Here is a 55022-nt window from a genome sequence, read left to right on the forward strand (position 1 = left end):
GGTCCGGCGCTGGGTCGTCTTGCTCGTCGGTCGTCTCCTCGGCGAACGGGTCCTCTCCGGGGCCTTCTTTCATGCCCGCCATTTACGCCACCTCCTCGATAGCGCCGGGTTCCGGTGGGTTCGGGGCTTCGATCTCGGCTTGCGCTTCGAGGTAGCGAGCCAATCGGTCGTACTGTGCTAGCGTTTCGACCTCGTAGTCACGTCGACGGTCGCGATGGTCTCGGACATACGTGAACGCCGAGCACTGCTGTGCCCACGACCCTTCCATTAGCGAGGTACGGTCGCCGAAGATTTCTGGTGTCGAGTACGGGATCTCGCTAAGGACGCGCTTCTGGTCGTTCGTCCCTTTCACGCCGACCGGGACGGCCACAAGGACGCCTACATCGATTTCAAGCGTGTCTTCAAGCCCGGAAACGAGCTGTTCCAACCCCTCAACAGCGGCTTGACCCTTCGCGCTCGGTTCGACTGGGATAACCAACGACCGTGTGGCGTTGATAGCGTTGTGTAGGTGTGGGCCTTCCGTTGCCGGCGGGTCACAAATCAGCACATCGTACTCGTCACGAACGCCAGCATCGGCGAGCGTGCTGAGTAACGCGGCGTGAATATTGAACGCATCCCCGACAGCGGCGGCCTGGTCCTGTTCGCGGCGGAGCCAGTCCCCGAGATCGGCGAGTTGGTTGTGTTCAGGGATGACATCGACGCCGTGTTCAGCGGTGACGATGAGATCCTCAAAGTCACCTTTGGGCCGGTTGATCATATGCCGGGCGAGATGATCGATGTTCTTCGAGCGGTCCTTGTCGACGCCAAATAGCCGCGAGAGATTGCCTTCTTGCGGATCTAGTGGGACGACCAGTGGTTTGAGACCGGCGCGGGCGTGTGCGACGGCGAGGTTCGCGGCGGTCGTCGTCTTGCCGACGCCGCCGGCCTCGCTGTAAGTGCTGTATGAGAGCATAGCTGGTTGTTATAGCCTTCAGTTGAAATAACCTATTGATTGATTTTCCTGATTCAAGCAACTTGTTCAACTAACCGATTCAATCAACTGGTTCAATCAATTGGTTCAATCATCTAGTTCAAGAGGCAACACAAATCGACAAAATGCGGTCAGGGCACACCGCTGGCTGGCCGCGTCTGGTCGTCCGGATCGCTGTCACAAGATAGTACCATGGCTTAAGTACACAACCGCACTACAGAGGAGTCGAATGGGTTCGGAGCCGGAGCCGACGCACACGTCGCTGGAGACACTGCAGGAAGCACTCCAAACGGAGCGAATCACCTACGTCGATACGCTGAACGAGGATATCGGCACAGTCGTCGAGAGCGCAGACCAGCTCGCCTTCGATTACGTCGTCGGTGATGTCTCCGACTATGGTGTGTCCTCAAGCGACCACGTCCACCTCGATCTGGTCCACGAGGGTTCGACGATCCACTGCGTGCTCTTTGGGTACAAACGATCGACAATCGACACCACAATCGAGGATGGGATGCAGGTAGCTGTCAAAGGCTCGCTGTCGTACTACGAAGACGGGGGCAACGTCTCCGTCATCGTCGAAGACATCGTGGCGGTCGGTGAGGGCACGTACCAGCAGATCTACGAGCAAAACAGGGAACTGCTGGACTCGGATGGATTGCTCGATCCGGAGCACAAGCAAGCCCTGCCGGACTTTCCAGAACGGATCGGGATCGCCACCAGTGCGACAAGCGATGCCCGGATGGATGCGATCACCAGCGTCCACGAGCGGTATCCCGACGTGGATATCGTCATCCAGAACACGAGCGTTCAGGGCGACGATGCGATGATGTCGATCATGGGTGCGATCAGTGAACTCGATGACGACCCGCTGATCGACGTTATCGTGCTTACTCGCGGTGGTGGGTCCGACAAGCACCTCCGGGTGTTCAACGAAACGCCGCTCTGCCGTGTTATCCACAAAACCGAGACGCCAATCGTAGTTGGGGTCGGCCACGAGAACGACCGAACACTGGCCGACGAAGTGGCCGACAGACGGGTGATGACGCCGACCGAGGTAGGCAACATCGTTCCGGAGCGGACAACCCTTGACGCGGAGCTGGACACACTCGAAGAGCGTCTCAACACGGCCTACACAGCGACCGTCGAGACGACGCTGGAGACGATGGATGACCGACTCACCCACGCCTACAGACGGACCGCCGAATCGGACCTGTCCTCGTTCGAAGGCGAACTCGACCGCGCATACGACACGCACGTTCGCGATGCACTGACCGATCTTGAGAACCGGCTAGAGCAAGCACGCACCCAGTACGATCAGGAGCGGAAACGGAAACAGGAGGCCACAGCCTATCGCCGCCAGCGTCGACGGCTGCTGCTCGTCCTGCTCGCTCTGGGCCTGCTTGTTGTGGCTCTGCTCCTGTACATCCTGCTTCCACTATGAAAGACGAGACAATCGCCGACAAGACCGACCGGCTCGAACAGATTATCGACCAGCTCGAAAACGGAGACGTCTCGCTGGAACGGGCGAACGAACTCCATGCCGAGGGAACGAAACTGATCGCCGAACTCGAATCCGAACTAGCTGTTGGGGACGGCGAGGTTATCGACCGCTGAAGCCCGGTTGAATCCGTTTTGTGCTGTGGTATCCTCCCCCGCGAAAGCGTTCGAGAAGTACACGTCAGGCACAGTCTTCGCTCCGATTAATTCGTCACCCAATCGAGAGAGTCATTGTGCTGCCGGAGATACGTTGGTGCGACGTTGCCGTCCAGCTGGGGGACTGACTCACCAGCTCGGTCGACGATTGTCTGTTTCAGCAGGTCGCTGTCGGTCTCGAAGTCGGGATTGACGTGCAGCCGATAGTTGCGGTCGATAGTGAATAGTTCGCGGTCGAAAGCTGCGTGGTGAATCTTGCTGAGTGGGAGGACATTGGTGGGATCCGCCCGGTGCTGTGGGTAGTCGCTCCAGGGCAGGACATGAGCGACATCCAACAGCCCGCGGTGGTCAACGCCGGATATCGGGCAGGTCTTATCATACTGGACGAGGACTGTCTCCCGGAACTCCGGATCAACTGCACGGGCCTGAACCGTCGTTTCGTAGGTCGTTACCGTCGGAGTATCTGTGGTAGGTGCATCGGCCTGTGGGGTAGACCCAGCCCACTGCTCGACGGCGGTCTCAACGAACTGGCGGCCCTCATCTGTGAGGGCATACTGCTGGCCGTCCTTGTGGACGAGTCCGAGGCTTCGGAGCCAGTTTGCCCGCTGTTTGGCCATGTCCGTGTTGGCCGGATCCCAGCCCAAGCTTGTATGCGTCTTGAGTTGCTGGTGCCCGATTTCTTCGATTGTCATCGGAGCGGGCACAAGTGAGTACAGCAGGCTCCGGAGGCCGACGTTCCGGCGACACATGATTTCAAGGAGCGTTTCGGTCGTTTGCTCAGCGATGTAGGTGGGACCCTCCGGGCCGAGTCGCCAGTGGTGGCCGTCGCGTTCGATAAAGCCGACATCTTCGAGATAGTCGATCCGGCGCTGTATCGAGTCCCGGCTCGAAACTCGTTCGAAGTGTCCCCGGTGCCAGCCGATGAGTTCATCGGGAGTGGGCTGTTGGTCGTCGACGTACTCGAGGATTGCATTGAGTGTCTTGACGTAGTTCGTTGCGCCGCCGAACATCGGGACGATACTCCGGAGCCGGTCAGGTGGCATCTCTGGCTGGTATTTTGGAGGTCAGTACATGGTCTTTGGGACTACGCGGTCGGGTCACTAGTCAATAGCTGGACCGAAATTGAGTGCATTCCGAGTCTTCAGCGTAGTATTTTTGATAACTGTACTGGAGGGTAGACTCAGCTATAGGCTCGAAAGCGGTTGCAGTACACCCAGACAATCGTGGAACTGCTGTGGGTAAACAGCCCTACACCGGGTTCACATCCAGAACAAAACCCTGTATCCAGAGTACTGTGAAAACTACCTGGGGTGGTCAGTCACCGTTTGGATCGACGCCTGGTATTCGAACAGATTTGGGTTACGAAAAGAGCGCTTCTCATCGAAACTCAGCCGCTTGTGAACCCGGCGAAAAGACCGACAGCGATAATTTTGCTTGTGATAAACCAGCGAGTAGATGCCCTCCTCACGACGTCGATTTCTGGGATTAGCCGCCTTGGGAATTACCGGTTCAGCTGACTTCACGTCTCTCGATACGCAGAAACGTATTGGTAGTCAGTCACCCTCCGACTGGCCGATGGGCCGGTACGATCCTCCCGGAACCGGGCACAATCCCGAAGTATCAGGTCCAAAAGACGATGTAGCGGTTGCGTGGACACACCAGGCCCCGGATTGGTTTCGGGGGAGTACCCAACCGATCCGCCGTGGGAAGACGCTATACGTCGGTGGCAACGGACTGCTTGCGCTCGATACCGAGACTGGGAAGCGGCGGTTCAGCTTCCAGGGGCCGTATCACTCAACTCCAGCGATTGCCCCAGCCTCGATCTATCAGACGAAGACACTCGGTATAACCGGGTCAGATGGGGTTTACGGGCTTAACGCCAATGGCGGACGGGAACTTCCCTTCACAGATATGAGTGTCGGCGGCGAGCGATGGACAGGACCGCAATCGCCGACGCCCGGTTTCTTCGGGCCGGCCGAGTCAACAACGCCGGTCACTGCGAACGGGACGATATACACGGCACTACCTGGGACGAACTCAATCGTAGCACTGAACCCGAACAGTGGGGAGATCCTGTGGCAACAAACCCATCACAAAGACGAGGCGGTCAGTGGGACGTACAACAGACCCGCGGTGGACGACGGCCTCGTGTTCGTCACCGCGTGGCCACAAGAGGCCACTGCGTATCGTGCTGATACTGGTGAGCAACACTGGCACCATGAACTCGAAGAGATGACAATTCTGCCGCCAGTGGCGACAGACGAGGGCGTCGTCATTCAGACGCGTGAGTCAGTTCAGTTGCGAACCAGATCCGACGGCGCACTCCTGTGGGAACGCAACCTCGACGGGAATGTGACCGACAGCACGCCAGCGGTAGCCAACGGGACGATATTCGTTGCCGATGAGCGGGAGGAACTGCATGCGCTTTCGCTGGCAACCGGCGAGACACGGTGGACAGTTCCGTTCGACGGAAAAACGACGCCGGTTGTCGCTGACGGTCGCGTCTACGCTGTGGACTCACTCTGGGCACTGGAGGCGTTCGACGTCGCCACGGGTGAGAAACAGTTCGAGTACCATCCTTCGGAAGTACCCCTCTCGCCACCGATGGTCGGGGATGGTATGCTGTATCTGGCGAATCGTGGCCGAGTTCTCGCACTGGAGGAAGCATAGTGCCCCGAAAAGAGGGGGCTGGAAGCGAGACGGTGTCTTCACCTGGACACCCATCCCCGACGCCTCGACTGTCTACTCTGGGCGTTCTCAAGTCCGCGCTCGGGCGCATTCGTCGCGACCCTGTGCTCGCTGTCCCATTCGCCGTCGTTGGTGTGCTGGTTGCACTCGTCGACTGGCTTCGCCAGCACGATTCAATTCCAATGGCACCAACCGACGCGCTCAGTCAATCGGTCAGTGTCAACTACGCAGTGTTCCCGCAAGGGACTGCACGAACGGCCCGACACGTTGGTGCGTTGGTCGACCTCGAAACACGGTATCTCCTCTGGGCTGTGGGGCTCGAAGCCCTCGTTCCACTCGCAGTCGGGATCGCCGGTTGGGTGACGATTACACGAGTCCTCGATACCCACTCAGGTCCCCGTGCATTGAGCAGGTATCTTATCGCGCTGGCTGCGGTCGTCTCCATCCCGCAGCTGTTGGGCGGTTTCTCGGTGGATATCACTGGTTTCCTGTTCGGACTGCTGCTGTTGGCGGTTGCTCTGTTCGTTCTGACCCGTCTGTTCCTGCTTCCGGCGTTGCTAGTCACCGGACGTGGCTTTGTGACGGCGCTCAGGCAGAGCTATCATCGATCACAAGGTCAGGGCATGACCATCGGCGGCCTCATCATCGTCATTGGTCTCGCCTACTGGGGTCTCGCAACCGTACCGGTCGTCGGCGGCTTTCTGAGTACCGCGGTAGTGGCACCGGTCCACTCCGTGGCGATCGGAACCGTCTTTTCGACCGGCTCTCGTGGGACAGCGGCGATCCCGGCCAACCATGTCGAATCGAGGGATGCACGCTCGGGCGAGAGGCGGTAATACGTTTGTGAGCGGTCTCGCTGTTGTGGATCGTCACTAGCGCCTCACTCAGGCACAGGTTGCGCTACCACTGGTTCCAGCTTCCTCGAAGGTCAAACTGTGTTCCTGACCAGTTCTGGGACACGTCCGTACTCTAGTGTAGACGTGCGTCCCGTTATCGGCGACTTTCTCGCCGAGGTACACTGTCACGTCCCCACGCGTCCACCCATCAATCGTGGTCGTCACCGTCTCGCCGGGAGCGACGGTGATCTGTTGCGTGGGGACCCCATCGTCAGCGAGTGTGACGTTTCGATCCCCATCCGGCCAGATCAACTGCGAGAGCGTCTTGAGCCTGTGTTCGCCATCTCTGGTCGTGACCTCGAAATTCAGGTACATCGCCTGCTCTCTGCTTTCGACAGTGTACGCTGACAGTTGATACGCTGTCGTGTCGTTGTTTTCCACAGTCAGTGTAGGTTTGAAGGGTCCAGAGACGGTATCATACTGGACATAACCAATCACAAGCGCCGATCCGAGGAGGAGCGCGATTGTTCGACGGGAGACCATCCGTAGGATCGTGTTCCAACAGGAAACAGAATATCATTCCGATTGTCTCATCCGAGTGTCACGGCCAGAGTTGATAAATCGAGATCGAATCAGCGATTCGGGTTGCGATTGCTAATGAGGGGCCAGGGGACTCCTGCAGAAAACGGGACGTATTACCGCTGGGGAAGATACGGTCGTCGGACACAGTACTGGTAGTTGATTGTGCTGATGTACTGGCCTGTCTCCGCATTCGATGGGACAGTCGAACGGACAGATAACTTCCTACACCCAGTGCTGAACCAGGAACGCAGCCGATCATATCCGTTCTGCCTGCTCCCGTAATGTCGAAAAACTCACATGGATTTAATACACTTCAGTGACAATTACTCAGTATGGTTGCTCAATCGACACAGCGACAAGACTCGTTTTTTACACTCCCATCGCATCCAGTAGGGTACCTCGCAATCGTAGCTACGCTTACCACTGCTGGCATCCACTTACTGCTCGGTCCACAGGTCATGGGATTCAGTCAGACATTGGGGGCGCTGTTTATTCTGAATGGGCTTGGATTTCTTGGCGGGGTCCTCCTGTACAGTAGCCGGTACTGGCGACCCGAGCTGTACCTTGTCGCTGCGGGATACGCCATTGTCACCATTCTCGCACTGTTTGTGTTCCAGGGGTTCAGCTTTGACGCGTTCTATATGCAGGGGAACCTGAATCCGCTGGCCGTCGCAGCGAAGGTAGCTGAGGCCATCCTCGCCCTCTGTGCCATCTACTTGTACAGAACATCGGCTCCGTGAGAAGGCCATATTGACCGTCCATAGAAGAGGGACGCGTCAACGAGACACTGTTTTTCAAGGCAATCAAAGGATTTGTCAGTTAGTCCTAAATGATGGACCGGTTCAAGTCTGGGGTGACGTTCGTGGTCCTCGACCGAGTCATACTGTTGTCTCACCGATTCGGGGAGAGAGCACGCAGCAAATGAGCAGAACATCCATCAGCAGGTGCAGAGACAGGTGCCCCTTCTATTGGCTCTGGCGTTGGATGCGCTCCGTCAATCAGCTTTCTTGCTCTCAAAGTCATCGTCACCCCGAGAGTAACAACAAATAAGTGGCGCGACTGGTCCGGACAGGTATGGAGATCGTGGAACTCTCAGCAAACGAGCCTGCTGTCCGGCGCTTTATCGAGGAACTCTGGCTACCGTACTACCGCGAACTCGAAGGGACTGTCGATACGTTCTCACTCGCCGACGACGTCGACCTCGTCGCGGAGGAACTCCCGTTCCGCGTCGATCGACTCGATTCGGAGGAGTATCGAACGTGGATCGCCGTCGATGGATTCACCGACGAGACTCCACTCGCCGATGCTGACGGTGAGCTTGCCGGGTATATCGCGGCCGAAGTCGACGAAGCGCCGAGTGTCTTCGACCGCCCCGACCGACTGTTCATCTGTGACATCTACGTTGGCGAACCGTATCGTGGAACCGGACTGGCTGCGGACCTGTTCGACCGTCTCAGAGACTGGGCACGCGAAGCCGGATGTGAGGAGTTCAGTCTCGATCCGCACGTAGACAACGAGCGAGCCATCGCCTTCTACGAAAAGCTCGGATTCGAAAGGACGCAGTCTCACATGGTGGCTAGCGTCGACGACTGTGAGGAGAGATAGGAACTGATATTTGCCCGTTCGTTTGGAGGGAAATGGTGGGCTGCAATGGGCACCTTGCGTAGCGCCCACCACTTTGCTATGTCAGAGGCACGGCTGGGTTCTGGACCCGGGAAACCCAGTCAGATGACCAGCAGTCAGGGGAGCTCGAAGCGGGGACCAGAACCCACTCGGTTGTGACAGACGCCACATAAATAGCCTTTGTGGAACCACGGTAGCAAATACCACGCATCAACCCATTCACAATAGTGGCCAGCTCTACCACCCTACCGATGTTTCCAGTGGCGTACGCACTTGGACGTACACACTACCCCGTGGCTCCGCTGTGTACACCAGCAGCATGGTGGATAGGGGTGGGAGAAGCGGTCTGCAACGCACCATCCGAAGTCGTCTACTTCGACGACGGGCTCTACCCTGAAACAATCGATGGGATGGGTGAGTCCAATGGAATTGGACAGGGCACGGAACCCACTTGCTCCTGATACGAGTGGCCACGAAAACGCTTGTGTCACCCCCACGCTGTCTGTCGATTTTCCGATTACACAACTCACTCAACGATAAACTTCAATGAGACACGCTTGCACGACTCCGACGGTCCAAGCAGCAAAGGCTTGGGGAGATGATGTGCAGCTGGGGGGAGCGGCGTGCTACACACCATTGGAAGCCGTCATCTACGACAACGGGTTCTGGATCCGGGCCGATCGGTGAATCGGATACGATTCAGGGGGGAAGTGGAGTGGGGACCAGAACCCAACTATTCAGTACGTGCTTGGTATCAAAAATACTTGTGATTCAGAGTTACAGTCTATCCATCCGACAACTGCAGAGGCTCCACCGTCCCGCCACCAGAAGGTGGCTCGATGACTACCCCACCGAGCGTTGGCGAGATCGGTACTCGTCGCCTGTACTACCGTTCAAAATGCTCAAATCTGATTTTGATACTACGCTCGACCTAATACCCGACGACAGTAATTCGTGAACACAATGGTGACAGTCTCCGCATTCAAAGACGGATCCGCTGCCCTCCGAGAAAACCCGATCCTGTTCGTTGCCGGGCTCCTCATCGGGGCCGTAAGTCAACTCCAGTACGTGGATCATCTGATCGAATCACCACTACTGTCAGCGGGTGTCTCTCTCGTATGGCTCATTGTGTTCCCGTTCGTTCTCGGTGGCTTCATCGGCACCGCACAGACCGCAATCGAAGGAGTAGACGCGTCGTTCACCCAGTTTTTCATTGAAGGGCGAACACATTATTTCCCACTTCTCCTCGCAACTGTGTTGTTCATACTTATCGTGCTCGGGACCGCTGTCGGACTCGGATTTATCGGGTTCATCCTCGGTATCGGATCGATGGCACTCGCCCCAATTAACGAGATGGCTGCCTTCGTCGCCGGCGTCGGATCTATACTCATCTGGCTGCTGTCCATCCTCGTTGTCATTATGTTCGTGCAGTTCTACGACACTGCGATTGTCATCGAGAACGAGAGTGTTACTGATGCGTTCCGAAAAAGTGTTGCACTCGTCCGCTCAAATCTCAGAAGCGTCGTTGGATTCTCGCTGGCGTGGAGTGTCCTGCTGAACGCCTTCTTCATCCCCGAATATCTCGTCCGGTTGACGCTGACGGACGCTGGACCGGCTGACGTATTACCGATTGAGATAGGGATTCCGATGACCGTCTTGCTCCCTCTCGGGATCGCTCTGTCTTCAGTCGGCTTCGCGTACTTTTATACGGTCTACACGGCCTATTACTTGCGATTGACTGCTGTCCCGGAATCAACATAAACACCGACCAACAATTACAACCGATAGTTTCGAACAGCAACCAGCCGGGTCAGATCCCGTGCTCCAGCCACAGCAGCTACTCACACACATGGCACGACTTCTTCCAACACAAACTGACGCCGCCGTCGAACGAAGTGATAACCCCGCTATCTTGAGTCTCGATGACGACACGACACGGGAGGTAATCGAAGCGTTGTCCTCCGAGACTGCGTACGAGATTTTCCAACTGCTCAACGAAACGCCAGCGACACCGGCACGGATCGCTGAGCAACTCGGCCAGAGCCTGCAGAACGTTCACTATCATTTGGAGAATCTCGAATCGGCCGGCGTAATCGAAGTGACTGACACCTGCTATTCGGAGAAAGGCCGTGAGATGAGTGTATACGTCGTATCAGAGGACCCGACACTCCTCTTTCTCGGCACTGAGGACGACCGCCCGAGTCTCAAACGTGCGTTCAAATCGTTCGCTTCGCTGCTTGGTCCCCCCTCGGTTTTACTCGCTATCGGCGAATCCGTCTCACAGTTCATCACTGCCGAATGAGCGAACACACCGACCCCCCAGTCCGAAGCGCTTCTACCAGTGACGACACAAGCGAGTGTGACGTGGCACCAACGATCAAGTCACGGGAAGATATCGATGGCTGTGGTTGTCTCGAATGCCGAAACATCGAGACGACGACCACCAATCGGACCGTCCTTGATGCATTGGTCTGGTCCGTTCGCCTGTTTCGCTCCTACCCCTCGATCATCGCCTTCGCGGGTGTGACTATCTTGGCCAACCGACTTCTCGAGACGGACATCATCAACGGGCTCCCGATGCCTGTAATCGGCGTATTCGATGCTCTCACGGCGTTTGTGTTCATAATCTTGATTCGAGCTTATGTGGGAACAATTGTCGCCGGAGAACTGACTGATAACTCTGTAACGATACGCGAAGGAGTCCATCGGAGTATCACCCGGACACCGGCGTTGATTGGCGTAACACTGCTTATCGTTTTTTCTGTAATGACGGTTCCGTTCTTTCTGTTTCTGCCACTACTCCTCCTTGCTGGCGCTATTCCGGGAAACCCCGCAGATATAGTTGGCTTTCCCGTCGTTGCGGCGGTGGGTGGGCTCGTTTTTGCCGTGCCGTTTCTCGGCTTGCTGTTCAAGTTCTGGTTCGCACCGGAGGCCTGCGTTATCGGCCAATATGGCCCTCTCAAATCACTTCGGATTAGCTGGCAGATTACGACGAACTACCGTCGGAAGTTCGTGCTCATCGCAGTGATCGCTATCGGGAGTGTAAGCAACCTCTATCTACCCGAGATAGGGACGGGCGTCGCTTCGGTGACGCCTGTTTTGCGTGTGTTCTCTACAAGCGTTGGAGACCTACTTTCAATCGTGTGGGCGAGCGCGTACGCCCACCTCTACATCCAAGAGATTGTATCGTAAACGCAGTCCCCCAGACAGAAACAGGAGGAAGAGTTAAAGAGACCGGACAGCACAGCGACTTCATTTGTTTTAGATAGGTTCCGCTGAATCGACTTCCCAGCGTGTGTTGGCGTGATTACTCGATTTCTAACTGACCACTTCCGCCGCCCTCCTCGCCATCATTTTCGTCCCATTCGAGTTCGAACTCGACACTTAGCTCCGTCATATTGTCTGCCGGCCCTTCACGTTCGGCTTTGACCTCGAAGGTCGGTCGGGCAGGGGGATCCAGCGTTACGGACTCGGAGCCTGCTTTCAGGTTGATAGCGTTTCCGCTGTCGAGATTATCCGCGACTTTCCGGAGGTACGATGCGATCTCTTCTCGGCTCTGATCACTTTCTGACTTGAACAGGACTTCTTCGGGCATACAGGAATCGATACACAGCCTGCACCAATAAAGCCGCCTGCCGTGTGGGTGCGACGTGATTACGTTCCGTCGACTGCCCGATACCGCCGGTACACTGAGTGGGACACGTTTCGAAGAACGTCTCGTCTATTCCCAGCGATGTGCAATCGTCTCAGCGTTGAAGTGTGCTGTTTCCGATCTTCAACTGATGACGGAACTAACGTTCCACGGACTTAATATCGGGCAAGTCGAACCGAACGACGACCTCGTCGACCGGATCGTCGAGACAGCGGCTTCAGAGTATCCCCTGACAGACGGTGACATCGTCGTCGTCACCGCGAAGGTCGTCTCGTTCGCCGAGAACCGACTCGTTGAAGCCGACGAGGTCGAAGTCACTGACCGCGACCACCGGGTGGCAGACATCACCGGCATCGATCCGCGAGAAGTGGCCGTCATCTACGACGAAAGCGAGGTCATCGGTGCGATCCCGATCGCAGAGGTCGGCGAAGACGTGCTGTTGGAACATGCCGTAGACCCCGAAGCGGCACAGGAGGCACTTGCTGAGGTCCCAGCGATGCTCGTGACCGAGCGGAACGGTCGACTCTGTACGAACGCGGGTGTCGATTGGTCAAACAGTCCGGACGGGATGATGACGCTACTACCTGAAGATCCAGACGAGAGTGCCCGTCGCCTCCGCGAGGGAATCGAGGCACAGACTGGCGCAGATGTGGCTGTCGTCTTGGCCGACTCGGAAATTGCCGGCCCGGGTTCGATGGATCTGGCGATCGGGTGCTCAGGGATCGAGGCGATCGATAACAACTTCGGACAGACGGACCTGTATGGAGAGCCGAAGGTCGGCGGTGTCGACCTCGTCGCAGACGAACTCACTGCCGGGTCGGCGTTGCTGTTCGGACAGGCGGACGAACAGATCCCCGTTACGGTCGTCCGGGGACTGGAGTACGAAGACGGAGAGGGCGTGCCGAATTCGGGCGGTGTCGTCCGCCGCGGACTCCGCAAGAGCGTCCAGCTAACGGCTCGCCTGAAGGCCCGCGAGTGGTTCTGATAACGACGTTATAATCTAGAGTCGGGATACTGGAGAGGTCATCGAACTCTCGGTACACATTGACGATGATGTGCCTGTGCTGACAGTCACTCGGCCGCGCGATCCATCGGGTCTTCGAGTTCACCGGTGATTGCCTCGAAGGCGTCTGTCGCGGTGAGGAGACCAACGACATCGTCGTCTGCAACCACGAGGGCGAGTTCCTGACTTTCGTCCTGACACCGGTCGATGAAGTCACTGATAGTCGTCTCAGCAGCGACAGTTAGCGGCGAGGTTGCCAGTTCTTCGAGTGTGGTCGTCCCCGAATCCAGCGCTTCGTAGTTGTGCAGCACCGTCGGCGCGTAGACAACACCCACGAACGAGTCCAGTGAGCCTTCGATCAACGGAAAGCGGACGTATGGCATTCCGTCGATCCGGTCCATGTTCGTCTCGAAGTCGTCAGTCGTCGAGAGCGCGACGATGTCACTGCGGTCAACCATGATCTCACTGACCGTCGTCGCGCCGATGTCGAGAGCGTTGATAACTTCAGTCCGTCGCTCTTCAGGGATATCGAGTCGGCTGAGCGACTCGCCCATTTCGCTACGCAGTTCGGCCCGAGTAGTTGCGAGATCGCTTTCGGCCTCCGATTCGGTCCACGAACGGGAGATCTCAACGCCGAAGAGGCCCAGCAACGTTTTCGCCACCCAGTCCGCCGAGATGATTACCGGATACATGAGCTTTGTCCAGGCGTACAGCGGGCCCGAACCGTACCTGGCGACGAACTTGGCACGCTCGATCCCCAGATACGTCGGTGCCTGCTCGCCGACAATAACGTGCATGAGATTGACAACGACCAACGCGAGGAGGACAGACAGTGTCGTGTGTCCGCCGCCGGTGACGCCAACTGCACCCAGTAGCGGTCCCAGGACTGCTGTGACGGCCGGTTCAGCGACCACTCCCAGGCCGACACTGCAGATGGTGATCCCCACCTGACAGCCTGTGAGAAATATCTCCAACCGCTTGGTCATGTTCCAGGCGCGTTCAAGTCCACGTCCATTACCGAGAAACTCCGCCTCCTCGAACTGCCTGACGCGGGTCATCGCGAACTCGGTCGTGACGAAAAAGCTGTTTCCCAGAAGGAGGGCGACACCACCGAACAGACGGAGCCACGTTACCAGCGAGATAGCCATCAAATCCTGGTTTCTCCGGGCATTATCTAAATCTATTGTTGACACGCCGGAGTCGGACGCTCTATGTAGATTTAGGACCTCACAAAGCCGGTTAGTTGAGACGTCTGCTTGCTGCGAATGTGCCTAGCAAACAGCAGCAAGCAGACAGTGAAATTCACGAGTACCAACTCCTTAACTTCCTCGACAACCGGCTTGACGAGGAAGTTTCTCTCGGTCTTGCGAACGTTTCTATGACACGCTGGTGTCTTAACCAATAGCGACCGCAATACTTCCCGACTGTTGGTTAACGCTACTTTTGTGTCTCCCCGGTCGGGTGAGGGATTTCCTTCATGGACCCGACTGAAACAGTTCCAGACTACGAGCGCTTCGAGCGCGAACAGATCGCACAGGACCGCGACCGGCAGCGTCCCGATACTGTCGAGATCGACGAGCCACGAGGCTGTGAGGTGGTCACCAGTCTACTCAATGAGGGTGTGGTTGAGCCAATTCCTGAACAAAACGTCTTTCAGCACGTTCCATCCGGGCAGTGTTTTGACTCCGACATGGCGCTGGTGTACTTTCATAAGGGCTGGGAGGCTGCCACCGAGGAGTAGCGGATTTGCGTCTGTTAGACTCTTAAGTCAATAGAATGAGCTACCAGACTATCTATTTGCGTTAACTACTCTCGGAAAGAATTAATTGTCACAAATACACATATGGTACACGTAAAGGCACTGTCTAGTTGAGCGAGTTTGAGAAGCGAGGAGGTCTTAGTGAGTTTTGTCCATGAAGCTCGCAGACCTCCTCAGAGAAACGTTAGACGAGGACAGTCAAGACGTTTGGGAGAACGAGCGCACCCCGACACCAGTCCGGCGGTTTGGGGTGCGTCTCCACACGGCGGGGCTGTCGATCAGGGAGACAGTCGCAATTTTAGACTTGCTGGGTGTCGATCGCTCTCACGGAGCGGTCTGGAACTGGGTTCACACGCTATCGGAAGCACAGAGCGACCCGCCGACGGCGGAGCCGTCGCGGGTCGCGGTCGACGAGAAACAAATCGAGGTTGACGGCGAAAAGAAGTGGCTGTACGCCGCCGTCGACGTTGATTCGAAGCTGTTGCTAGAGGTCGACGTGTTCAGCCGCCGCGGGACCGACCCCGCGGCGGCGTTCCTGCACCGACTCACTCAGAAACACGATGTCGCCGATACAGAGTTTCTCGCCGATGCTGGCGGCTATCTGACTGCCCTCTCACGCCACGATTTGAGCGGTCGGCTCAACTACCGAAGCCGGAACCACATCGAAAAGTGGTTCCAGACTGTGACCATGCGAATCGACCGCTTTCATTTCTTCTGGAGGGGCAGTCAATCCAGCGCGAAACAGTGGCTACGACGCTTCAGACACCACTACAACCACGAACGACCCAACCAAGCACTTGACGGACGAACGCCAACTGAGGTCATCCAAAACTAGACAGTGCCTAGAACTTGAGATCCCGAAAACGTGACTTCCCCCTCTCCCCAGTAGTTGAGATTGGCCATCTCAATGCATATGGCTCGTCTCTTGTTAGGCTATGATCTAGAGCTGGTCGATTGGCTTGTTAATAATCTCGAAGACTTCGCTTGCACGGTAGAACCGATTACGCTCTTTTCCAGTGAGTTCTTCGAGTATCCCGTCATCTTCGAGTTGTCCAATCAGTCGGTTGGCTGTGCTGTATTCGACATCCAACCAGTCGGCTGCTGTGTTCACGTCCAAGTACGGATCTTCGAAGAGTCGCATGACCAGTTCGAGGATATTCTCAGACCGCTCGCTCTGGTAGCGCTGTTGATAGTCCTCTCGGAGGTCGACCAGTAGGTTCGCTCGCTGGTGAGCTTCATCTGCCTGTGACTGCACACCACGTAGAAAGAACAGCAACCATTCTTCCCACTCACCCCGCTGACTGACTGCCAGTAGGTGATCGACGTAGTCCGAACGTCGTGCATTGAAATACGAACTCAGGTAGAGATACGGCTCGGGCAAAAGACCGTCACGTTGTAGGAGGAGACTGATCAATAGCCGCCCGAGTCGTCCGTTCCCATCGAGAAACGGATGAATCGTCTCGAATTGGTAGTGAATCAATCCGATTCGGAGGAGTGGATGTAAATTCGTCTCTTGGTTCGCATACTCGAGCAAGTCTTCGAGAAGGTCAGGGATTTCGTTCGGTGGTGGCGGCACGTACCTGGCGTCTTGGATGTATGGCGTACTGCCGATGAAATTCTGGGTTGTACGAAGTTCACCTGGGTCAGCCTCATCCCCACGGACACCCGAAAGCAACCGGTTGTGCATTTCGCACAGCAATTCGACGGTAATTGGATCGCCAGCTGTGATCGCATCCAATCCGTGCGTCAGGGCGTGTAGATAGTTCACGACTTCCTGGGTGCCCTGCTGTCTGTCTTCGTCGATAAGAGCTTCCTGTCCGGCCTCATAGGCGTAGATATCCGAGAGGGTAGCATGTGTTCCTTCGATTTGCGAGGATTCCAGGGCTTCTTTTCGAATGAACGGTTCGATCAGGATCTCTCTTGAGCCAACACGTGGGCCGATACCGTGGAGTCGTCCAAGTGCCTGTGTCGCCTCGGCCAGCGGTGTAATGAGCTGTTCAGTGTCAGTTGAGGGGGGAAGCGGGTCAGGCCGGAACGCCGAATACGTCCCTTTCGGCGTTGTCGTGGGAATGATTTCGCCAGGGGCCGTCTCGTCGAAGTCATCTCGCTCCATCAGTGGTATTTCTACAAATATGCTGGCCACTATTGGTATTTACGGGACCAAATCAAAATAGTATGGCTGTTGATTGCACCGTCACCACTACTCGGGATTTCTGGAGACAGATTTGATATACAGCTTTCGCCCCCTATCTTGCAGGTGAAACAACTGCTCAGTAAGGTGCTTAGTTATCAACAGATGACCCCGGCTCGGAGGTGGTTCTCTCACGTACTGCTTGGGTCTTTCCCCTGTTATAGAGCCAGAATAGGACGAGTAGCGTCAGAGGGAACAATACAATAGCGATGATGGCAAGAGGCGGGAAGAGGAGGAATAGAGCAAATGTTTTCCACGAAACGAGGGTGTCACGGGGCATAACTGAACTTCCGGTCAAGGCAATATCTGTCTTGTGGACTTCAAAAAAGTGAGTCGCTCTTGTGAAGCACGTTGTTGATTTTCAGAGGGCAGCATCAAGAGCATGTTTGAGCGCTTCGTCACCTGGTTTTCTGTAGAGTTCGCAGCGGAGCTGAAAGGCTCTGAGATACGGTGTTAGCTTGTCCTTTGACACTCCTCGATGGGGCGAGAGCCACCGTCGCGTCAGCGACGCGTGGCTCTCGCAACCGTTGACGTGTACTTCGCCATCAGCGTATTCACCGTCGCCGTGGACGACGTATTCGCGGGAGAATGCGTCGTCTTCTTCGAGCAGCTCGTACGCTCGAAATCCGTCCGTATAGACGGTCAGCAACTCCTCATCGTGGTCAGCAAGCAGGAGTCGAATAGTCGATTCACCAGCGGATTTCGCTGGCACGACGTATCGATCGTCCGAGCCACGATCGACCAGCGTGAACACCGGCGGTTTGTCGCCGTCGTACGAGCCTCGTCCACGCGTGGACAGGCCACGCGAGCGCGACTCCTGGTCGCGCTCGCGGCCTTTGAGACCGGCAGAGACGTACACTTCGTCGATTTCGACCGGTCCAGACAGTGTGATCGAAGGCGCGTCGAGCGCGCTGGCGAAGCGCTCGACGCGCCGTCTCACCGTTCTGTACGAAAGATCGAGCTCCGCCTCGATCTGGCGAATACTCGTGTTGAACCGTAAGAACACGTATATCGTGAAGTACCACTCTTTCAGCGAGAGCTTCGAATGAGCGAAGATCGTGCCGGTCTTGTCGTTGAACGTCCGGCCGCAATTCTTACACAGATACCGCTGATACTCCCGATAGCTGCCGTTTCTGACCGCCAGGTCAGAACGGCAGCGGGGCACTCGACGCCATCACGCCAGCGAACCTGCTGCAACAGGTCCGCTGCAGCCGATTCCGACACGAACCGGCTTATTGGGAACATATCGGGCACCGCTGGCGCGGTGCCCTTGCCCTCTTCGACTTTCAGCCGCAGCTCTCGCTATCAACAATCTCCTTCGCAAGAGCGAAGTGAGTTTACGTACCTTCCCTGTACTGAGCAGTAAACGGATTCTTGAGCCTGCCGTGGCCAGCATCTCGTAGTGGTTGCGAGTTGCGACTCTCAACGCAGTGTCTTTCGACGAATCGCACAGCAGTCATACGCTGAGTGGCCAGCATATGATTCGACTTCACTCTACGACCGGAGTTCTCTCGCCGGCCTGAAAGAAGACATCTGGACCGTTGCGTCCACATGGTTCGACCACCAGGCTCACCACTCCGTCGACGAGTTCGTATCTCACTACCCAGTAGCGTACGTCGAGTTTGGGCCACATGTCCGGTATTTTGGAGCTATTCAGTACGAGATGGCTCAACTGTTCCGATTATTTCTACTCAAAGAACTTCACGGCTGGGCCCACGAGACGGCACTCCTCACGTACCTCACTCACCATCCTGAACTCCATGAACAACTAGACATAGAGACGGTCCCAGACCAGTCGACGCTATGGCGAAGCTGGCACGAACGATTCACTACAGAGCTTCGCGAGACAATTGAGGCAGCTGCGCGGACAATTCTAATCAAAGCTCAGAACGCGGGCGTTGCTGTTCCGCGCGAGCCAGAACGTAGCTTTCCATCGCACGATGACGAAGCGAGCAAATCAGACCCAGACGATCAAGCCGTTCTCGACGAAGCGGCATCGATTACGGACCACATCAGCCGTATTGTCTTGCCAGCCTTCTCGTTAGATCGTGGTGATGGTTGTGAAATCCACGAGAACGCATATTGGGACTTACAAACGCATCTCGGACTTCGAGAACGGTTGGCTGCTAACGAGGGGGCTCGCAGTTTCGTTCACGAGTCGAGCCGGGACCGGACGCCGTTGGGACACGCCCATCGGGATCAGATTCGTGACCTCTCGATTGAACAGGTTCGGGAGATGTATGCACGGGCCGTGAATCGGTTACTGGATGAAGTCGAAGAGACAGAGGAGTTCTTCCGAGCGGGGATCGTCGCTATCGATATTACTGAAGCGGACCCGTTCAAAGGCGACAGGACCGGGCACGAAGACGAGATTATTGGGACACAGGAGAAGACCGATGAGTACGCCTATCAGTGGGCGACGGTCCAACTGGTCGGCAACGCCGTTCCAATCGTGCTGGATGCGCGCCCGGTCCGAAAGGGAGAGACACGACTAGAAATCGTCGAAGACTTGCTCAACTCTGCCGAGGACCTCGTTCACGTCGATAACGTGCTGATGGACCGGGAGTTCGATAGCCAGCACATTCTGGAGATGCTCAGCCAGCGTGGACTGTCGTACGTCGTGCCGAAGCGGATGCAAACCAGCGAGAAAGCCCAGGCCAAGCGATTGCTCCAGCGGGGTCAAGACCGATACGAGACCGACCGCAAGCTCCATCTCGGGAAGAACGAGTGGCACGAGACAACGCTGATCTATCGGCGGAAAGAGGACTCAGAGCACGACGACCACCGCCAGTACTCGGTGTTCATGTCCAATCGCGGTAGTGGCTTCCTCACCGAGTATGGCTACCGGTGGGAAATCGAGAGTGGCTACAAATCGATCAAACGTTTCATGGCTGCCACGACATCGAAGAATTTCGGGTTGCGGTTCTTCTACTTCGCATTCGCGTGTCTGCTATACTCGATTTGGCGTGCGGTCGATTTACTCGTGCAGGTCGAATTGACCGGTGAGTACGAACACTCGCCAATTGTGACAGCCGACAACACGCTGACGCTTTTGAAGAAAGAAACCGGAATCGGATAGTGAGGTTCTCCACCCGTAATAGCGCGGTGCCTGAGTGGCAACGCTGTCGGAAGTCTCCGATATTCGCGTATATGATTGGTAGTGCAACAAGATCGGGTGTTTGGAGAGCAGTCTGAGCCAGTTCCCGATCACTGAACCAGCCGAAACCACGCATCATAGCCCCGCTAAACCCCCTGTAGTCTCAACTTCCAGACTGAGGCAAATTGATATAGCTACATATACTTTATCAGGAACAGAATACCCAAATATTCGCGCACAGAGTGCCTGAGACGGCGATATTCTGGTTTGTGAATTAGGTTTGTATTATAGTAATAAGCACCACCAGTTTTACCCGGACCGCCGCTGTACGGGAAGCATGGATCGTCTTCCGCCTGCATACGACGCTACTCCCGGGGGTGACGCCCTCGAAACAGCCATCGAGAAACGACTGGTCGATATCGACTCCGGGCGCTACCGAACGAACGTCGCGAGCGTGTTGCGGAAGTTCGCAGCTTGGTCCCGGGACCAGCACGGTATCTCCAGTCCCGAGGATATCGACGACGACCTTTGTCGGCAGTACGCTCGTGACCTGGCCCGGGCCGACGACAGAGACGATATCTCACCAGAAACAGCCCGACGCTACTTCGCCTACGTCCGCTCGTTTCTGACGTGGGCCGTCTACGAGAGTCTGATTCCGACGAACCCAGCCAAGACTAACCACGCCGAAGGCCCGCTGCCAACCGACGAGACTGAAACAGACCAGCAGTACTGGACCGCCCGGGACCGCGACGCTATCTGCGCTACCGCGACGGCTCGCGTCGACAAGGCCGTCGAAAGCGACGATATCGACCGCACGGCGGCCTACCGCAACCAAGCACTCGTCTTCTTGCTCGCGTACTCAGGAGCCCGCAGCGCGGAACTGGTTGCTGTCTCCGATGATGAAGAACGGAATGGTCTGCGGTGGCGACACGTCAACCTCGAAGCCGGTACAATGCAGGTGTTCGGCAAGAACCGTTCCCGCGAGTCTGCGCCGATCCTCGACGATGCACTTCGCCCGCTTCGGCGCTGGAAGCAGCTTCGAGAGCCCGACGAGAATGAAGCTGTCTTCCCCAGACTCGACAACGCTGCGAAAGCGCTTGATCCCACGCCGTCGATCACCACGCAGTCGGCCCGGAACATCTTGGCAGACTTGTGTGAGTGGTCTGAGTACGAGTTCGAAGACCCGCTGAAGCCACACGGTGCTCGCCGTGGATTGGGACGGGAGATCTATCGCGAGAACCCGCAACTGGCACAGGACGTTCTCCGGCACAAATCCATCGAGACAACCCACGAAGGCTACGCTCAGGAGGCCGCGAAACGGACTCGTGACGAGGCGAACGACATCATCGGCGGTGAGTAGGTTGCCGACAACTCTTCACAAGGAAGCCACAGACGCCATCCAATTGAGCCGGTCAGCGAGGTGAGAACGTGTCGTGTGTCTTGGACTCGCTTCTACAACCGACGATAGATGATGATCCCACCGAGAACAGCGACGATCATGCTCCCGGCAATAAGCAGATTCGTGGGTGAGCCGCCAGACGGCTCGACAGTGTCTGTGGTCCCGGTCTGAGACGGTGTGATTGCTGGCCCACCACTGCTGGTCTGGGTTGAGGTTGATTGCTTGGTGTCTGTCTCGGTCGAGTGTTCAGTTTCCGTGGCCGTTGTTGTTGGGGTGTCACTGGGCGTCGGTTCCGTTACTGTCGGTGTGGCCGTCGCTGTTGCTGTGTCACCAGAGTCACTGCCGCTGGAGTCGCTACCATCATCGTCATCTCCGCCATCATTATCACCGTCATCATTACTACCGCCGGAACTCGACGATTCTTCTTCGGTAGGCGTTTCTGTTGGTGTCTCTGTTGCAGTCGGAGTCGGTGTTGGTGTCTCCGTTGTGTTCCCTCCGGACTCGACTGTCAGTGTTCCATCGCGGACGCTGGTGACATTGTATGCGGTCCCGGATTCGTCACCGACGGCTGCAACAGTCAGGTCCACATCGCTCGTTCCGACAGCCTCGGCGGTGAGCGTGACAGAGACAACAGATGTCGAGCTACTGTCGGCGGTATCCATTCCAGTCGCCGCAATGCGGACGCCGTTCGCCTCCTCGGCAGACTGGACTGTTTCTGGCTTTCCAGCAACAGACGTGTTCGAGACTGTTGCAACCGAATCGTTGGTGCTTGCGATATCGAGATCCAGTGAACCCACCCCGCCTGTGGTCGACGTGACTACGATATCAACAGTGGTTGTGTTTCCAACCGTAACAGTGTCAGTCGAAGGCTGGATCACGACGCTGGTCGTTCCCGCCCCCATCGCGATCCCCGCCCAGAGGGATACTGCTATACAAAGGCCGAATACTGTCGCAAGCTTCCTCATTAAATATACTGTCTCAATAAGTAGGATTAAGTATTCTGGTTACTGATTCAAATTCACAATACTACCTCTGGTGGGGGTTTATATGGCAAGTTCAACGACAAAATTACAAGCGTTATTTGGAGTATTACTATTAGTGACTGTCGGTCCCGTATCGGGAATGATGACCGGTACCGGGGCTGGCCCATTGCAGACGGCCGGCAATGACATCTCTGGTACAAGTGCCGGAAACCAGGCCGTCACCACGGCCGGAAACGAGCCAACACGGACACAACCGACACAAACACCCGCCTCAACGGCTGGGAACCAGGCGACCGGACCACTTTCGACCAGCTGGAATGGCTCAACCGAGCCGAATGCGAGTGCCATCGCGGAGTTAGCGCCCCGGGAAAACGACTCTCACCCGTACCCGCTCGTTGGCGATAACCAGCCTACTGATCCAGATGGCGACGGACTCTACGAAGACGTCAACGGCGATGGCGCTGTCAACATCGTCGACGTTGACGCCCTATCACGTCACTTGGGATCCACAGCAGCCGGTGCCAACTGGAGCGCGTATGATTACACGGGTGACAACCGAACCGATGTCGGGGATATCCAGTGGCTCTTCGTCGCCACGCGCTCGACGCCCTCGAATGACACTGATGGCGATGGACTTCCGGATGCCTACGAGCGAAACGTCACGAAGACCGACCCCAAGGTAGCAGACTCTGACGGGGATGCTGTGATTGACGGCGCAGAAGACTGGGACAATGATACGTTACCGGCATATCGCGAATACCGACTCGGTACTGACCCCCGAAGCAACGATACAGACGGTGACGGACTCACTGATGACGTCGAATCACGGCTCCAAGGCGTTGATCCGACCGACCCTGACACGAATGATGACGGCGTGCAGGACGGCGCTGCCGATCCAGATAACGACTCACTAAGCATCTACAACGAGACCGTCGCAGGAACCCTTACCAACAATCCAGATACGGACGGTGATGGACTGCTGGACGGGACAGAGGTCCACCAGCTTGGAACCGACCCGCTCAAAGCGGATACAGATAATGATGGCCTTCCAGACGGCGAGGAAGTTCGCCTCGGAACAGACCCACTCGTCGCCGATAGCAACGACAACGGTGTCAGTGACGGTGAGGAGAGCTATACCACGACGGCGGCCAACGAGACGCTCGGAGTCACACTGAGCCTGACTGGCAACGGTGACATCGGCAATGGGACGACCATCGCCCCGCAAGATGACCCACGGTTCAACACGTCTCGCGTAGGGAATATGAGTGCCTCGCCAGTTGTTAAACTCAACTCCGAGCAAGAATTCTCCTCGGCTAACGTTACCCTGGCGTACAACGAGACTGGGGTGGAAAATGAGAGTCAGGACCTCGCCGTGTTCACATACGATCCCGAGGCGGGGATTTTCGTGCCGTTGAACTCCACTGTTGACGCCACTAACAACACGGCCACTGCGGAAACGACTCACTTCTCCACGTTTGCGGTCTTTGACATCTCCAACTGGGCGACGACGTACAACGCAACTGAGCCAGTGCGACAGACCGACGACGATGGGCTACGCCCAGTCGACGTGACGCTGGTCATGGACACGTCAGGATCGATGAGCAGCAGCGTTAAGCTTCGGAATACAGCTGGACAGCGGTTCGTTGCGGGACTGCTTGACGTGGATCGTGTGGCAGTGGTCGACTTCGACTCATCCGCATACGTGGCACAGGACCTGACATCGGATTTCGGTGCTGCCAATTCGACATTAGATAATCTCGGCAGCGGCGGTGGGACTGACATTGGTTCGGGACTCAGTACCGCAAACAGCCAGTTCGCATCTAACAGCAACGACTCCCGTGCACAAGTGATGATACTGCTGACTGATGGGCGAGGCAACGGCGGGATTTCGGAGGCCCAGACGGCCGCTAATCAAAACACCACTGTCTACACCGTCGGCTTCGACAACGCGAATCGTGATAAACTCCGGGATATCGCCAACATCACCGGCGGAGAATTCAATTATGTCACGGACCGCTCGGAACTGCCCAACGTGTTCTCACGGATCGCCGAGAACACCACCGAGATCAACGATACGGACGGTGACGGCTTGAGTGACGAGATGGAACGCGAAGGGGTCATACTGGGTGGGCCCAATGGGGACCGCGTCACGACAGATCCGAAGAGCGCTGACACCGACGGCGACGGCCTCTCCGACAGCAGAGAAATCGGTCAGTACACGGAAGTCAGTTATCGTGGCAGGACCGCCTCCTATTACAACCATCTCGCCAATCCAAGGCAGGTTGACACTGACGGCGACAACCTGACCGACGCGGAGGAAGTCGCAGGCTGGGAAGTTCAGCGGACACAGAGTGCAAACGCCTCAAAGGGATATTTGAACGTTTCTCGTCCCGATCCCTCGAAACGATTGCTGAGGTCATATCTCCGTTCGTTGTACCGCGGCGAGACTGAATCGTATCAACCTCAAATTAGTCGTGGTCCAGATAGTAGTTCTTCAAAAGCACTCGCAATAACAATTGCAGAACAAACAGATATCGACGTTTCAACGCTCAATGAAACTGGTCATGGCCCCTCACCGAATGGGTCGTATCTCACGAACATAACGGCTACATCCGACCCGTTACAGCCTGACACCGATCATGATGGACTTGCGGACAACGTTGAGCACCTCCGGGAGACAGACCCCAGTCGTGCTGATACTGATGGCGACGGCATCTCTGACCAGACGGAGTTCACAAGTGGAACGGCTCCAGTCCTGTTCGACCACCGCGCTCCAACGGTAACCATCGAAAGCATTCGAACAAAGCGTATAAAAAATACAACAAAAGTGATTGTGAGGCAACAGGGCACTACAAAAACGGTACGCCCTGAAAACATCAAGACTACTGATTCGACTTCTTCTGGGGCTATTCTGGTTGCAAAATACCGGTATACCGTCCGTTTACGTGCGCATGATCCGAGCGGTGTCTCCAAATTGGTAGTGAAGCCAGATTGTCAGTATCTTGCTCGTCGAGCAGGCTCGAACTTGGGCTCTTTCATGGAGTCAGCGTGTCAGGGTGATGGGGAGACAATCCGATTCGACAACGAGACAACAACATCGTACAGGCGAGTCGAATTCACCGTCCGAACACCTATCGACAAAGCTGGAGTGTTTGCCTTTCAAGAGTTTAGTCAGTTCTTTGAATCCTCTCCAGTAGCTGTTACAGCAGTTGATAGCAACAGGAACAGTCGATCCAGTGACTACACTTCTCCCGGAGCAATTCCCGAGTTAGCCAAGACTGCTGCTGACCATCCGGCTACTGGCGAGCGGACGGAAGACCGCGTGATCGAAGAGATCGCATACCGTAGCGGGGGAGTATGGGGTGTTCGACAATCAGCGCTTGATCTGTCATACTTCCTCTCGCATCCGTGGACGGCTGTCACCTGGCTCGGAAATATCGATCGACTCCCTGATGCGGCTTTGAGAGCGCCCGAAACCCTCCCCTCTGCAGCCAGAAATCTTCAAGACCGGCAGAACCCCTTCGACCGGAGGACTGAGACAGAGAATTACAAGCTCTATGGTCAGAACTGGTTAGTGGGATACGGCAGTGGCGTCGCTGGCTCTGAGCTCAGTATCGGCCTTGCAACCGGTGGTGGCTCAACGGTCTCGAAAGCCGCAAAATTGCGGAAGGTAACTGACACAGTTGGTGATGCTGGAACGGCAGCGAGAGGCTGGACCTTCCATCGGTCGGTCAGGATGGCCTCAACCATTTCGGAAGGCACTGATATCAAGCCAGCAGGAACCCGGCGCGCACTCGGGCGGGTGGCGATACCCGAGCGTGTGCGCCACGCACAGCGGCTGAACTCACCACGGTGGACACGACTCATCGAATCGCTCCCAGAGCGTGCTACAGGCCCATCCCGAACCGAACGAGTCAGCCGCACTATGCGCCGGACTGGCGATGACGGTCGTCAACTGATGCTGCAACTGCACAACTCGGGTGACCAGCGCGCCCTAGAGACGTTCATCGCAATGGACGAAACGCCAGGGACACAGCGGGCACTGGTTCGAGCGTCTCGCGAAGATCCCGACGTTTCGAAACAGGACCTCAGCGAGGCGCTGCGGAGGTACGACGAACTGGATGCAAACGAGAGAAGCGAATTCGACCGGTTCGTCGAGGCGTCCGGCGATAACGGTATCAAGTTCGCTTCGGATCTCGATACCGACCAGGCAAGAGAGTTCTTCAGCTCAGCCTGCCGTCGGTCACCGTCCATCGGCGCTGCGCCGCGACCGCGCAGCGACCGCTTCTACTCTATCAAGACAATTGGCGGTTCGAGCCTAGCCGGCTGTGGTGACGACCTCACTGACGCCGAAGAGACGAGATACTACAGTCGCATCGCCGATGTAGCGGCCGAAAACGAAGATATCAGTGCGGGTGAAATATTTGAACAGGTATCCGATGTCGACGATGCAACCCGGAGAGAGGCAGTCAAACGGCTGTTAGCTGACTCCGGCGAAGATGGAGTTCGACTCACCCGCAATATCGATTCCGACGCACAGGAAATCTTCTTCGACCTCGGCCGAAACGATCGTATCGATGGGTTCGACGATTTCGATGAGTGGCGTTCGGCAATTGCGAACGCGGAGGATGTCGATGCGGCAGAAGCAGGCCGGTACGCCGAGCGTGTCGACAGCGCTGCCACCCGGGATAACATAGATGACGTGCATGAAATACTTGATGAGACTACCCCGCGTACCGATGCAGTGGCAGGAGAAAGCGGTGAAGCCGCGAGCGCGATTCGGTACGCGGACGACGGTGCCGAAGTTGAGATGGAGCCAGGACAGACCGATGCCTACGATATGTCCGTTGAAGAAGGGGGAACGACCGAATACGTCGAAGTGAAAACGCGAGCCGATAACGACGTCGATTACAACTATATCAATACACAAATATCTGAAATGAACAAGAAACACAACAATGCGCTTGATGATCCAGAGTTAGATGTCTCCGAGAACGCACAAGTGCTAGAGATCCGGACGAGAGCACCGTCTGATGAGTTGTCATCGGCACAGACAGCCGCGGAGAATGTTCTCGACGACCGGGTAGATGCGCAGGTAGATGAGATCCGTTTGGTCGCTGAAAACGGTGATACCGTCACTGTAGAACCATGACACAGGTCAATCGGCCCGAAGTTCGAGTGTCGATAGCAGCAGGTTTAACATGGGAATTTCTCGTCCCGTCGTCGGCAGCGACATGTGCCGAACAGGCCGAAGAGATGTGCGAGTTTTGCGACCGGTTGTACAGTGCGTTTGGCGAGTTTCTTGTCCCCATTGAGATCAGTTATGTCATCACCAAATTCGACCAAGACAGAGAGCTCAGACCGGACACCGATACTGGTGAGCAGGTGAGACGCGAACTGCGAAACGACGCTGGGATCGGTGTCTCGGAGTTCGTCGAATCCACTGCAATTGACCAACACGGGGTTCGCTGGATTCCGCAAGTCCCGTTCGATAAGAACCGCTACAAGGTCCATTTCGACGGCACTGACTATGCCGTCAAGCGGAGTGATTGCACACCGTATCAAAATGGTGAATGCCGCCAAGGAATGGCTATCCCAGACCCGCTGGAGCTGACTGTTACCCATCGACCAGCGAGGGACCTCCTATCAGCCACCGCAGATCACGTACTGACCGTCTCAGTTGCGATGCATAGTGATCTCTGGCTGCGTACATCGACTGACGGGGAAAGAAATAGAGAGTATCTCGGGAGCTTTCTGTCGGATATAGCTGGCGCTGTTTCAGCCGAATCAGTAAAACGGGACAAGTACAAAACCAGCGACTTCTGGAACGATCTATCCGTCTACAGCGGTGACGACGCCTATATCAATCTAGAGCCGGAGGAGATATACTAACAGCTACCGGCGGCCAGTATCGGTACTTCCCAACCAGCGTAATCAGCTGAATTGAATCGCCGGATTAACCACACGAAAGTGTCTGGATCTGGATGTGTTCAACGTCCCCGATCCAGACGGGTTCCTTTCGGCGGCGGATGTAAAAGACGTAGCGGAAGAGGTCATTACGGCCCTTCCCTTGCCGGGTGTCGAGGGGAGCCCCCTTGACCCCGGCGACATCTGGCTCGTCGTCATTATGGCCTGTGTCAACCAGAACTCGATTTGGGATACCTGCAACGACACCAACGGGACACCGTGTGACGACACTGTTCTGACGTGGCTGCATACGCTCGACCGAGACTGGCTTGAGTTCGTCGCTAACCTTCTGCTTGGACGCCTTGCCATGACGATTCTCGACCCTGGCCGGTCGAGAATCGTCTCCATCGACTTCATCGACAACCCCTATCACGGCGAGCATCATGCCAACGAAGGCGAACTCTGTTCGATGGCTCCTAAAGACGGCACAACGACCTGCCACCGATATTGTACGGCGTACGTCGTCTCCAACGGAAAGCCGGTGACACTGGCGATGACCTATGTTCGCAACGATGAAGACGAGGCCGACGCGGTCGAGCGCGTGCTCGCCCGTGTCGAGAACTATCCCTTCGATATCGACCTCCTGCTTGCCGATAGCAGCTTTTATAACGAGCGCGTCATCCGCCGCGCTCGTGATATCGCCGCAACGGTGGTTCACGTGCCCAAAAAGGGTGAACGCATGAAAGATAAACTCGACACCCACAAGTCGTACATGACGACGTATCGGATGTACAAAGACAGCGAGCGGGAACTGCGCTCCCCGCTCGCGGTCGCTGTCTCCTATCAGAACGGTGATCGGGGTAAGCACGGAGAAGTTGTTCGTGGCTACGTGGCTTGTGGCGTTACGGAGAAGTCACCGAAGCAAGTTGAACACCTCTACAGGAAGCGTTCAGGTATTGAAACGACCTATCGGTTGCTGCGGCAAGCACGCGGGATCACGACGACACGTGATCCCGTCGTGCGATTTGCCATCATGCTAGTCGCAGCACTGCTGGAGAACCTGTGGCTTGTTCTCAGGTGGGCGGTCGTCGCCCGCCCTCGGCGAGGCGGGCGCGACCTTCCCGAGGAATTCACGCTCAAGACTTTCCGTGACTGAATACGTCACGAGTTGGAAGAGGAGTTGCGTCGGCAGTGGAAGATCAAAGCGAACGGGGTTGGTGTGCCGGCTTCACAGATAACGGCCGCGGGCTGACCACGGTCAGCCCACGGCCAGCCCGATAGACGGTGAGCGACAGCTGTCGGCAGAGACCGTCGCAATCCGGTTGATATCGTCTGTCCATAGCAGTGAATCGGAACAGCCTCGGTCTACTCTGCGGTAGCAGCTGAAACAGACCGTCAAATCATACGGAAAGTGATTGTTTTGCGGCGTTCAGGCAGCACTCTCTCGACTCATTTGGGAAGTAACGATACTATTTGGCTGGAAGAGGGTGATAGCGCAAGTGGCTTCGAGCACATCTTGGACCGTCACGCAAATTCAGATGAGTCCACGCGTGGGCGTGGTTCGTATAATGGAGACAAGCCACCCGTGTTCATCATCGCCGACCACGGCACCGGACAGCGGTACGTGATCCCGGCGAAAGCCGCAGACGAATCGACGATTCGACTCCTGCTGGCGGTCGGCCAGCAGGAGTCGCTCACTGTCTATACCGACAGCTTTCGAGCGTACGAACCGCTCGAAGACGACGACGCATTCGACCGCGAATACGTCGTCCACGGCGACGGCGAATACGCCGACGACGAGGTGCACGTCAACGCCTGCGAGAGCCACGCGTCGCGGGTGCGACGGTGGCTCTCGCCCCACCGAGGTATCTCCAAAGACAAGCTAACACAGTATCTCAGAGCGTTTCAACTACGCCGAGAGCTGTTTCGGAAACCCGGCCGAGACGCTCTCAAACACGCTGTTCGAGCGACGCTGTGAAATCAACAATGTGCTACGGATGAGCGGGTTATTGAGAACCCCTCTGAAATATATCAAAATGGGCGTCACCGTGTCTATATTAAGCAAGTCAACGGCCAAATATACACTGTCCGAACTTATCAACGTGATAATGCTATATATCATAAGCACAACCGCAATCTATAATTCATATAATGAGCTTAAGAACAAGTTCCTCGACCCAAAAGGGTATCCAGATAAACCTATTTATTCAGATGATTAACGAGATCCTACCCACTACACATGACTGGTATTGATAAAAAAGAAGGCGATGGTGACAATACAAATACGGACTTGTCTTCAGCTTACGGAGAGTATCGCCGAGCAGCACGTCGAGCCCGAGAATTAGATGACCTTGAAACAGCAGGCTCGTTTTATGCAGCAGCATCTCGGATTGGAATGGCAGAGTCGTTTCCGTTACCCGATGATAATCGTCCACCAGATGCGTCAACCGCAAATAAATTATTTTTTACACAGGCATTGAGAGAGTTCCTTCTTGCCAGCCTCTGTTTCCGGTTAGCTGACTGTGGCGACCGATGCCAGCGTCACTGTGAACAAGGAGTTGCTATCATGACCGATGTCAGAGATACTCTTTTTCGCGATCCCGCTGAGATTGGATTGGGCCACGAGATTATTGGTGACTTCCAGCTCGTGGCTGGTTTTAATAACTATAATGAATCCTATTCCCTTGCCGCCGAACAATATGCGACCATCGACAACGATCTTGGATGGCAGATGGAGGACGGGTTCGATGACTTTTCTCTCATCGCCGTCGAACTGGCTGACTCCGCCGGATTAGGTCCCGAAAACGGTGACCGGGAACGTATCAGGCGGACATCTCTTGATGCACGAGCCAAATTCAAACAAGAGCAATTTCCCGAGGTGATTGAAGCAATAATTACCAAGGGTAATTGGAAATCAGATACAATTTAGCGAAATCTGAATAGTGCTTTCGAAAAGACCCGACAAACGGTTCGGCCAAAGGGAGAGTCTCAGTACCTCACAAAGCATCGCCAGTTAACCTGATCTGAGTCACCTGTTCTGTCGAGATGAGTCGTCGATAGTGGTCGAAGGACGCTAATAGAAGGGGAGGTGCCGCTGTCGGCGGCGATCAGCCACCGACGCGGCAGCGTTGCCACTCACAAGACGGCGTCCCGCCTGGTGATTATCGGTGGAACCGGTCATCCGGTGGCCGGTTCGCGGGGACGGCCCGACGCACTGCGAGGGCCGTCCACGCTGCCCGACACAGCATATTGATGAACTCCTCGAACGACCAGGACCAGAGGCGACGCCCGCCACGGCGGGGCGTCGCCATTGGTGTTTGGTCACACTTCATCAAGTAGACTTCTCAACTAACGGGCTTTGTGAGGTACTGAACCTACAACTGCTAACCGAAGTTTTCATCCGTTTTAAATTTCTGTTAATTAAGCAGAGTTGCACGCGCGATTGATAAAATCGAAAACACTCGCTACTTAGGGAAGTCGGTCACCGCAGCCAGACAAGTGAAATATGCGAGCGAACTCCCGGCACGGAGCGCTGGCCGTGTAGTTTCATTTGGCGTTGATCAAGCAAAGCGCCCGTTCGCGCGATACTCACTACGTAACTCACGGACGGTCGGGAAGGTGGTTCGGACACGTCGCTATGTGGCCGACAAAACGCCTCAGAAGGTATACGATCTGAATACCAAACAACGGAAGCTCTCAGCCCGATACTTCCGAGATGCCGACCTTGGCGGTCGCTCCCCGTCGGAACTGGAGGCCGCCGGGAAGCTGATGGCCGAGAACAATCCCAAGCAGGTCTCACGGATGCTACGTCGGATGGACGATTCGGGGCAGCAGGCGTTCCTCGGCCCTGACATGGACCCGGCGGTGCGGCGGAATTTGTACGACGGGTGGAAGGCAGACCGCCTGGTGTCGGCGGAGGATGCGGCGGCGTCGGCGCGGAAATACAAAGACGTGGACGCGAATGGTCGGCGTGTTCTGGATGACGTACTTACTGACCCGGACGCGCGTAGTGCCTGGATCCGCACACTCGGTGACGACGCCGTCCAAGCTGACGATGCTGTCGCAAGTGCACGGAAGTACGGCGATCTGGACTCGACAAAGCGGTCGCAGTTCCGAGAGTTGCTGGCAGACGATGACTTGCGTGATTCGTGGGTCAGTGTCACAGCGGACCGCGAGATTACCACCGCCGATATCGAAATCACAATCGGTCGGGTCGAGACCAACAGTCAGCATTCAGTCTCCAACTTCAAGATTGGTCGGAACGCGAACCCGGAGGATGCCGCATATCCACCGCATGACCCTGATTCAATCGTCGTTGAGATGAAACTCGAAGAAGGCGATGAGTTCTGGCGCGTGTATGAACGTAAGTCACAGACTTCGAACCCTGACGAGAACCTTGCCGGTGGGTTTGTGGCGCGGAGATCTACGCTTCAGTCGGCAGAAACGCCAGAGCAGGTTCTCGATCGGTTAGCATTACTTCGGTCTGAATGGCAGGAGTACAATTACGTGGGAAAAGTAGAGCTAACCGACGAGTTTGTCGAAAACAATCAGATCCGGGTCCAAGTGAGCACAACCCGCCGCCAGGCGAGTGATGTCAGTGACGAAGTCCGGCCGGGCGGGGGTACTCAGTACCTCTTGCAAGACGATCTGCAGCCTACTGATCAAGGTGTGAATTGGGAACCAGTTGACGACCTTGGTGACTTCGTCGACTGAGAAGTCTGGTTGCCGTAGCAGACTCCTATGCGGACACTCCTTTTTATTGTATACCCATTTATAATTTAGAGGTTGCTAATCATCTGTAGCAAGAATTTTGTCCACAAGATCGTAACGAAACAATATGGCTCAATATGATGATGGTACTGTCGTTTTTGAAGGGAAGGAAATCGAGGTCGGGAGAGAGATCGTCGATGTTCTTGGGTACGGAGAAATAGTCGTCGTTCTACTGTATGTCTCACCAAATGAACAGCACCCAACGAACGTGCTTGCATTCGACAAGGACGGGAACAAGGTCTGGGAGATTGAATCACCTCCTGAGGAGCGGGAACAGCGATCTTACAAAAGTTTGAACGTCGTGGACGGAAACTTGCGAGTGACCAACTGGAACGGATACGGATACCGGATCGATGTGGATACTGGGGAAGTTACCGAAACTGGCTATACACGATAATTCAGACGTGCGTGTTCACCCCCACAAAGAGCGGTTTCAGGTGTCTGAGACGGTTGAAATCAGGGGGAAAATGGTATTTATAAGTGAAGCTCTTCCGCGGTGATCTCAAGAATCGACAGATGGCGTTGGTATCACCGAGATTACACCGCTGAACCACCGAATCTGGCCGTGATCGAAATCCCGTGCTGTCTTGTGATTTGCTGAGGGTAAACACATACATTCAGACGGCTCGTATATGGCTCCCTCTTTTCGTTCGTCAAGCCATTGCCCTGAACCGAACAACCTCGGCGGGAAGGTGTAAGACCACTTATCAGACATCGTGAGTTCCGACCCATCGATCACGCTCACAACGCGCGGATCAATGGGCCTCGATACCCCAACGAGCGATGTGTGAAACCGTCTTTTCAACTATCAGGCGCACGCTCGGACACCTCAGAAGGTATACGATCTGAATACCAAACAACGGAAGCTCTCAGCCCGATACTTCCGAGATGCCGACCTTGGCGGTCGCTCACCGTCGGAACTGGAGGCCGCCGGGAAGCTGATGGCCGAGAACAATCCCAAGCAGGTCTCACGGATGCTGCGTCGGATGGACGACGGCCAGCAGGCGGCGTTCTTGAGCGATGACCTCGACGAAGCGGCGCGTGCGGACTTATATAAGGCTTGGAAAAACGGCGACAATGTACGTGCCAGCGATGTTGCAGAAGCTACCAGCGCTGACCCGCAGACAGTGCGGCTCATCGCAGATGGCTCCGGTGATGTAGACGACGCCTATGATCGGGCAGTCATTCGAGCAGCCAACAGCGATAGTGTTGCTTCCAACAAGCAACTCAAGCGAGTTGTCCGGAAAGTCGACGAGCTTGACGGTACTCGGCAACGCCGGGCCAAGCAACTCATCGCTGAGACCGACGGTGCTGGTGTCAAGCTCGTTGACGAACTCGATGACAACGCGTTGAATAATCTACTTGACTACGATGGTGAAAGCGCTCGAGGGATGCGGAAACGGATAACCGAGCTGTATGATAACGGCGATATTCGGAAGAATCAAATCGAGACGTTCGGACGTGATCTCGAATCACTTCGGGAGGCAGATGTGGATGGTGTAGAACACGTCATTTCGGAGGATATCGTCACAAATGGTGAGGCAGGGAACGTTGAGGGTGCGATGTACGAGTTTCGTGTTGCTAATGAGCGTGTAGACAATCTCAACAATATCGATGAAATAGGCAGAGAGATTGATACAGTCGATTATAGTGATCTCAGCGATGATCAAATTGACCAACTAATCAAGGAGATTCACTTTCCGGATGCCGACACCCGTGCAGCAAAAGAACGGATTATCAAGGACGCAGTAAGCCCAGATCCAGATGGCACTCCGAAAACAATGGAAGTAGACGTATTGAAAAAGAATGGAGACTACGTTGAGGCAAAGGCAAAAGACCGAATCAGTTGGACGGATATACGTAGTAAAACAATTCGGTATAAAGCGAACCAGCTAAACGGGAATATTGAACCGAACGACGGCATTATGAAAGTTGTTGGCCGTCCAAGTAGATTCAGTGATGGCCGCCCGGGAGGCCCTGATCTTAACAAAGTCGGGCGAGTAATCCAAAATACCCGTGGTCTAGAGAAGGCGACGCTACAAAAATACCCCAATTAAAATCAATGTCCGATGATTATCTCACCATTCAGTTCCCGTATAGACAAGGAGATGCCGAAGAGCTGAAAGACCAACATTTGAAGGCGTTCGAAAATGGGGACCAGTTCAACGTGGCCTTACCGTTTGTTGAAACCAGCGTTGGTAACTTCCAGATCAGTAGCGCAGATATTCCTGAAATCACGGGAATGTCTGATTTACACAATTATGAGTATGAAACAGCGGGTGACGAGTGGAATCTAATGTATGCTCCGATGGTGGAATACTATCTCGGGAGTCTGGCAGGATTAGCCGACGGAACCAACACAGAAAGTGGCCATCCATTGCATACGCTGATCGATGTCGTTGTTACTGGGTACAAAGCAACAGATAAGCCACCACTCGCGGCTATTGCAATTACGCCGCCTCACGAACACCATTTGGAACGCCCACCGTTTACCGCGAAGTCACTGGCGCATGACACATATGACCATCTGAGTTGGCTGTCAATTTTCACACCGTCGATGGTCGAATATTATGGCCGCGAGACGTTGCTCTCTGCTCCCGCCTGGAAAGTTAGGGAACTAACCGATGGCGCGATTCTTATCGTTTGTCATTCTGATATCACAAATTGGGGCGTAGATTGTTGTGATATCGCACATCACATTGGACTTCCTTGGTATGCGGATACGTAAACAGAAGGGTGTCATAGAACAGTTGACATGGTTTTCCAGACTGAGAGGACTGCTCTAACCGTTTCTGGATAGCAGTAACAATCTCCTTCTCTCAGAGACCGCTTTTCCGGAAGCTACTGAGGTGTGTGAATCGTTTTATGACACCCTGTTACAGCGGCAATGAGGGGTGCGACTGTAGACTAGAGGTAACTGCCTCACCGTAATTCACTTGAGTTCACGGCAAACGATATCATCGGCGGTGGGGAATAAAAATACAGAGAGTCTTACTCGCCTGCCTCGTCCTCCTCGGGCTGAACATCCCGAAGCCGACCACCAATTTCCTGCTCGTACTCTTCCAAGAGCTTGTAGAACTCCTCGATCGTCTCCTCGGCAGTCTCACCCTTCGACTTAATCGTCATACTGTCTTCGTCTCGCGTCCCGGTTCCTCGTTTCATCCGGGCCTCCATACTGCACCCACAGTCCGTTCGTTCGACCTTTTCAACTGAGTCTGGAGCCGTGTCTGGCTCTGTGTCTGGTTCACTTGACATGGGTCTTCTCGGGGACGCTTTCACTGGAACGCCCCGCACCCGACCGGGGCACACAAAACAGCCCTCAATCGCCACTCTCGAACGCACCCAGACTGGCCTGCTCACTCGGAACAGACATCCCGACGCGTGGTGTTCGCTCTTCCGCGCCCGTGTCTGTCCCCTGCGCTGGACGGGGCTGGTTGTCTCCTTCGACCTCCTCGTCGTCTAGCTCGCGAACGCTCCCACCCAGCGAAGAGTACGAGGTCTGCCACGCTCGCTGGAACTCGACAGTGAGTGAGTCACCCTGAATAACGTAGGCGTCCAGATTCAGGAAACAGCAGTTCAACGCCGTCATTCGGGCACACAGTGGGTCCTTGTCTTGTCCGACAAACAGCGCGTCTGGCTGCTTTCGACCGGCGACCAGCAGTGTTCGACCGCTCCCACAGGCCGGGTCAAGGACCGTCTGTCTATCATCGGTATCGCTCTCGCCTCCGACGCCGGCGATCTCAGCCATCGTCTCACAAACAGAGTGGGGCGTGAAGTGCTGGCCGAACGCATCGCTGGACATCCCGTATTCCTCGTAGACAGCACCCAGAACGTCGGCGTCGGTAGCCGCCATCCGTTCTTGGAGCTGGCCGAACGCCTTGGCGAAGAGGTCGACCGAGCGCTGTCCGTCTGGATGGTCCATATCGCCACGCTCGCGATAGTCGTCGACAATCTCTAGATACGGATCGTCTCGGTCCTGCAGTGCGAACAGCATGAGGTTGACCCAGTCTCTGAAGACCGTGTGCGCGCTGTGCCTGCGCTGGCGAATTTGCTCAAGCGTTGCAACAATCTCGTCGACGTCGATCTGTGGCGAAGCCATGCTCTCTCAGCCACCAGAGAGGCACAAAATCTGGCCTGCCGGAGAACGTCGCTCTGGGAATTCTACTTGTGGAATGATCTGGTCAGTACAGGGTGACCACCAACCAGCGTTATTGATTTACAGTACTCGGGTCAGTTCCTGTATACCGTCTGCGATGATAGTCATCGTTGAGTCGTCGACCTGCGCCACACGCTTGGTGATCTCTTGGTGGGGAAAGACGTGCAGCGACCACGGACTCACGTAACTCGGATACGTCTTCAGTTCGCCTTCGGTGAGCGAATCGGCCGTCAATTCAACTGCCGTCTCCCGCTCGGTCGACGTGATGACTGCAACCGTATATCGATCGCCGAAGAACGGTCGGTTCCGATTCGAGACGACGAGATACGGTCGGACCCCGCTTTTGAACGTTGCTGGCGCGAGGACGACACTGCCTTGTGCGTAGGTCATCCTACGCGTTTTCTCCTAAATCCGGCGCTTCGTCGGCCCACTCGTCATCGTCACCGTAAGCGTCGTCGCCATACTCGGCCTCGATTTGCTGGAGGCTCACTGCGTTCGCAATCTCCGAGGCTGCGACGTCCTTGGCAACCGCCCAGTAGGAATCAACCTTCCGAACGAGGCCCTTCTCTTGGAGTCGGGAGAGGGTCTTGTGGACGCTGGAATGCGGAACATCGGTCAGTTCTGTCAGTTCCTTCGGGCTGAACCCCATGTCAGGATGGTCAAGCAACACCGTGAGCAGTTTGTGGGCGTTCGTGCCCGGTTTAACGGGCGGCGTATCCCCTCCGCTGGAGTCGATTCTGATTGGCATTAGTGTCTGTCTATGTCAGCATTTGTCTGAGAACGTCATAAAATTATTGCCGTCAAAAAACGCTCGTGATCAACATCTGTATCGGCCGATCATATTCTCTGTTCTCGCTGCACAAGCAGTGATGCATACGCGCTCTGAATAACACCTGAAACTGACAGGACTCACAGCGGTCAATTCGCACGCTCACTGAGCGGTCGTTTCAATCGCCGTCATGAGCAAAGAAACCGTTCTACAGCGGCTACAACGGGTCGTACAGGTCTTCGACCCCCCGTCGATAGTGGTCTTGGCTGGAGTCTGGAACTGGATCAGCCTCCTCAAGATGCTTCGCGATGGTGCTGGTGAACTGCTTGGGCGGCCTCCAGCTATCGTCAATTTCGCGGGCCTCCAACTGCCTCATGACCGCATACTCACCGTCAGCTGTGACGTACAAAACACGAATTCCCGGCTTCTCGCTCAGCGGGCCCCTGAGCAGTTTCCCTGTTCGTGTATTGACCAGCCACTCAAGTAAGAGTCCAGCCCGGCACTGGATTGGGTACAACTGCACTTCGTTCTCTTTGGGAGATTCTGTGCGACCGTTGTCGGCCCACGACTGGGGCAAAGAACGATTGTCAGTCTCATCTTTCCAGCGCCACTTCAACTTTTTCGGCCCGGTATTCCCTCGTCGGTATCCACTACTCATTGTTGGATTCTATCAGCCACTAGAGAAACACAAAATCCGCTCTGTATCGCCTCTATAGCAACTTTTTTGCTGTTTGAGGGTATATGTGTTAGTACACGGACTCACCATGAAAACAGCCGAGTCCCCCACCACGACTAGCGAGTGTTCGCCACCAAAACAGTGGATATCCCGCCAGCCAAGTGGCACCCGTGATCTTGACTTCCAGCGGATTCGTGACGACCGGTCAGCAACGTGGAACGCTGCCCTCGATGCCGATGTCGACGTAACGAAGGGCGGTCGCCCGGACCTGTTTCTCGTCTCCGTCGACGGCGACTGTCCTGTGAACTGCTCGCTGGCCGAGCATCCCAACGGGACCCACGCCGGCTGGTGCAGCTGCGAAGTCTTCCAGGCGACGACCGTCTGCCCACATCTCTGTGTTCTCCGCCAACACGCTGCCCTCGGCGGTCTCAACCTTCCAAAGCGAACAAACGAGGGTCAGTCGTCGTCAGCCGTGTAAGCACCGCTCTGCTGTTCGATTCTGTGTATTTCAAGCACTGAGGCATCATGCGTAAGCACACACGCATACAACCTCAGAGAATGGATTTTGATGTGTGTCTTCAATACGTCTAATCTGACATGATCTAAACCCCAATTGAAAACTTTGTAGGTTGAGTTGGTTAGGAGTAAGTCTAAAAGCGCGAAATATGATACGAAGAACTACCGATATCGCTGTCAGTTCTTAACAGCAGCCGCCGGTGTCACAGGCATCGTCGTACTTGATTCCGGTCTCCTCGCTGATCGCCTTGCTACACTCCTCTAGTATCGTCTCAAACTCAGAATCGATCGCTTTGGATTGTTTCTGCGCTAGTTCCTCCCCCAGTGCTTCGGCCGCTTCCAGCACGTCTTCGTCAGTAATACTCAACAGCAGCCACCCCCAGTTGACTGAGCGAATTTCCGACCGATTTGCTCAGTTATTACCTCGTTGGTATCCTGCAAGAGTTCGACGAGCGCTTCTCGTGCTTCGCGGTGTCGCTGGATAGTGTCGTTATCTGCCATCTCCGATTTGAGGTCCTGCAGTTCGCTCATCACCGACTGGTCGAACTCACCCTGTTGCATCTGTTCCTGTTTCTGGTCAAATTCGTGGAGTAACGCTGTAGCTTCCGAGTCCTCATCAAGTGCTTCGCTCGCCTCGGCGAATTCGCGATATGTCTCGGAGTCTGTGAGTGTCTGTATGAACGTTTGGAACTTGTCTTCGACGGCTTGCTCCTCGAACTGGAGCTCACTCATGACATCCTCACCTCCTGTTTCTTCGTGAGTTCCGAGAGGCCGGTAATCTCGTCACCGAAGGCGCGCAGTTCGTCCAGCCCGACCGGCTCGTCCCGGCGCAGCGGCGCGAGCATCATCGGGGTCTCGAAATTGTCCTTGATCTCCCCGAGATACTTTTCCTGCTGAGCCCGCCGATTCGCGAAGAAGGCATTGTCACCGTATTCCTCGGGCAGGAGATAGTTCGCGACGACGAAGGCCGTCTCGATACCGACCTGGTCTTTGAGGTCCTCGGCCGCTCGGTAGGCCTCCATCATGGGCGTGAACTCGGGATACATGACGAACGCGAACGAACTCCGGTCGGGGTCTTGCATCGTCTCGATGACCTCGTCGTACTGGTCGCCCTTTGCCGGTGCGGCCCCCTTCGTCAGCGAGCCCAGGTCCATGAACCCCTTCCAGTCCGACGGCAACTCCAGCAAGCGAAGCGTATGGCCCGTCGGAGCGGTGTCGAAGACTACGATATCGTAGCCATCTTTCTGGAAGTAGCTCACGAACTTCTCCAGTGCGGCCATCTCCTCAGCGCACGGCGATTCGAGCTCTTCCTCGACGTTCGCGATCGCAGCTTCGACATCTAGCTCGGTGTCATCCTTGTCCTCGTACATCTCGTGGACGTGGTCCAGCACCTGCGTTCGGTACTCTTCGAGGGCTTTCTCTTGGTCGATTCGTGCTGCGTCGAGGTTCGATTGACTCACCGACGTCGGCTCGTGACCGACAGTTTCGCCGAAGATATCCTCCAGGTGGGCAGCTGGGTCGGTCGTCACGACCAGCGTCTCGTAGCCAGCTTCGGCGAGTTTCGTTGCCGACGTTGCGGCCACGGTACTCTTGCCGACACCGCCTTTCCCGGTGAAGAACAGGTACCGCGTACCATCTCCCGGCTGGAGTTGGTCGGCGACCGATTCCGGGTCGGCTAGCGTATCGATATCGACGGAGTGGCCCGAATCGACATCAGTAGCCGCGCCCACGTCCACAGTAGGCTCGTTGCCATCGTAGATGACACCACCTACGTCCGACAGCAGCTCCAGTCCGGCGATTTCACCGGGCTGGAGCGGATACGTCGCCATCGCATCAGCGTCGAACTCGGTCTGTGCTCGTTCAATGACTGCCTGTTCGTCCTCGCGTTTCCCCTCGAAGAAGGGGTCCTCACAGACCGACTCGGGGAGGTACCCGTTGATCACGAGGAACTGGGATTCGATGCCCAGTTCGCCGAGGTCCGACGCACTGCGTTCGATCTCTTCGAGTGAGGAATCCTCTGGCTTGCCGACGAACGCGAAAGTCGTCCGTTGTTCGTTCTGCAGGGTGTCAATGGCTCGCTCGTACTGGGCCTTCTTGTCCTCCATGGAGGCGGCGGGACCGATACAGGTCGAGCCGCCCTTCTCGAGTTCGGCGTTCCAGTCCGAGGGGAGCTCCATCAGCCGAATCGTGTGGCCGGTCGGCGCCGTGTCGAAGACGACCACGTCGTACTCGGGGCTATCCATGAACTCGACGAAGTTGTCGAATGCTGCGATTTCTTCGACACACGGGCTGTTCAACTGCTCTTCGACTGTTTCGATTTGATCGTCGTCGAGCAGTTGCCGCATCGGCTCAATCGTTTCCTGTCGGTACTCTTCAGCTGCGGTGTCGGGATCGATTTCGATGGCAGAGAGGTTGTCGATATCGTCGATTGTGGTTACCTCGTGGCCGATGTCCTGCTCGAAAATGTCCGAGAGGTTCGGGGCTGGATCCGTTGTTACCAACAGTGTCTCGTAGTCGTTGTCGGCCAGCCACGTCGCCGTGGCACAGCTGACAGTGCTCTTGCCGACGCCGCCCTTCCCGCTGAAGAATACGAACTCTGTCTCTTCGCTATTCGGCTCGACAACTTCTTCGGCTGGTGTTTGTGTGGTAGCCATCTACGCTTCCTGTGGGTCGGCGGAGTTCTCGATAGTCGATGCAAGCTCGTCGTACGAGAGATACGCCTCTTTGGCGACGATCTCGTCGTCAACGACGGTGATCGGGAGAATCGACGGGCCGTGCTCTTCGACCAGGTCAGCGATTCGCTGGGTTTCGAGGAACTGCTCAATGTTGTGTTGCATATTCGCTCGCGACACATCGACATCGAACTCGTTTTCGAGTTGGTCGAGGGCGGCGCTGACCTCGACGAGTTCGTCGTCGGGGTCCGGTCCACAAACGCCTGTGGAACAACACATCGCTTCTTCGTACAGGGTGAGTTCAGTCATAGTTTTGTAAATCGTTCAATCGAACAGTCAGGATGTTCGAATTGAGTTCTGTATCTTCACTCCTATTCTACCGGCTTCAATTTAGAATTTGTTCATATGTACTTCAACCCTTTGGTCAGCCCACGAAGCTATCGATCACCCATGAGTCGTCGATGACGACCGTCGCTTGCCCGTCGAAGCGGCGGTATTCTCCGTGGCCGTTCTCGCTGTGTTCATGAGATCTGTTCCGCCAGCTAGAATCATAATGTACCATCGATGCGCCGACTAGTTCGCTCTGGAGAGAATCACTGAGACCAACATCGTGCCCGAAACCGACTCGACACTCTCGTAGTTCACCCGCTCGTACGTAGACATCAGTAATGACACCGCTCGTGAGTCGTCGCTGTGACCGACGCTATTGGTTGTACCAAGTGGCACTGTCGGAGCGCACCACCGTACTCAATGGTTCGGGCTAATCTGAGTCATTACTAAATTGTTTAGAATTTCACAGTCAAATTATACAGTACCCACTACGCAACACTTACTTTACTGTCTACTCAATCTGTGCGTATGTCATCAACCGAGCGGCTACAGCGGTATCTCTCCGATGAACGAGGTGGCTGTGGCGACGAGGAAGCGGCCCAGCGGCTCGCTGAATTGGAAGAACTTGACGCAGCCGCGGGCGGTCCGGACCTCGAATCAGATGTGAGTGTGCTGTCCGCACTCGCCAATGAGACACGATACAAAATCGTCCGGATTTTGCATATGGCCGATGGGGAGCTCTGTGTCTGTGAGTTTTCACCACTGCTAGATGTGAGTGACAGCGCTATCAGTCACGCGCTCTCCCAGCTCACCGACGCCGGACTCCTGAGTCGACGGAAAGACGGAAAGTGGCGGAAATATCGGACGACACCACGGGCGAGTGCATTGTTGGTCGCACTCGATGGGTCTCGAAAATGACTCCACGAACTATCGAAAAATACAGAGGTCAATATAGGTCACATACGAGAACTCTTGATAGACAAAGTAAATGGAGTATCTATGTCCGCTGACTCAACGATGAAATTTGGATTTGTTTGTGTACAAAACGCTGGCCGCAGTCAGATGTCGACAGCCTTTGCAGAGCGTGAACGTGAGCGGCGGGGTCTCGGAGATAGCATTAAGATTCTCACCGGTGGGACACACCCTGCTGACCGTGTTCACGAGGAAGTCGTCACTGTCATGGGCGAACTTGACATCGATCTCTCGGACCGGACACCTCAGGAGGTCTCGACCAAGGAACTCGAGTCCTGTGACGTGGTCGCCACGATGGGTTGTTCAACACTCGAACTCGACGCCGAGACTGTCGATGTCCGCGATTGGGGACTGGACGACCCGGACGGGCAGGACATGGAGCAGGTCCGCGAGATTCGAGATGAAATAGCACAGCGCGTCTCGGACCTTTTCGACGAATTCTATGCTGACGGATAAGGCGTAGCGATGGTGTAGGTTATTCGGTGTGGATTTAATTCCGTTTCTGTAAAAACACATAGACAGTAGCCATAGTCCGTCGCGAGCGGTCACGCAACGATATGCTCCTCGATCTCTTGGAACCACTGCCGGGCCGTGGTAATATGCACATCCAGCGGCTCGCAGATCGTCGCTTGCGTGAGCCGGATGTCTGACTCTTTCCCGGCGAGATACAGAGCGCCGGCTGCGACTCCATCCGGTCGTCCGTTGACCGCTGTTGACTCGGTTGCCTGTTCTGCGAGTTCGAGCGCTCGCTGGCGAATGTCCGGGGCAACGTCGAATGGAAGGTCCGAACAAATCCGCGCCACCCAGTCCACCGGGAGCGATACTGGGATCGGAAGGTCAAGTTCTGTCAGGAACGTCCGGTAGCAGTTCCAGACGTGCGATGCAGAACACCTGGCAACGTCGGCTACCGTCTCCATCGTCACGAGGCCATTGCACCGGCAGGCGGCGTACACAGCGGCCGCTGCACCGCCCTCAATCGACCGTCCGATCAGGAGGTCCTTGTCCTGTGCCTCCCGGAAGAACGTGGCTGCCTGCTCTTTCACCGCGTTGCTCTCAGACAGCGCACTCGCAATGCGTCGGATTTCGCCAAGCCCGTGAGCGAGGTTCCGGTCGCGCTTGCTGGTGAACTTCGACCGGCCATGGAGTCGTCGCTGGCGAGCAAGCCGTCGACGCCGTCTCGGAGAGATATCTGCACTATCGACGCTTCCGATGTTCGTCGACAGGCCCCGGTCGTGGCGAGTGGCCGTCCGAGGTGCGCCCGTCCGTTTCTGTTCCTCCTGATCGTACGTTCGCCACGCTGGCCTGCGGTCGATCTGGTCTTGGTCGGTCACCAGGCCACAGTCCTCGCAGTGCGTCTCTCGGCCGGTGCTGTCGAGTTCGCCGCCACACTCGGGACAACCCGGCGTAGCTGCAGACAACGCTGTCTGGACAGTTTGTGAAGACATATTTCGAGACATCTTCTCACCTGACCAGAAGGTCAGAAAACCCGCTGCGGCCCCCGGTTAGGCGTCTGGCAGTTTTCCATCCGGGCGCGGGACTCGCTGGGCGTCGATCTCGATCTCGACCCGGCGACGGTGCTTGCACCGCTCGGCCTCATCGGGACAACTGCACGTCTCTTCGAGCACGTCGACCTCGTACCGGCTATCTGATGCTGAGTGAACCTCGTAGCGACCGGGCTTTGCGAGGAAGGAAACGTCGATATCTTCCTGCTTCGCTCGTTTCGTGCGTGGTTCGTCCTCGGAGGTGACAGCCAAGGGGTCCTCTTTGGGGCCCGTGACGCCGCTGTCGTCGAACCGGACCTGCATGACTCCGCCGTCAGCGACTGCCTTGCGGGGTTCGCCGTCGACGTGCAACCCGAACTGGCCATCGAGAGCGTCGTCGTCAACCCACTGCGGGATAGGTCGCTCGCCGGTGGCGAAGGCGACTCGCTTCTGGTGCTTGCACTCCTCGCCGGGGTTGAACTGTTTCCACTTGCATTCGCAACTCCCTGTTCGAGTGTCGACAAGGTACTCTGAGCCAGACCCGGAGTTGACCAGGAAGAGGTCGTCGTCGTTTCGTGCCCGACCAATCGAGTCCATCACGGTCATGACTTCGGTCAGCGCCCGAACGGTCCGGTTGTTCGGGTCAGCCTTCTCCAGTTCGCTCTCGTCGATGCTGCCGGCGTCGCTACGGGATTCTGTGGTAGCCATGAATGACAGGCGGCACGCCCTCTGTGGGACGCCCCTCACCCCGCTGGGGCACAGAAAATTCGGTGACTAGAGTTTGTGAAGGCGCAACTCTATTTCAGACAGAAGTGGTCAGTGCAGACTATACACTGACAGAACTTTTCGCTCAAATGCCGAGGCTATCTTTGATTGCCGAGTCGATTTTCACCATGTCTGATGACGGGACAGACCCAATGTTCTTTTTTACACGTTCGTCGATGTCAACAACCCGGATTTGACTTAGGTCTGCCACTGAATCGTGATCAAGGACAGTATCCGAAGCCAGTACTTCTACCTCGAACGGGTACGTGTCTCCAGACGTGTACTGCTTTGTGAATGGAGCGATGATGGTTGTCGGCGAGTACTGATTCCCAACATCGTTCTGGATGACAACACAGGGCCTGCTCTTCCCTTGCTGCTCACTCCCTTTCGTGGGATTCAGTTCAACAATGACAATGTCGCCGCGGCGTACCTGCACAATTGACTCCAGAATTCACTCGCTCCAACCGGGCGCGTCACCGAGATGCCCGGTTGCTTCTGAGGATGCTTCTTCCATTTCTTCAGCCAACTCACGAGACCGCTCGGCTCTCTTTCGGTATCCCTCAGCAAGCCGTTCCTCATCTGTCGGCGGTTTGATTATGATCTCGTCATTCACTTCGACGAATTCAACTTCGTCACCGCCTTCGATGCCACGACGGTCTCGCAGTTCCTTCGGAATCGTCACCTGCCCCCGATCTCCGACTTTCCGTTTGTGTTCAGGCATACCTATTCATACTTTTTTCATACTGATATAGATGTCGGTGGCATGGTCATTCAATTCGCATACATACTGAGCAGGCGTTGCAGCCAGCACCATGGCTAAAGAAACTGCCTTTTCGCCGCCTGTCAGAGTTCGGTCGCCTGCATCTGCTCGTGTGCGTCGGGATTGACCACCGGGATGACGCCCTCGACCTCTTCGTTGCCGTACTCTTCCCGGATCAAGTCGTGTATGTCATTCGCGAGAGCAACGGCCTCGTCTTGCTTGTTGGAACTCGCCTCGTTTTCGGGAAAATCTGCTGGCCCGACGCCCTCCACGACGATGAACAGCTGGTCGTCACTCATTGTCGACCGCCTCGACGAGCAGCGTCGTTTCGGGCAGGTCGTCGCGAGAGGCCGACAGGAACTTCGAAGTCTCTAGCGTTTCCTCGACCAACTCGACCAGTTCCTCCGAGACATCGCCAAAGTGAACGATGGCGTCGGGATCGGGGTAGTTGTCGTACTGCTGTGCAGCCGTCTTGTCTGTCTTGTTCTTACTCATAGTCAGTCGGCAGAGCGCCCTCAGTGGGACGCCCCGCACCCCACTGGGGCACAGAAATTATACGATGGCTCGTTCCCAGCCATCCGATTCATCGGCATGAACCTTACCTGCCTCCAGAAGCGGGACCGCCGGACCGGCTTGCCGGTCCAAGGTGGAGCGTGTCCCCGAGCGCTTGCGCTCGGGAACCGTGAGCGTGAGAGTGAGCGAAAGAGTGGCTGGTACGGCTCCTCGATTATTCCGCGATTACGTTCCCGTTCTCGTCGATGGCATACCTGAGTGGGTACACGTTCCCGTCGATATGCGTGGCCTTCTTCGGCAGCGTCTCGTTCAGCCACGCTTCGCGGTCGGCGTCAGTCTGGATGTCCTCGTTCGGGGAGTGGACGCTGAACAGGTCCATGCTCACCCAGCGATTGACCGTCAGCTCACCGGACGGGGAGTACACCTTCACCCGCTCCTTTTCAGCGTCAACACCGACGACGGCGAGTGCAGACGTGCCCTCAGCCGTTTTCAGTCCATCACCGATATCCACGGCATCAGGGTCGATATCGAGGTCGTCGCACTGCTGTACAGCCGTCTCGTCTGTCTTGTTTTCACACATAGTCGGTTTGGCGGAGCGCCCTCTGTGGGACGCCCCTCACTCCGTTGGGGCACAGAAATTATGCGACGGCTTGCTCCTCGGTATCCGATTCATCGCGACGGATCTCGCGTGCCCGCTCTCGGAGGCGAGACTGGACTGGCGTCCGGTTCTCGTGCTGGTTTTCGTAGGCGAGATACTGCTGGATCGTCTCCATTGAGTGCATACAGTTGATGCCGGCGACGATTGGCTGGAGATGATCGGCGTCCAGCAACCGCTCTGGAGGGAGTTTGTCGAGAATTGGGTCAGAAGTGTCGCTCATGCATCTTCTCCCCGGAAGTCATCGAGCGTTGTCTTGCGCGTGTACCGACAGCCCGGATAATCAGCCAGAAGCGTCTCGTCGACGGCGTCCCAGAAGCCGATTTTGTGTGGCGCAACCGGCTGCCAGAACCGGGCGCGTGCCAGTGCTGCCGGAACACGGTGGCGTTCCTCGCGACGCCACTGCTCGCGCTCAATCATCGCCATGGTGACGCTCCCTCCGGTCTGTCTGCCATGTACGAGCTGGCAAGCTCCAGCCCGGCGTCGAGTGACCGCCGCGTCCCGACCAGTCTGGTCGCCCGTTCGAGCGTCCAGCCAGCGTCACTGTATTTCAGCAAGACTGTCGCTCCGGTGTCGGGAATGTGCCACCCGATCGTGTCGTTGCCAGCAGCGAGAAATTCCCACTCGCCGGCAGCGGCTTCTTGTGCCGCGCTCTGTCTGTCAATCAGCGTATCCGAGCGTGGGCCACCAGCGTCGAAATCACCCAACGTGGCCGTTCCTGCTGCGTTCATGCAGCGACCTCCCGGCGGTCTAAACCAGCGAGTTCGGCGTCGATGGCGCTGATGATACTCGTGACCTGTTCCTCTAGCGTGTCTACCTGCTCACTGTTGACGTCCAAGAGCGACCGAAGTTCGAGTACGTCCGGGAGGTCAATGCTGTCTGAGCGCCGGGCCACCGCACGGAGGACAACTGCTTCAACACCGACGCTGTCGGGCTGTCCTCGAACAGTCGTCGCGATGGACTCGACGAACTTCGGGATGGTTGGCTGTGACAGGTCTTCCGAACGACGGCAGGACATATTTCGAGACATCCTCTCACCCGCCAGAGGAACACAAAATGGGGGGTTGCTGCCGCTGTGAACGGAGTTTGTGCTTACTGTGTTGGCTGAAATACCTGCTCAATAAAATTGCGAACTTAGCAAAGCGAATGACAAAGCCTATTCAAGTATCCTCTCAACGGTGCTATATGATTGAGCGGCAAGAACGGAACATACGGCGAGACGGAGCCCTCTTTCTGCTCGGTTTCGCTGGCATAATCCTCGTTGAAGTCGTAGCATCATCAGGGTCGGTCGGAAGTGAGGAGACAGTAGTTCATAGTCTCCTCTTCGGTTGCTCAACCGGGATAATGCTTTCCGGTGTTTTTCGTGCTACCAGCAAACAAGCCCTTTACTCAACGCTCGCACTGGGGGTCGGTTTTGCCCTTGGTGCTGGTATCGACCTATTCTGAGTCGGTCTATGTAACCCGCAGTAAGTAGTTCACCTGTACTGCTCATTAACGGATTAGGCCACCGGTTTCAGGGAACTACCGTCGGCTATCCAGTCCACCCGCCGATCTCAACCTGTGTACTGTCTGCCGGAGCATCGTCTGCTGTCTTCGCAACTGCGTCAAACGGCGGTTCAACGAGACGCGGCTGTTCATCATCGTATGTCCGGTTGGGACGTTTCATACAGTCGACCGTCACGATGGGACTGCACTCACTACAAGAGTGCGTTGCCCCGTCGAAGCCGTTGATACTCACCGACCAGGAGATGACGCTCGCGAGCCGATACGTCTCCGCTGCTGGCCGGCGAGTGCTGGCAGACCGGCACCCTACGGCTCCACAGACATCGCAGGTGACGAGATAGTCCCGATCTGCCTCGTGGAAGAGCGAAGCGGCCTGCTCGACGTTGTCGCGGTCCTGAAGCGCACACTCCCGGCAAATCGCGAATCGGAACACGCCGTCTTCTCGGTCGACCTCGTCGGGCCACCGGACGTAGGTGTACGCCTCGCCGAAGATATCGGCTCTATCCCCACAGAACCGACAGCACTCAGCCGTTGCCTCGGGCTGGACGTCGATCACTGAGACCACCGTGCAAGTGTTGACTGCTTGCGAGCAGTTTCGATGGGACAGAGAAACCGCCACTTGTATCGCTCACGAATCGGCTTGTTCTCGCGGTTGCTCGCTTGCCCTGGTTCTCGATAGCCCGTACAGGTCCAGCCCTTGTCTTGCAGCGCCCGAACCATCGCGCCGTCGTAGTCCGAGCGCACCCACGTTAAGAAGAAGCGAGTGTCACGGTCGTCACTCTGCAAGAAGTGCTCCTGTGAGCGGGCCAGCGCCGCCGACGCGAGGTTTGGCATCCGAACGCCCATGCAGATCCGCGCGGCCTCGACGAGCGAGTCCCCAGAAATCACCTCACTGTCAACGACTGGTGTGTCCGTCGACGGAAGCACCCGTCGGGCAGTCGTTCGTATCTCTGCTGGAAGACTGTCGATCTCGACTGGTTCAGGACAGAGCTGGCCGTCGACGCCGTACCGGATTCGCTTCTTCGAGATGAGCGGGTAGCGGTAGGTGATGGCCCCGACCAACGTGTCCTGAAAGTACAGCCCGTGGTGGGTGAGGTTGACCGACGGCAGCGACCCCATATAAGAGTGATGCGCCTCGTAGACGGCGGCTGCGGTCTCTCTGTCGATTGGCTCGACGGCGACGTGATCGGCAAATCGAATCCCGAGGGGTGCGGTGAACGGGTCACCGTTGGCGTGAATCGGACAGAAACACTCCCCTGTGTCTGCTGGCGGGCGATGCTGAAACGACTTCGACGCTGAGTGTGTGGACATCCTCTCACCCGACAGAGGAACAGAAAACCGCCCGACACAGCGCGTTAACCAACAGAAGCGATGAGTGTTGGTTAACACAGTCGGTATCGTGGGTTTGCGTGCTATCCACCCTGTTCTCCTTCCCCGCCGTCGGTCGCAAGACTCGTTTGTCTCGTGGCAAGGAACCGTTCGGGGACGTTCTCGAATGCATCCAGCCCTGCCTGCTCAGTCCCCTCGACGTCGACGCCACTGTGGCCTGTTTGCCACGTAGCAGAATCGCGCTCGAAGCCGCCGTCAAAGGCCGAGAGTTCTGATCGTCGAGCTGGAGCCGCTGCTGCCGAGAGTTCTTCGACGCGGTCTGAAAGCCAGTCCATCTGGTCGAACATCCCGTCGAAGTCACGCTCCTGGAAGGGGAAGCGGACTGTCGCTTTCGGCGGGAGGGCAGTGTACGTCTCTCGTCCAGTACGAATCGCAGTTGGCCGGCCGTCGAAGATGTCGCGCTCACGCAGCGCGTCGACGTAGTCGCTGCCGGCCAGAACGACCAACTCCCGGCAGGGGGACTCCTGCTGATCGGCAGCATAAGGCCGCCGGAGCCAATCACCGAGAGACGAGTGGACACGGAGCGCCCAGCGGTCAAGGCGGGTTTCGACCTGTTCCCCTGACGGCAGCCGATAATTAGCTTCTCCCTCGATGGGTTCGCCGCGCAGGTCCTCAATGGTCGTATCATACGGAGCGACCGTCTGCCGGGGCATCAAGATCCCGTGTTCTGCAGAGAGAACCGCCCAAGTGTTCGCTCGTCGGTCAGCAGTTCGAGCCCACTGGACAGCTGCCTCGGCATACGATCGCTTGACCGAGAAGTACGAGGATGTATAGAGATCGCGAGCTGCAACTGGCTGGTCGGTTTTCGCATCGCCGCATCCGATGAGTACGAAGCGGCCACGAGTTCGCTCAGTCTGAGTGGTAGTCATCTGTTTCCCTCACCCCACCAGGGAGTCACAAAACTCTCTGAGGCTGTCCGGTCGGCTCTAGCCGTGGACCTCAGTGGGAGTGAGCCCTGCCCGGTATTCCACCCTGTCTCGTTCGTGTTGGCTCCGGTACGCGAGCGTCTGTCCGTTCTCGTACTCAACGACAATCGCATCCTCAAGGCCACTCACAGTTGCTCTCGAACCGTCAGCAGCCCAGACAGGGTCCATCGGTTCCGCTGTTAGCGGGGTCCGGTCTTTCTTCACGGTCGGCCACACACCCCGCGATTTCCAGTATGACCGGATGTGTCGCAGGCTCTCTCGAACCGTCTCCCGGATCGAGAGGTGGTCCGCACTCCCGTAGCCGTGTGGTGAGAAGTACTCGCCGTGAAGCGCCGCCAGATGAACCCCGTTCCAGTCGACGCCAACAATATCTGCTGGTTCTTCACCGGTCACACGCGGCTGTGTCAGCTCCTCGATCACCGGATACTGCTTCGTCGGACTTGCCCCCAGCAGATGCACTCGCCGCCCTCGCCAATCTACAATATCCGTGTATTCGTCAGCAGTCTGGTCGGAGTAGCCCATCGGGTAGCCCAAGACAATGTCGTCGTCGATCACGTCGATTGCGTCGCGGCACTTCGGGACGATGATGACCTCTGTCCCCGGAAACTTCCGCTTCAGCTCCCGTGCGGCTTGGTTGTACCGTCGCGCTTCCTGCTGGTCGTATGCGTCGCCAAGCATCCCGACCGATGGCTCGTACTGCTCGAAGCGTTCGATGTACCGGTCCAAGTCTGGATTCCGGAAGTCGTTGTCTAGAATCTCAATCGGGATGTCGACGTTCCGCAGTTTGGACTGATACGAGTAGTCCTCGCGAACGCCGACGGCGAATCCAAGCCGGTAAGCGTCGATTACGAACGGCTCCCGGTGAAGGAACCCAATGTACTCAGTCTGCTGTGCATCGCTGACAGCCGTCGCTGACCAAGAGTGTCGCGCCTCAGAAGACATGAACAACACCGAGCGCGCCCACCTGGCAGGCGCGGCAAAAACTACTTTCCCGTGTAGATTACCCCATCTAAGTCAGGGAACAGGCCACCGACGGTATGGCGTGGAGAGAACCCAGAAAGCCCTTCACATATAGGATCACATTCCAAATGATGCCCTCCAGGCGCGAACTTCTCGGCGGCCTTAGTGGCGTGGCTCTCATCGGAACCGCCGGCTGTCTCGAATCCAGCGAATCACAGTTCTCACCCGGGAGCGATACGACGACTGACTGGCCAATGCCCCGCCACGATCCCCACAACACGGCGTTTACACCCGATGCCGTGGCACCCCAAACGGACGTCCGAGAGCGGTGGGCCGCCGATAGTGGTTCGGATATCAGCACGCCGGCCATTGCGGACGGGATAGTCTTCGCACCGGATGCAGAGGGACTGCTCGCGCTCGATGGAGACTCGGGTGAGGAGTTATGGCAATTTGCACCGACCCAGCATCCTTGGCCCTCACCCCCGGCGGTCCACGACGGTATCGTCTACGTTACGACGAGCGATGATGACACGGTTTTCGCTGTCGATGCTGACACTGGCGATAAGCTATGGTCTCTGACTGGTGCCGGCCACATCCACAGTCCGCCCCATCCGATCACCGGTCGACTCGTCAGCGAACCGTTCGTACTCGTCGCAAACGACGATGGGACCGTTCGCGCGCTTGACCCAGCGAACGGTGACGAGCACTGGCAGATCGATGTATTCGGTGCGGTTAGGACAATGGCGTTCCGCAGCCCTCGATTATATATTGGTACTGTCGGCGGCGAGGTGTATGCATATTCCCTCAATGGCACCGGAGAAGAACCGGGAGAACGCTGGCGTCGTAAAGTAGGGAGCCAGATCGAAGGAATAGTACCGACGGACAACGGCATCGTTGTCAGCACGTTCAGTGGCCCACTCCGGAACCTACAAGATGGAGCCAACGCCGGCATCAACGACTGGATAGCCACCGAGAGCCACACCGGATCACCGCCCGTCTACGCTGGGTCGTGGGTATACAGTACGGGCTGGGAATCACTTTCGTCGCTCCGAGTCTACGACAGGAACCGTCACTGGCAGGTGAGCGCAGACTTCGATAACGCGGCCCCTGTCGCGGCCGGCGACACAATCTATGCTCCGGTGAAAGGTGATGTTCACGCATTCGATCTATCAGGTGGTGTCGGGGTCGGAGGAATAAGGGTTGGTGCAACACGATGGACTCATATCATCGAGAGTGGTGGTATTCAGGGACTCGCCGTCGGTGATGGGGCGCTGTTCGTCGCCTGTGAATCACACAACGAGGACGATTCGACACTGGTCTGTCTCGAACCACCCTGATTCTCGGCAGTTCTTCACAGAGTTGTACGGAGAAGATACATTGATTGATACCCGGTATCGGAGATTGTTCCCACCTCATAGGTGAGATCTGATTGGCACTCAGTTGTCCTTCGAGCCTTGCGGGAAATCATGTCATGCGGAGATTTTTCAGTCATAGATGTGGCCACTTTGGATCGGAGGCTCGTCCGTTTTCGTTATTCTTGAACGGACCTGATTGATATCCGTGGGAACCTACCAGAGGCGTCGTGGTATCCCCTGTGGCGTTCCGTCGCTTCAACGAGTACGTCGCGTGCAAGGCCAGAGAACAGGACGTAACAGCTGTCCGAGTGGACTCCCGGAACACGTCGAAGAGGTGTTCGATGTGTGGGTTTACTGCTCCCGGCTGTGGTATCAGTGTTGAACGCATACTTGACTCTCTCCACCCAGCAAGGAAGACACAAAAAACGGCTCTCAGGCACGTCTGGAAAAGCACGACCGACTGCTCAGCTGGCACCTTCGACGGCGTCGATCAAATCCGCCGCAGTCGATGAGATTCGGTCCAGCCGGTCCCGAAGCGTCTCTGGTGCGTCGCCGTCCCACGCTGCGAGGTAGAACGCCGAGTTGTCGGGGTCCAGCCCGAAGTGACGACTGACCACGTAGGCGACTGCCTCGGCTTCGACCTCGCGTTTCGACCGCTCCGCCTCATCCTCGACATTGAAGTGAAGATCCGCATGGGCGAACTCGTGAATCAGTGTACTCGCGAGGGCGGCCCGATTCTCCCGGTCAACCGCTTCGATCATCGGATTCGTGGTCATCACGCTCCGACGCTGGCAGACACCCCGTGCAGACCCATGCTCCCACTCTTCTGGAGCGACGATTCTCGCGTCGACGCCGACCTCGTCGGTCGCGTCCAACAGGTCCTCGACAAGTCCATCCGGGTCGCCGTGTGCTTCTGTCTCTAGTTCGGGAAGCGGCTCACCCTCTGTCTGGGAGATATCGAACACCGACGTTGGCCGGAACCCGACTAGCCCTCGACGCCATTGTTCGGGGTCTGTCTCGTCGTACTCACAGCCCGTGTTCTCGTGATACGACGGCGAGTTCCCACAGTCGGGGCACTTCTTCGTGATGATCGGAGCCCAGATCCAGATGGCATCCTCGCCTTGCTGGACGTACCGGTCGAACTCGTCTTGCCACGTATTGTACCCTGCAACTCGGGTTGCTTCGGGACACTGGAGCTTGATCAACAGCGTATTCCGGGCCGAGTAATCGTGGAACTTGCTCTGCACATCGAGCCACTGCTGGAACTGCTCGCTGGCTTGCGCCTCGTTCGTGAGGTCGGCGAGGTCCTCGACCCACGCATCGAGTTGGTCGCGCATCTCCTCGTCCCGGGAGTCGGACTCGTCGAAGGTGCAAGTGGTCTGCTGGCTGGACTGCTCTGGTGTATCTGACTGTATCGTTGACATTGGTCTATCTTCGGGACGCATTCTCGGGCACGCCCCCGCACCTCCACTGGGGGACAGAAAATCCGCTGTTAACCAACAGGGTGAAGA

The 55022-nt window shown here is 56.3% G+C and carries 62 protein-coding genes and 6 pseudogenes (1 of these 68 running past the window's edge); 31 read left to right on the forward strand and 37 right to left on the reverse strand.

The features are described from left to right. Both SG26_RS00910 and SG26_RS00915 read right to left on the reverse strand, forming a co-directional pair. Positions 1–82 carry the start of a hypothetical protein gene (locus SG26_RS00910; RefSeq protein ID WP_014030827.1) on the reverse strand. The gene continues 320 nt to the left of window position 1, outside the view, so the window shows 82 of its 402 coding nt (coding positions 1–82); the start codon lies at positions 80–82; its stop codon lies beyond the left edge, outside the window. Then, positions 83–952 carry a ParA family protein gene (locus SG26_RS00915; protein WP_014030826.1) on the reverse strand — a complete coding sequence of 290 codons (870 nt, stop codon included), beginning with the start codon at positions 950–952 and terminating at the stop codon, positions 83–85. It abuts the gene before it with no gap. A 247-nt stretch (positions 953–1199) separates the two neighbouring features. On the opposite strand from SG26_RS00915, the gene xseA reads away from it, so the two are divergent. Together xseA and xseB are read left to right on the forward strand one after the other, a co-directional pair. Then, complete coding sequence (gene xseA, locus SG26_RS00920; protein ID WP_014030825.1) at positions 1200–2411, forward strand: exodeoxyribonuclease VII large subunit; 1212 nt, start codon at positions 1200–1202, stop codon at positions 2409–2411. Continuing rightward, positions 2408–2584 carry an exodeoxyribonuclease VII small subunit gene (gene xseB / locus SG26_RS00925; protein ID WP_014030824.1) on the forward strand — a complete coding sequence of 59 codons (177 nt, stop codon included), beginning with the start codon at positions 2408–2410 and terminating at the stop codon, positions 2582–2584. The genes xseA and xseB overlap by 4 nt, the downstream gene beginning before the upstream one ends. Before the next feature lie 86 nt (positions 2585–2670). Here the strand turns inward: xseB and SG26_RS00930 are convergent, their stop codons facing one another. After that, positions 2671–3666: an HNH endonuclease gene (locus tag SG26_RS00930; protein WP_079980785.1), complete on the reverse strand. Its 996-nt coding sequence runs from the start codon at positions 3664–3666 to the stop codon at positions 2671–2673. An 868-nt stretch (positions 3667–4534) separates the two neighbouring features. Here SG26_RS00930 and SG26_RS00935 point away from each other — a divergent pair. After that, positions 4535–5293: a PQQ-binding-like beta-propeller repeat protein gene (locus SG26_RS00935; protein ID WP_175055130.1), complete on the forward strand. Its 759-nt coding sequence runs from the start codon at positions 4535–4537 to the stop codon at positions 5291–5293. Beyond that, complete coding sequence (locus tag SG26_RS00940; RefSeq protein WP_228841621.1) at positions 5293–6147, forward strand: hypothetical protein; 855 nt, start codon at positions 5293–5295, stop codon at positions 6145–6147. Before SG26_RS00935 ends, SG26_RS00940 begins: the two co-directional genes overlap by 1 nt. Before the next feature lie 48 nt (positions 6148–6195). On the opposite strand, the gene SG26_RS00945 is transcribed toward SG26_RS00940, so the two are convergent. Beyond that, positions 6196–6690 (reverse strand): hypothetical protein, encoded by a 495-nt coding sequence (locus tag SG26_RS00945; protein WP_050036591.1) that lies wholly within the window; start codon positions 6688–6690, stop codon positions 6196–6198. Between the two features lie 371 nt (positions 6691–7061). On the opposite strand from SG26_RS00945, the gene SG26_RS00950 reads away from it, so the two are divergent. The 5 genes from SG26_RS00950 to SG26_RS00970 all read left to right on the forward strand — a co-directional run bounded on the left by SG26_RS00950 (position 7062) and on the right by SG26_RS00970 (position 11544). Further along, positions 7062–7469, forward strand: coding sequence for a hypothetical protein (locus SG26_RS00950; protein WP_050036592.1), 408 nt, complete (start codon positions 7062–7064; stop codon positions 7467–7469). A 334-nt stretch (positions 7470–7803) separates the two neighbouring features. After that, positions 7804–8334, forward strand: coding sequence for a GNAT family N-acetyltransferase (locus SG26_RS00955; RefSeq protein WP_050038225.1), 531 nt, complete (start codon positions 7804–7806; stop codon positions 8332–8334). 981 nt (positions 8335–9315) lie between these two features. Then, positions 9316–10113: a hypothetical protein gene (locus SG26_RS00960; protein ID WP_050036593.1), complete on the forward strand. Its 798-nt coding sequence runs from the start codon at positions 9316–9318 to the stop codon at positions 10111–10113. An 88-nt stretch (positions 10114–10201) separates the two neighbouring features. Further along, positions 10202–10654, forward strand: coding sequence for a helix-turn-helix domain-containing protein (locus tag SG26_RS00965; protein WP_014030815.1), 453 nt, complete (start codon positions 10202–10204; stop codon positions 10652–10654). Positions 10655–10716: 62 nt separating this feature from the next. Continuing rightward, a complete protein-coding gene (locus SG26_RS00970) occupies positions 10717–11544 on the forward strand; it encodes a hypothetical protein (protein ID WP_225306806.1) in 828 nt (275 codons plus the stop codon). A gap of 115 nt (positions 11545–11659) precedes the next feature. Here the strand turns inward: SG26_RS00970 and SG26_RS00975 are convergent, their stop codons facing one another. Next, positions 11660–11947: an amphi-Trp domain-containing protein gene (locus SG26_RS00975; protein ID WP_008308543.1), complete on the reverse strand. Its 288-nt coding sequence runs from the start codon at positions 11945–11947 to the stop codon at positions 11660–11662. Positions 11948–12134: 187 nt separating this feature from the next. On the opposite strand from SG26_RS00975, the gene SG26_RS00980 reads away from it, so the two are divergent. Further along, positions 12135–12989: a coenzyme F420-0:L-glutamate ligase gene (locus SG26_RS00980; protein ID WP_225306805.1), complete on the forward strand. Its 855-nt coding sequence runs from the start codon at positions 12135–12137 to the stop codon at positions 12987–12989. An 86-nt stretch (positions 12990–13075) separates the two neighbouring features. Here SG26_RS00980 and SG26_RS00985 read toward each other — a convergent pair whose 3' ends face one another. Continuing rightward, the gene (locus SG26_RS00985) at positions 13076–14155 is read right to left on the reverse strand and encodes a CNNM domain-containing protein (protein WP_050007337.1); all 1080 of its coding nucleotides are present in this window, start codon (positions 14153–14155) and stop codon (positions 13076–13078) included. A gap of 329 nt (positions 14156–14484) precedes the next feature. Between SG26_RS00985 and SG26_RS00990 the strand changes: the two genes are divergently transcribed. After that, positions 14485–14748: a hypothetical protein gene (locus SG26_RS00990; protein ID WP_014030810.1), complete on the forward strand. Its 264-nt coding sequence runs from the start codon at positions 14485–14487 to the stop codon at positions 14746–14748. 172 nt (positions 14749–14920) lie between these two features. Further along, positions 14921–15601 carry an IS6 family transposase gene (locus tag SG26_RS00995; RefSeq protein WP_014030809.1) on the forward strand — a complete coding sequence of 227 codons (681 nt, stop codon included), beginning with the start codon at positions 14921–14923 and terminating at the stop codon, positions 15599–15601. 105 nt (positions 15602–15706) lie between these two features. Here the strand turns inward: SG26_RS00995 and SG26_RS01000 are convergent, their stop codons facing one another. The 3 genes and pseudogenes from SG26_RS01000 to SG26_RS01010 form a co-directional block, all read right to left on the reverse strand. Beyond that, positions 15707–16879, reverse strand: coding sequence for a Fic family protein (locus tag SG26_RS01000; RefSeq protein ID WP_050036595.1), 1173 nt, complete (start codon positions 16877–16879; stop codon positions 15707–15709). Positions 16880–17048: 169 nt separating this feature from the next. Next, positions 17049–17237 (reverse strand): hypothetical protein, encoded by a 189-nt coding sequence (locus tag SG26_RS22150; protein WP_050036596.1) that lies wholly within the window; start codon positions 17235–17237, stop codon positions 17049–17051. Between the two features lie 81 nt (positions 17238–17318). Beyond that, a pseudogene (locus SG26_RS01010) lies at positions 17319–18202 on the reverse strand (IS1595-like element ISHja1 family transposase). 157 nt (positions 18203–18359) lie between these two features. Here SG26_RS01010 and SG26_RS01015 point away from each other — a divergent pair. Further along, complete coding sequence (locus tag SG26_RS01015) at positions 18360–20036, forward strand: transposase (RefSeq protein ID WP_050036597.1); 1677 nt, start codon at positions 18360–18362, stop codon at positions 20034–20036. A 355-nt stretch (positions 20037–20391) separates the two neighbouring features. After that, positions 20392–21414 (forward strand): site-specific integrase, encoded by a 1023-nt coding sequence (locus SG26_RS01020; RefSeq protein WP_050036598.1) that lies wholly within the window; start codon positions 20392–20394, stop codon positions 21412–21414. Between the two features lie 92 nt (positions 21415–21506). On the opposite strand, the gene SG26_RS01025 is transcribed toward SG26_RS01020, so the two are convergent. Continuing rightward, positions 21507–22355, reverse strand: a complete 849-nt coding sequence (locus SG26_RS01025) for a hypothetical protein (protein WP_050036599.1) — start codon at positions 22353–22355, stop codon at positions 21507–21509. A 223-nt stretch (positions 22356–22578) separates the two neighbouring features. On the opposite strand from SG26_RS01025, the pseudogene SG26_RS22155 reads away from it, so the two are divergent. The 6 genes and pseudogenes from SG26_RS22155 to SG26_RS21010 form a co-directional block, all read left to right on the forward strand. Then, positions 22579–23286, forward strand: a pseudogene (locus SG26_RS22155) (dockerin type I domain-containing protein); the annotation flags it as partial. A 24-nt stretch (positions 23287–23310) separates the two neighbouring features. Further along, positions 23311–27588, forward strand: coding sequence for a VWA domain-containing protein (locus SG26_RS01030; RefSeq protein WP_154020779.1), 4278 nt, complete (start codon positions 23311–23313; stop codon positions 27586–27588). Beyond that, positions 27585–28328 (forward strand): hypothetical protein, encoded by a 744-nt coding sequence (locus tag SG26_RS01035; protein ID WP_050036601.1) that lies wholly within the window; start codon positions 27585–27587, stop codon positions 28326–28328. Before SG26_RS01030 ends, SG26_RS01035 begins: the two co-directional genes overlap by 4 nt. A 94-nt stretch (positions 28329–28422) precedes the next feature. After that, positions 28423–29595 (forward strand): annotated as a pseudogene (locus tag SG26_RS01040) (ISH3 family transposase). A 159-nt stretch (positions 29596–29754) separates the two neighbouring features. Then, positions 29755–30321, forward strand: a complete 567-nt coding sequence (locus SG26_RS01045; RefSeq protein ID WP_228841619.1) for an IS1595 family transposase — start codon at positions 29755–29757, stop codon at positions 30319–30321. 261 nt (positions 30322–30582) lie between these two features. Beyond that, positions 30583–31272, forward strand: coding sequence for a hypothetical protein (locus SG26_RS21010; RefSeq protein WP_154020780.1), 690 nt, complete (start codon positions 30583–30585; stop codon positions 31270–31272). A 232-nt stretch (positions 31273–31504) separates the two neighbouring features. Here the strand turns inward: SG26_RS21010 and SG26_RS21015 are convergent. Continuing rightward, positions 31505–31654 (reverse strand): annotated as a pseudogene (locus SG26_RS21015) (ISH3 family transposase); the annotation flags it as partial. Positions 31655–31982: 328 nt separating this feature from the next. Between SG26_RS21015 and SG26_RS01065 the strand changes: the two are divergent. The 5 genes and pseudogenes from SG26_RS01065 (at position 31983) to SG26_RS01080 (ending at position 35841) form a co-directional block, all read left to right on the forward strand. Then, the gene (locus SG26_RS01065; protein ID WP_050036605.1) at positions 31983–33056 is read left to right on the forward strand and encodes a hypothetical protein; all 1074 of its coding nucleotides are present in this window, start codon (positions 31983–31985) and stop codon (positions 33054–33056) included. 124 nt (positions 33057–33180) lie between these two features. Further along, a complete protein-coding gene (locus tag SG26_RS01070; RefSeq protein WP_050036606.1) occupies positions 33181–33510 on the forward strand; it encodes a hypothetical protein in 330 nt (109 codons plus the stop codon). Between the two features lie 276 nt (positions 33511–33786). Then, positions 33787–33938 (forward strand): annotated as a pseudogene (locus SG26_RS20590) (IS5/IS1182 family transposase); the annotation flags it as partial. A gap of 116 nt (positions 33939–34054) precedes the next feature. After that, positions 34055–35170, forward strand: coding sequence for a hypothetical protein (locus SG26_RS01075; RefSeq protein ID WP_050036607.1), 1116 nt, complete (start codon positions 34055–34057; stop codon positions 35168–35170). A 5-nt stretch (positions 35171–35175) separates the two neighbouring features. Further along, positions 35176–35841, forward strand: a complete 666-nt coding sequence (locus tag SG26_RS01080; RefSeq protein ID WP_050036608.1) for a hypothetical protein — start codon at positions 35176–35178, stop codon at positions 35839–35841. A 263-nt stretch (positions 35842–36104) separates the two neighbouring features. On the opposite strand, the gene SG26_RS01085 is transcribed toward SG26_RS01080, so the two are convergent. From SG26_RS01085 to SG26_RS22160, 5 genes are all read right to left on the reverse strand, one after another. Continuing rightward, positions 36105–36368, reverse strand: coding sequence for a hypothetical protein (locus SG26_RS01085; protein ID WP_050036609.1), 264 nt, complete (start codon positions 36366–36368; stop codon positions 36105–36107). Between the two features lie 64 nt (positions 36369–36432). Then, positions 36433–37212: an N-6 DNA methylase gene (locus tag SG26_RS01090; protein WP_050036610.1), complete on the reverse strand. Its 780-nt coding sequence runs from the start codon at positions 37210–37212 to the stop codon at positions 36433–36435. 117 nt (positions 37213–37329) lie between these two features. Next, on the reverse strand, positions 37330–37659 hold the full coding sequence (locus SG26_RS01095; RefSeq protein WP_050036611.1) for a type II toxin-antitoxin system PemK/MazF family toxin: 330 nt from the start codon (positions 37657–37659) through the stop codon (positions 37330–37332). Between the two features lies 1 nt (position 37660). Continuing rightward, positions 37661–38017 carry a helix-turn-helix domain-containing protein gene (locus SG26_RS01100; protein WP_050036612.1) on the reverse strand — a complete coding sequence of 119 codons (357 nt, stop codon included), beginning with the start codon at positions 38015–38017 and terminating at the stop codon, positions 37661–37663. A gap of 238 nt (positions 38018–38255) precedes the next feature. Then, positions 38256–38696, reverse strand: coding sequence for a hypothetical protein (locus tag SG26_RS22160; RefSeq protein ID WP_050036613.1), 441 nt, complete (start codon positions 38694–38696; stop codon positions 38256–38258). Positions 38697–38802: 106 nt separating this feature from the next. Between SG26_RS22160 and SG26_RS01110 the strand changes: the two genes are divergently transcribed. Then, a complete protein-coding gene (locus SG26_RS01110) occupies positions 38803–39192 on the forward strand; it encodes a hypothetical protein (RefSeq protein WP_050036614.1) in 390 nt (129 codons plus the stop codon). Here the strand turns inward: SG26_RS01110 and SG26_RS22165 are convergent. From SG26_RS22165 to arsD, 5 genes and pseudogenes are all read right to left on the reverse strand, one after another. Beyond that, positions 39171–39257 (reverse strand): annotated as a pseudogene (locus tag SG26_RS22165) (type II toxin-antitoxin system RelE/ParE family toxin); the annotation flags it as partial. The gene SG26_RS01110 and the pseudogene SG26_RS22165 sit on opposite strands and share 22 nt — an antisense overlap. A gap of 157 nt (positions 39258–39414) precedes the next feature. Beyond that, positions 39415–39597: a halo-CC-star protein HcsS gene (gene hcsS / locus SG26_RS01115; protein ID WP_175055132.1), complete on the reverse strand. Its 183-nt coding sequence runs from the start codon at positions 39595–39597 to the stop codon at positions 39415–39417. Next, complete coding sequence (hcsL, locus tag SG26_RS01120) at positions 39594–39962, reverse strand: halo-CC-star protein HcsL (RefSeq protein WP_050036616.1); 369 nt, start codon at positions 39960–39962, stop codon at positions 39594–39596. The genes hcsS and hcsL overlap by 4 nt, the downstream gene beginning before the upstream one ends. Next, positions 39959–41884, reverse strand: a complete 1926-nt coding sequence (arsA, locus tag SG26_RS01125; protein WP_050036617.1) for an arsenical pump-driving ATPase — start codon at positions 41882–41884, stop codon at positions 39959–39961. Before arsA ends, hcsL begins: the two co-directional genes overlap by 4 nt. Next, the gene (arsD, locus tag SG26_RS01130) at positions 41885–42211 is read right to left on the reverse strand and encodes an arsenite efflux transporter metallochaperone ArsD (protein WP_050036618.1); all 327 of its coding nucleotides are present in this window, start codon (positions 42209–42211) and stop codon (positions 41885–41887) included. It lies immediately after the preceding gene. A 549-nt stretch (positions 42212–42760) separates the two neighbouring features. Between arsD and SG26_RS01135 the strand changes: the two genes are divergently transcribed. Together SG26_RS01135 and SG26_RS01140 are read left to right on the forward strand one after the other, a co-directional pair. Further along, positions 42761–43150, forward strand: a complete 390-nt coding sequence (locus SG26_RS01135) for a metalloregulator ArsR/SmtB family transcription factor (protein WP_007188973.1) — start codon at positions 42761–42763, stop codon at positions 43148–43150. A gap of 81 nt (positions 43151–43231) precedes the next feature. Continuing rightward, the gene (locus tag SG26_RS01140) at positions 43232–43660 is read left to right on the forward strand and encodes a low molecular weight phosphatase family protein (RefSeq protein WP_050036619.1); all 429 of its coding nucleotides are present in this window, start codon (positions 43232–43234) and stop codon (positions 43658–43660) included. 89 nt (positions 43661–43749) lie between these two features. Here SG26_RS01140 and SG26_RS01145 read toward each other — a convergent pair whose 3' ends face one another. The 11 genes from SG26_RS01145 to SG26_RS01195 all read right to left on the reverse strand — a co-directional run bounded on the left by SG26_RS01145 (position 43750) and on the right by SG26_RS01195 (position 48396). Further along, complete coding sequence (locus SG26_RS01145) at positions 43750–44649, reverse strand: transcription initiation factor IIB family protein (RefSeq protein ID WP_050038227.1); 900 nt, start codon at positions 44647–44649, stop codon at positions 43750–43752. A gap of 57 nt (positions 44650–44706) precedes the next feature. Beyond that, positions 44707–45393 carry a hypothetical protein gene (locus SG26_RS01150; protein ID WP_050036620.1) on the reverse strand — a complete coding sequence of 229 codons (687 nt, stop codon included), beginning with the start codon at positions 45391–45393 and terminating at the stop codon, positions 44707–44709. Positions 45394–45535: 142 nt separating this feature from the next. Further along, on the reverse strand, positions 45536–45886 hold the full coding sequence (locus SG26_RS01155; protein ID WP_004966192.1) for a type II toxin-antitoxin system PemK/MazF family toxin: 351 nt from the start codon (positions 45884–45886) through the stop codon (positions 45536–45538). 15 nt (positions 45887–45901) lie between these two features. Continuing rightward, positions 45902–46171 (reverse strand): AbrB/MazE/SpoVT family DNA-binding domain-containing protein, encoded by a 270-nt coding sequence (locus SG26_RS01160; protein ID WP_007188968.1) that lies wholly within the window; start codon positions 46169–46171, stop codon positions 45902–45904. Between the two features lie 122 nt (positions 46172–46293). Then, complete coding sequence (locus tag SG26_RS01165; protein ID WP_007188967.1) at positions 46294–46509, reverse strand: hypothetical protein; 216 nt, start codon at positions 46507–46509, stop codon at positions 46294–46296. Then, complete coding sequence (locus tag SG26_RS01170; protein ID WP_007188966.1) at positions 46502–46705, reverse strand: hypothetical protein; 204 nt, start codon at positions 46703–46705, stop codon at positions 46502–46504. The genes SG26_RS01165 and SG26_RS01170 overlap by 8 nt, the downstream gene beginning before the upstream one ends. Positions 46706–46937: 232 nt before the next feature. Next, positions 46938–47303 (reverse strand): hypothetical protein, encoded by a 366-nt coding sequence (locus tag SG26_RS01175; protein WP_050036621.1) that lies wholly within the window; start codon positions 47301–47303, stop codon positions 46938–46940. 58 nt (positions 47304–47361) lie between these two features. Further along, a complete protein-coding gene (locus SG26_RS01180; protein WP_050036622.1) occupies positions 47362–47601 on the reverse strand; it encodes a hypothetical protein in 240 nt (79 codons plus the stop codon). After that, the gene (locus SG26_RS01185; protein WP_050036623.1) at positions 47598–47804 is read right to left on the reverse strand and encodes a hypothetical protein; all 207 of its coding nucleotides are present in this window, start codon (positions 47802–47804) and stop codon (positions 47598–47600) included. The genes SG26_RS01180 and SG26_RS01185 overlap by 4 nt, the downstream gene beginning before the upstream one ends. Further along, positions 47795–48109, reverse strand: a complete 315-nt coding sequence (locus SG26_RS01190; RefSeq protein ID WP_050036624.1) for a hypothetical protein — start codon at positions 48107–48109, stop codon at positions 47795–47797. The genes SG26_RS01185 and SG26_RS01190 overlap by 10 nt, the downstream gene beginning before the upstream one ends. Next, complete coding sequence (locus tag SG26_RS01195; protein WP_050036625.1) at positions 48106–48396, reverse strand: hypothetical protein; 291 nt, start codon at positions 48394–48396, stop codon at positions 48106–48108. The genes SG26_RS01190 and SG26_RS01195 overlap by 4 nt, the downstream gene beginning before the upstream one ends. 167 nt (positions 48397–48563) lie before the next feature. Between SG26_RS01195 and SG26_RS01200 the strand changes: the two genes are divergently transcribed. Further along, positions 48564–48824, forward strand: coding sequence for a hypothetical protein (locus SG26_RS01200; RefSeq protein ID WP_050036626.1), 261 nt, complete (start codon positions 48564–48566; stop codon positions 48822–48824). An 85-nt stretch (positions 48825–48909) separates the two neighbouring features. On the opposite strand, the gene SG26_RS01205 is transcribed toward SG26_RS01200, so the two are convergent. The 4 genes from SG26_RS01205 to SG26_RS01220 all read right to left on the reverse strand — a co-directional run bounded on the left by SG26_RS01205 (position 48910) and on the right by SG26_RS01220 (position 52138). Next, the gene (locus tag SG26_RS01205; protein ID WP_175055133.1) at positions 48910–49437 is read right to left on the reverse strand and encodes a hypothetical protein; all 528 of its coding nucleotides are present in this window, start codon (positions 49435–49437) and stop codon (positions 48910–48912) included. After that, complete coding sequence (locus SG26_RS01210) at positions 49434–50192, reverse strand: hypothetical protein (RefSeq protein WP_050036628.1); 759 nt, start codon at positions 50190–50192, stop codon at positions 49434–49436. The genes SG26_RS01205 and SG26_RS01210 overlap by 4 nt, the downstream gene beginning before the upstream one ends. Positions 50193–50293: 101 nt before the next feature. Beyond that, the gene (locus SG26_RS01215) at positions 50294–51139 is read right to left on the reverse strand and encodes a DUF6884 domain-containing protein (protein WP_050036629.1); all 846 of its coding nucleotides are present in this window, start codon (positions 51137–51139) and stop codon (positions 50294–50296) included. A gap of 57 nt (positions 51140–51196) precedes the next feature. After that, the gene (locus tag SG26_RS01220) at positions 51197–52138 is read right to left on the reverse strand and encodes a DUF6610 family protein (RefSeq protein ID WP_050038228.1); all 942 of its coding nucleotides are present in this window, start codon (positions 52136–52138) and stop codon (positions 51197–51199) included. A gap of 149 nt (positions 52139–52287) precedes the next feature. Between SG26_RS01220 and SG26_RS01225 the strand changes: the two genes are divergently transcribed. Together SG26_RS01225 and SG26_RS22170 are read left to right on the forward strand one after the other, a co-directional pair. After that, entirely contained in the window at positions 52288–53493 is a 1206-nt protein-coding gene (locus tag SG26_RS01225; protein WP_050038229.1) for a PQQ-binding-like beta-propeller repeat protein, read from the forward strand. A 257-nt stretch (positions 53494–53750) separates the two neighbouring features. Then, positions 53751–54023 carry a zinc ribbon domain-containing protein gene (locus tag SG26_RS22170; protein WP_369804292.1) on the forward strand — a complete coding sequence of 91 codons (273 nt, stop codon included), beginning with the start codon at positions 53751–53753 and terminating at the stop codon, positions 54021–54023. Here the strand turns inward: SG26_RS22170 and SG26_RS01230 are convergent. Further along, entirely contained in the window at positions 53976–54935 is a 960-nt protein-coding gene (locus SG26_RS01230) for an ArdC-like ssDNA-binding domain-containing protein (protein WP_050036630.1), read from the reverse strand. The genes SG26_RS22170 and SG26_RS01230 overlap by 48 nt on opposite strands. Positions 54936–55022: the final 87 nt, after the last annotated feature.

It is taken from the genome of Haloarcula sp. CBA1115 (assembly GCF_000827835.1).
In the GTDB taxonomy this organism is placed as follows: Archaea; Halobacteriota; Halobacteria; order Halobacteriales; family Haloarculaceae; genus Haloarcula; species Haloarcula hispanica.

Excerpts from the sequence above, each read along its gene's own strand:
- SG26_RS01165 (WP_007188967.1), bottom strand. The coding sequence starts at position 46,509 with ATGAGTGACGACCAGCTGTTCATCGTCGTGGAGGGCGTCGGGCCAGCA.
- SG26_RS01070 (WP_050036606.1), top strand. The coding sequence starts at position 33,181 with ATGGCTCAATATGATGATGGTACTGTCGTTTTTGAAGGGAAGGAAATC.
- xseA (WP_014030825.1), top strand. The coding sequence starts at position 1,200 with ATGGGTTCGGAGCCGGAGCCGACGCACACGTCGCTGGAGACACTGCAG.
- SG26_RS01210 (WP_050036628.1), bottom strand. The coding sequence starts at position 50,192 with ATGTCCACACACTCAGCGTCGAAGTCGTTTCAGCATCGCCCGCCAGCA.
- SG26_RS00975 (WP_008308543.1), bottom strand. The coding sequence starts at position 11,947 with ATGCCCGAAGAAGTCCTGTTCAAGTCAGAAAGTGATCAGAGCCGAGAA.
- SG26_RS01080 (WP_050036608.1), top strand. The coding sequence starts at position 35,176 with ATGTCCGATGATTATCTCACCATTCAGTTCCCGTATAGACAAGGAGAT.
- SG26_RS00980 (WP_225306805.1), top strand. The coding sequence starts at position 12,135 with ATGACGGAACTAACGTTCCACGGACTTAATATCGGGCAAGTCGAACCG.
- SG26_RS00965 (WP_014030815.1), top strand. The coding sequence starts at position 10,202 with ATGGCACGACTTCTTCCAACACAAACTGACGCCGCCGTCGAACGAAGT.
- SG26_RS01150 (WP_050036620.1), bottom strand. The coding sequence starts at position 45,393 with ATGGCTACCACAGAATCCCGTAGCGACGCCGGCAGCATCGACGAGAGC.
- SG26_RS00945 (WP_050036591.1), bottom strand. The coding sequence starts at position 6,690 with ATGGTCTCCCGTCGAACAATCGCGCTCCTCCTCGGATCGGCGCTTGTG.
- SG26_RS01215 (WP_050036629.1), bottom strand. The coding sequence starts at position 51,139 with ATGACTACCACTCAGACTGAGCGAACTCGTGGCCGCTTCGTACTCATC.
- SG26_RS01200 (WP_050036626.1), top strand. The coding sequence starts at position 48,564 with ATGATTGAGCGGCAAGAACGGAACATACGGCGAGACGGAGCCCTCTTT.
- SG26_RS01095 (WP_050036611.1), bottom strand. The coding sequence starts at position 37,659 with ATGACCTACGCACAAGGCAGTGTCGTCCTCGCGCCAGCAACGTTCAAA.
- SG26_RS01175 (WP_050036621.1), bottom strand. The coding sequence starts at position 47,303 with ATGTGTGAAAACAAGACAGACGAGACGGCTGTACAGCAGTGCGACGAC.
- SG26_RS00985 (WP_050007337.1), bottom strand. The coding sequence starts at position 14,155 with ATGGCTATCTCGCTGGTAACGTGGCTCCGTCTGTTCGGTGGTGTCGCC.
- SG26_RS00930 (WP_079980785.1), bottom strand. The coding sequence starts at position 3,666 with ATGCCACCTGACCGGCTCCGGAGTATCGTCCCGATGTTCGGCGGCGCA.
- SG26_RS01090 (WP_050036610.1), bottom strand. The coding sequence starts at position 37,212 with ATGGCTTCGCCACAGATCGACGTCGACGAGATTGTTGCAACGCTTGAG.
- SG26_RS00960 (WP_050036593.1), top strand. The coding sequence starts at position 9,316 with ATGGTGACAGTCTCCGCATTCAAAGACGGATCCGCTGCCCTCCGAGAA.
- SG26_RS22160 (WP_050036613.1), bottom strand. The coding sequence starts at position 38,696 with ATGAGTAGTGGATACCGACGAGGGAATACCGGGCCGAAAAAGTTGAAG.
- SG26_RS22150 (WP_050036596.1), bottom strand. The coding sequence starts at position 17,237 with ATGCCCCGTGACACCCTCGTTTCGTGGAAAACATTTGCTCTATTCCTC.
- SG26_RS01100 (WP_050036612.1), bottom strand. The coding sequence starts at position 38,017 with ATGCCAATCAGAATCGACTCCAGCGGAGGGGATACGCCGCCCGTTAAA.
- SG26_RS01075 (WP_050036607.1), top strand. The coding sequence starts at position 34,055 with ATGGCCGAGAACAATCCCAAGCAGGTCTCACGGATGCTGCGTCGGATG.
- SG26_RS01035 (WP_050036601.1), top strand. The coding sequence starts at position 27,585 with ATGACACAGGTCAATCGGCCCGAAGTTCGAGTGTCGATAGCAGCAGGT.
- SG26_RS01230 (WP_050036630.1), bottom strand. The coding sequence starts at position 54,935 with ATGTCAACGATACAGTCAGATACACCAGAGCAGTCCAGCCAGCAGACC.
- SG26_RS01000 (WP_050036595.1), bottom strand. The coding sequence starts at position 16,879 with ATGGAGCGAGATGACTTCGACGAGACGGCCCCTGGCGAAATCATTCCC.
- SG26_RS01140 (WP_050036619.1), top strand. The coding sequence starts at position 43,232 with ATGTCCGCTGACTCAACGATGAAATTTGGATTTGTTTGTGTACAAAAC.
- SG26_RS01220 (WP_050038228.1), bottom strand. The coding sequence starts at position 52,138 with ATGTCTTCTGAGGCGCGACACTCTTGGTCAGCGACGGCTGTCAGCGAT.
- SG26_RS01190 (WP_050036624.1), bottom strand. The coding sequence starts at position 48,109 with ATGAACGCAGCAGGAACGGCCACGTTGGGTGATTTCGACGCTGGTGGC.
- SG26_RS01145 (WP_050038227.1), bottom strand. The coding sequence starts at position 44,649 with ATGTCTTCACAAACTGTCCAGACAGCGTTGTCTGCAGCTACGCCGGGT.
- SG26_RS00955 (WP_050038225.1), top strand. The coding sequence starts at position 7,804 with ATGGAGATCGTGGAACTCTCAGCAAACGAGCCTGCTGTCCGGCGCTTT.
- SG26_RS00950 (WP_050036592.1), top strand. The coding sequence starts at position 7,062 with ATGGTTGCTCAATCGACACAGCGACAAGACTCGTTTTTTACACTCCCA.
- SG26_RS01195 (WP_050036625.1), bottom strand. The coding sequence starts at position 48,396 with ATGTCCTGCCGTCGTTCGGAAGACCTGTCACAGCCAACCATCCCGAAG.
- SG26_RS21010 (WP_154020780.1), top strand. The coding sequence starts at position 30,583 with ATGACTGGTATTGATAAAAAAGAAGGCGATGGTGACAATACAAATACG.
- SG26_RS01160 (WP_007188968.1), bottom strand. The coding sequence starts at position 46,171 with ATGCCTGAACACAAACGGAAAGTCGGAGATCGGGGGCAGGTGACGATT.
- SG26_RS01170 (WP_007188966.1), bottom strand. The coding sequence starts at position 46,705 with ATGAGTAAGAACAAGACAGACAAGACGGCTGCACAGCAGTACGACAAC.
- SG26_RS01180 (WP_050036622.1), bottom strand. The coding sequence starts at position 47,601 with ATGAGCGACACTTCTGACCCAATTCTCGACAAACTCCCTCCAGAGCGG.
- arsA (WP_050036617.1), bottom strand. The coding sequence starts at position 41,884 with ATGGCTACCACACAAACACCAGCCGAAGAAGTTGTCGAGCCGAATAGC.
- SG26_RS01110 (WP_050036614.1), top strand. The coding sequence starts at position 38,803 with ATGAAAACAGCCGAGTCCCCCACCACGACTAGCGAGTGTTCGCCACCA.
- arsD (WP_050036618.1), bottom strand. The coding sequence starts at position 42,211 with ATGACTGAACTCACCCTGTACGAAGAAGCGATGTGTTGTTCCACAGGC.
- SG26_RS00995 (WP_014030809.1), top strand. The coding sequence starts at position 14,921 with ATGAAGCTCGCAGACCTCCTCAGAGAAACGTTAGACGAGGACAGTCAA.
- SG26_RS01225 (WP_050038229.1), top strand. The coding sequence starts at position 52,288 with ATGCCCTCCAGGCGCGAACTTCTCGGCGGCCTTAGTGGCGTGGCTCTC.
- SG26_RS01185 (WP_050036623.1), bottom strand. The coding sequence starts at position 47,804 with ATGGCGATGATTGAGCGCGAGCAGTGGCGTCGCGAGGAACGCCACCGT.
- SG26_RS01135 (WP_007188973.1), top strand. The coding sequence starts at position 42,761 with ATGTCATCAACCGAGCGGCTACAGCGGTATCTCTCCGATGAACGAGGT.
- SG26_RS01025 (WP_050036599.1), bottom strand. The coding sequence starts at position 22,355 with ATGGGGGCGGGAACGACCAGCGTCGTGATCCAGCCTTCGACTGACACT.
- SG26_RS00935 (WP_175055130.1), top strand. The coding sequence starts at position 4,535 with ATGAGTGTCGGCGGCGAGCGATGGACAGGACCGCAATCGCCGACGCCC.
- SG26_RS01085 (WP_050036609.1), bottom strand. The coding sequence starts at position 36,368 with ATGTCAAGTGAACCAGACACAGAGCCAGACACGGCTCCAGACTCAGTT.
- xseB (WP_014030824.1), top strand. The coding sequence starts at position 2,408 with ATGAAAGACGAGACAATCGCCGACAAGACCGACCGGCTCGAACAGATT.
- hcsL (WP_050036616.1), bottom strand. The coding sequence starts at position 39,962 with ATGAGTGAGCTCCAGTTCGAGGAGCAAGCCGTCGAAGACAAGTTCCAA.
- SG26_RS00990 (WP_014030810.1), top strand. The coding sequence starts at position 14,485 with ATGGACCCGACTGAAACAGTTCCAGACTACGAGCGCTTCGAGCGCGAA.
- SG26_RS01020 (WP_050036598.1), top strand. The coding sequence starts at position 20,392 with ATGGATCGTCTTCCGCCTGCATACGACGCTACTCCCGGGGGTGACGCC.
- SG26_RS00915 (WP_014030826.1), bottom strand. The coding sequence starts at position 952 with ATGCTCTCATACAGCACTTACAGCGAGGCCGGCGGCGTCGGCAAGACG.